Raw genomic sequence first — 56,014 nt, 5'->3', positions numbered from 1 at the left:
CCACCATCGTCAGCCGCCAGAACGAACCCCACAGGATGCGCCAGAACAGCCAGACCGTGCCCGCGACGGCCCGCACGACGACATTGCCCCGCTTGCGCTGGTTCGGCTTGTGCCGGCGCACGGCCGATTTCGAGGCCGCTGCGGCCTTGGGAGAACTGCGCTTGTCGGCAACAGGGCTTTTGCCCGTGCGCTTCGGGGTGCCGGTCGGTCGTTTCATGTGGTCCAGATGCCTGCTTGACTGCCCTGCCGGTTCTTTCTCCGGCCAAGTTGGCCATCAGCATACAGCAAGAATCGGGCAGAGGGAATTCTCCTGACCAATCCGTGAAGGGGCGGTGTCTTGCCGCCGAAAGCCCGGCTCGTCCGGGAACTTGCCGCGACCGCCGCCTGACGCGGCAAAATCCGCGAACATGCACAGGTGACGGGCAGCGGGCCGCGGCGCCGAACGCAATCTGCCCGTTTCTTGGGCCTTGGGCAGCCGGCAACGCCAATTTTGAGGCAGCCGATATTTCTGCCGGCGCCGGGCAGCGCGCCGCCTTGTGCCGAAGCCCCGGAATTTCCGATCAAAGGCCGGATGGCAGCCCGTCCGGCGGCTGCGGCACGGAAGTGAGGTAAACAGATGAAAAAGTCCCTCCCGCTCATCGCGACGCTTGCGTCCCTGGCAGCCCTGCCTGCCGTGGCGCAGGATGCGGCCCCGGCCGAGGTGGCGGCCGCGGTCAGCGCGGACGTCGTCTACATCTTCAACACGCTGCTGTTTCTGATCGGCGGTTTTCTGGTCATGTGGATGGCGGCCGGCTTTGCCATGCTTGAAGCCGGGCTGGTCCGATCCAAGAACGTGACCACCCAGCTTTTCAAGAACATCGCGCTGTTCGGCATCGCGGGCATCATGTACTGGCTGATCGGCTATAACCTGATGTATCCCGGCGACTGGACCGTGCCGGGCGTCGTCGGTGAGATCTTCAGCCCCAAGACCATCGATCCGGTCGGGGCAGGGGTCGCCGGTGACGGCTATTCGGCCGGATCGGATTTCTTTTTCCAGCTCATGTTCTGTGCCACGACCGCCTCGATCGTATCGGGTACCCTGGCCGAGCGGGTGCGACTGAACTCCTTCCTCGTTTTCACCGTCGTGCTGACCGGCCTCATCTATCCGGTTCAGGCAAGCTGGCAATGGGGCGGCGGCTTCCTGTCGGAAATGGGCTTTTCGGATTTCGCCGGCTCGACGCTGGTTCACAGCGCCGGCGGCTGGGCCGCGCTGGCAGGGGCGCTGGTTCTGGGCGCGCGGGCCGGAAAGTATCGCGCCGACGGGCGGATGCAGCCGATGCCCGGATCGAACCTTGCGCTGGCGACGCTGGGCACCTTCATCCTGTGGCTGGGCTGGTTCGGCTTCAACGGCGCCTCGCAACTGTCCATCGGCTCGGTCAACGATGCCGCCGATGTCAGCCGTATCTTCGTGAATACCAACATGGCCGCCTCGGCCGGGGCGGTGGCCGCAATCATCGTCACCCAGCTGGCCTATGGCAAGATCGACCTGACGATGGTGCTGAACGGCGCGCTGGCGGGTCTGGTCTCGATCACGGCCGAGCCGCTGACGCCGTCGATCTTCGCCGCGGTCCTGATCGGCGGCATCGGCGCCACCCTTGCCTGCCTGGCGGTTCCGATGCTGGACAGATTCAAGATCGACGACGTGGTCGGTGCGATCCCGGTTCACCTGATCGCCGGGATCTGGGGCACGCTGATCGTCCCGGCGACCAACCCCGACACCGGCTTCGTCACCCAGATCATCGGCATCGTGGCCATCGGCGCCTTCGTCTTCAGCGTCAGCCTGGTCGTGTGGCTGGCGCTCAGGGCGTTCGGCGGGATCCGTGTCAGCCAGGATGCCGAGATCACCGGTCTCGACATCTCCGAGATGGGGATGGAGGCCTATCCCGACTTCGTCCAGGCCAAATAGGCCGGGGCATTTCCCCGAAAGGGCGGGTTGCGCAAGCGGCCCGCCCTTTTGTCACGTCCGTCCCCGAGGCTTCTGCGGGCGGTGCCGGAAAATGCGGACGAAACGCTCAGGCGACGCGGCTGACGACGAAATCCGCCAGATCCGACAGCATGTCCCGGACCGGATGATCGGGCAGCTCTGCCAGTGCCGATTTCGCGCGCTCGGCCCAGTCCATCGCATCCGCCCGCGCGGCCCGCATCGAACCGTGCCGGTCCAGCAGGCGCAGGGCCTGCTCCAGATCCCCATCGTGCTGGTCGCCAGCCTCGATCACCCGCGCCCAGAAGGCCCGCTCGGCGGGATCGGCGCTGGCGACGGCCTTGATCACCGGCAGGGTCAGCTTGCGTTCGCGAAAGTCGTCACCGACATTCTTGCCGATCGTCTCGGTCGCGCCGCCGTAATCCAGGAGGTCGTCAACGATCTGGAAGGCGATCCCCAGGGCGTCGCCATAGTCGAACAGCGCCCGCACCTGGGCCTCGGGCGCGCCGGCGATCACGCCGCCGACTTCGGTCGCCGCCGAAAACAGCGCCGCCGTCTTGCCCCGCACCACCTGCAGATAGACGCTTTCATCGGTTCCCAGATCCTGCGCGGCAGTCAGTTGCAGCACCTCGCCCTCGGCGATGGTGGCGCTGGCATTGGCAAGGATTTCCAGCGTGCGCAGGTTGCCGGGCTCGACCATCAGCTGGAAGCTGCGGGCAAAGAGATAATCACCCACGAGGACCGAGGACTTGTTGTCCCACAACAGGTTCGCGGTGGGCCGGCCGCGCCGCTGCCGGCTTTCATCGACCACGTCGTCATGCAGCAGGGTGGCGGTGTGAATGAACTCGACCGTCGCGGCCAGATGAACATGGTAGGGCCCGTCATATCCCGCCAGTTTCGCCGCCGCCAGTGTCAGCATCGGGCGCAGCCGCTTGCCGCCCGCCTCGATCAGATGCGCGGTCACTTCCGGGATGCGCGGCGCATGGCGGCTGGCCATGCGCTGCCGGATCAGGGCGTTCACCGCCTCCATCTCGGACGCCAGCGCCTCGGCCAGACGGTCCAGCGGTTTCTGGACGTTTTCGTTCACACCCATGGCCATATCCCGTTTCTGGCCCAACGCATTGCCATGCCATCGACAATTGCGCAACCGCCGCCTATCGTCTGACCCATGAAAGAGCTTTTTCGCAGCACCGATCCTGTCCGAATCTCGCACGCCGTGGCGCTGCTGGAGGCCGAGGACATTCCGACCTTCGAACTGGACCAGCACATGAGCGTTCTGGAAGGCTCGATCGGGGTGCTGCCACGCCGCCTGATGGTCGCGGACCGAGACGAATTCATGGCCCGCGCGATCATGCGCAACGCCGGTCTGGATGAGTGATACGCGCGAAGACGGCTTTCTGGACGGGCGTTTGCGGCTTGCACAGCCTGTCCGGGGCTATCGATCGGGCGCCGATGCGGTGATGCTGGCGGCGGCCTGCCCGGCCGAGGCGGGGCAATCGGTGCTGGAGCTGGGCTGCGGGGCGGGAATCGCCAGCCTGTGCCTGGGCTGGCGGGTGCCGAACCTGGCGCTGACCGGGCTGGAACGGCAAGGGGTTTACGCCGAACTGGCGCGGCAAAACGCCGCGCGGAACGGCATCGCGATGCGGGTCGTGGTGGGCGATCTGATGCGGATGCCGTCGGGACTGCGTACCGAAAGCTTCGATCACGTCATCGCGAATCCCCCCTATTTCCTGGGTGGCACAGCCGCCGCGGAACCCGGTCGGGCCGAAGCGCGCCACGAGGATGCGCCGCTGCGGGCATGGATCGACGCTGGCCTGCGTCGATTGCGGCCGGGCGGGCGGATCACGCTGATCCAGCGATCCGACCGGTTGGCGGGGCTGGTTGCCGCGCTGGATCAGCGCGCGGGCGGGCTGACGATCCTGCCCATCGCCGCCCGGCGGGGTCGCGAGGCCGGGCGCGTCCTTGTCGTCGCCCGCAAGGGCGCGCGCGCGCCGCTGCGCTTGCTTGCGCCCTTCGTGATGCATCAGTCAGACCGCCACTCGGCCGATCGCGAAGACCTGACCCCGGCCGCGCAGGCGGTTCTTCGCGAAGGCGCGCCGATTGCGGAACTATTTGCGAAAGTCCCGTGACAGAATCGAAAAGCTGTGCTGCAATCGTCCCTGTTCGACACAACCTTTAGAGGAGGACGCAATGTCGGTTACTTCCCATGTCGAGGAACTTCGCAGAAAGCACCAGAACCTTTCGGATGCCGTTGAGAGGGCACAGAAAAGTCCTGGGTCCAGCGATCTCGAAATTACCGCGATGAAGCGCGAGAAGCTTCGCATCAAGGAAGAAATTACCCGGCTGTCCCACTAACCTGTTGAACGGTTTCATGTTTCTGAAAGCGGCCCGCACCATCGGTGCGGGCCGTGTCATGTTGTCGCCTGGTTGGGACGTCAGACGAAGAATTGCCCGCCATTGGCGCTGATGGTCGAGCCGGTGATGAAGCCCGCGTCATCCGAGGCCAGAAACACCACGCAGCGCGCGATTTCCTCGGGCTCGCCCAGGCGGCCCACGGGGATCTGCGGAATGATGCGTTCGTTCAGCACCTTTTCATCGATGGCGCGGACCATTTCGGTCCCGATATAGCCGGGGCAGATCGCGTTGACGGTGATGCCCGCCCGCGCGCCCTCCTGTGCCAGCGCCTTGGTAAAGCCCAGATCCCCGGCCTTGGATGCGGAGTAGTTCGCCTGGCCTGCCTGACCCTTCTGGCCGTTGATCGAGCTGATATTGATGACCCTGCCGAATTTGCGATCGCGCATTCCGCCCCAGGCGGGGTGGGTCATGTTGAACAGGCCGGTCAGGTTGGTGTCGATCACTTCGCGCCATTGCTGCGGCGTCATCTTGTGGAACATCGCGTCGCGCGTGATGCCCGCATTGTTGACCAGCACCGCGATCGGACCCATCTCGTCCTCGATCTGCTTCAGGCCGGCGACACAGGCATCGTAATCGGCGACCGACCACTTGTAGGTCTTGATCCCGGTTTCATCGGTAAAGGCCTTCGCGGCCTCGTCATTGCCGGCGTAAATGGCCGCTACCTGATAGCCTGCCTCTTTCAGCGCCTTCGAGATGGCCGCGCCGATACCTCGCGATCCCCCTGTGACTACGGCGACTTTCGACATGAATACCCCTCCTGAATTATCGTGTCGTTGAAATCTTGCTATCCAAACAGATGCCGGCGCGCAACATCATTGCGCGCCGGTGTCGCGATCAGCGCTCCAGGCACATGGCGACGCCCATGCCGCCGCCGATGCACAGGGTTGCCAGGCCTTTCTTCGCGTCGCGGCGCTTCATCTCGAACAGCAGCGTGTTCAGGATGCGGCAGCCCGAGGCGCCGATCGGGTGGCCGATGGCGATGGCGCCGCCGTTCACGTTCACGATCGAAGGATCCCACCCCATATCCTTGTTCACCGCGCAGGCCTGGGCTGCAAAAGCCTCGTTCGCCTCGACCAGATCCAGATCGCGGACCGACCAGCCGGCCTTTTCCAGCGCCTTGCGGCTGGAGGGAATCGGCCCGGTTCCCATGATCGCCGGATCCAGGCCCGCGGTGGCATAGGACGCGATGCGCGCCAGCGGCGTCAGCCCGCGCCGGTTTGCCTCGTCCTCGGTCATCACCATCACCGCGGCGGCGCCGTCGTTCAGCCCCGAGGCGTTCGCGGCCGTGACCGATCCATCCTTGGTGAATGCGGGACGCAGCTTCTGCATCGCTTCCAGCGTCGCACCGGGGCGGATATATTCGTCCTTGTCCACGATCGTGTCGCCTTTCCGGGTCTTGACGGTAAAGGCCACGATCTCGTCGTCGAAGCGCCCCTCGTTCTGGGCCGCCTCGGCCTTGTTCTGGCTTGCGACGGCGAATTCGTCCTGGGTGTCGCGGCCGATCTGCCACTTTTCGGCCACGTTCTCGGCGGTCTGGCCCATGTGGTAGTTGTTGAAGGCGTCCCACAGGCCGTCGCGGATCATCGTATCGACCATCTTCACGTCGCCCATCTTCTGCCCGGCCCGCAGATAGGCCGCGTGCGTTGCCAGCGACATGCTTTCCTGGCCGCCCGCCAGAACGATCGTCGCATCGCCCAGCATGACCTGCTGGGCGGCCAGAGCCACCGCCCGCAGACCCGATCCGCACACCTGATTGATCAGCCAGGCGGCCGATTCCTGCGGCAGGCCGGCATTGATATGCGCCTGACGGGCGGGGTTCTGACCCTGACCGCCGGTCAGCACCTGACCAAGAATGGTTTCGCTGACCTCGGCGGGGTCGATCCCGGCGCGGGAAACGACCTCTTTCAGGACGGCCGAGCCCAGATCGTGGGCCGGAATGTTGGCAAACGATCCCAGAAAGCTGCCGACCGGCGTGCGGGCGGCGGAAACGATAACGGCTTTGGTCATGGCGGGCTCCTTCCCATCAGCGCCGGAATTGCGGCGAATCGAGGCTAGGATGCGGGTTCGTACCGTCAGGTCAAGCAGATCGGGTCCCGGCGCGCGCCTGCTGGCAGCCCGGAGGGGGGCGGCGCGACGCGAAATGACGCCTGGCGGGCCCCAGTTTTCCGCGATCCCATGGGCGCCTTGCAGACCCGGGCGACCTCCGCCCCGCCCAGAAGATCGGCACCGCCGCGCAGGCCGAATCCCGGATTGACCGGCCTTCGCTTTGCGCGATGGGATCTCCGATCCGAAATCTCCTCCATGATGTCTCCGCCTTCTGGCCGCAATTGCGCCGTTCGAGCCCTTGGCCTGACACGGGCCCGATCAGGGCGACCGACGGCGCCGACGGTTACTCTGTCTGCGCGGCGTCACAGGGTCTAGGCGGCGCCACCGGTCGCGCAATGCGCGGCCCGGCGGAAGCGACCGCGCCGGGCTGTGCCCGGGGCGCGCGCGTTTTCCGGCGGTGTCCCGGCCGGATCGCGATCCATGCGATCCGTGTTCGGATTGCCGGATACCCGCACGACGGCCTCAGCGGCGCGCCACCGAAGGCGGAGTCTTCCAGGGTGGCGCAATCGTCGGGGCGCCGAAATAATAGCCCTGCAGGCAGTCGATGCCGCTGTCGATGAGAAAGCTTGCATCCTCGGCCGTTTCCACCGATTCCGCGACGGTGAACATGTCGAAATGATGCGCAATGGACATCAGCGCGCGAGTCAGCACCTGATTGTCCGGATGCTCGGCGATCTCGCGGATGAATTGCCCGTCGATCTTGATCATGTCGAAACAGAAATCGCGCAGATAGCGGAACGAGGTATAGCCCGCGCCGAAATCATCCAGCGCCAAGCTGATCCCGTGCCGCTGCACCTCCCGCATGAAATTCCGGACCTGATCGGGCATCCCCATGGCCGAGCTTTCGGTGATCTCCAGAATCAGCCGCTCGCCCATATGCGGATCGGCCGAAATTCCGTCGCGCAGCGTCCGAATCCAGTCGGGATAGCCGATCGAGCGTGCCGACATGTTGACCGAGAGGCGCAGGCAGGGATCCTCGGCCAGGGCCTGAAGGCCCAGCGACAGGGACAGACAATCGATCTGGCGGCCCAGTTCGGTCGTTTCCGCCACCGGCATGAAGTCGCGCAGCGGCACGATCCGGCCGCTGTCGTCGATGATGCGGATCAACCCTTCGTAGAAGGCCGGCCGACCCGGCTGGGCGGCCTGCACGATCGGCTGATAGGCAAGGACCCCATTGCCCTTTTCCACCGCCAGGCGCACGGCGGGCAGCGTGATGCGGCTTTGCTGATCCATCGCATAGTCCAGCGGCGATCCTCTGGGTGGGGTGCCTTCCTTCACGTCAAGCCTCGTCTTCGGTCGTTTGTTGCACTTTGCCCATGATGTCTTAACCTGAGATGAATTCGCAGCGATTTCTGGAGTCAGGGTTAACGCTATGGTTGTGGGGCGCTGTGCCTGGTGCGGAACCGATCCGCTCTACGTCGCCTATCACGATACCGAATGGGGCGTACCCGAACGCGATGCGCGGGCCTTGTGGGAAAAGCTGGTCCTGGACGGTTTTCAGGCCGGGCTGAGCTGGATCACCATCCTGCGCAAGCGTGACAATTTTCGCGAGGAATTCGAGGGTTTCGACCCCGAACGTGTGGCCGGCTGGGACGAGGCGCGGATCGCGAGGGCACTGCAGAATCCGGGAATCATCCGTCATCGCGGCAAGATCGCGGCGACCGTAAAGGGCGCCCGCCTGTTTCTGCAGATCGAAGCGGCCGAGGGATTCGCGCCCTTCCTGTGGTCCTTTACCGGCGGCGGCCCGATCCTCAACCGTTTCGAGACCTCTGCCGAGGTGCCGACCGCCACGCCCGAATCGATTGCGATGTCAAAGGCGCTGAAGAAACGCGGCTTCAATTTCTGCGGTCCGGTCATCACCTATGCCTTCATGGAGGCGACGGGGATGGTGAACGATCACGTCACCACCTGTCACCGCCACGCGGCGATCACTCGGATGTCAGTTCGCGAATGACCTGTTTCGCGGCATCGCCCGACCAGTCGGCATCGCCCATCAGACGCGCGACTTCGCGGCCCTCGCGGTCCACCAGAACGCTGACCGGCAGGCCGACGACGCCCATTTCGCGGGCGAGCCGCTGTTTGGGATCCAGCAGGACGGGCAGGTTCCGGACCCCGGTCTGATCGAAGAAGGCGTCGATCTTGGAAACCGTGTCGCGTCCCGTGGCGATGGTCAGGACCTCGAAATCCTCGCCGCCCATCTCGGCCTGCAGCGCGTCCAGAGAGGGCATTTCCTTGCGGCAGGGCGGGCACCAGGTCGCCCAGAAATTCACCAGCAACACCTTGCCCCTGTAATCGGACAGGCGGTATTCGCGGCCGTCGCGGTCGGTGAAGGGGGTTTCGCCCACCGCGGGCGCATTCTCGGTCGGCAGCAGCCTTTCCAGCCCCGCCTCTCGCGCCGCCTGCCAGTCCACCTTGCCCGCGAAGGCGGGATTTGCACCGATGAACAGGGCCGTATAAAGCAGGGCGAGACGCAGCATGTGACCTCCGAAGGACTTTCCCTATGACCGACCGGCCCCAGGACAAGGACGCCGCCAACAGCATGTGGGGCGGTCGTTTCGCCGCCGGGCCGGACGCGATCATGGAGGCGATAAATGCCTCGATCGACTTCGACCGGCGGCTCTACGCCCAGGACATCCGGGGCAGCCGGGCCCATGCCGCCATGTTGGCCGCGCAGGGCATTATCAGCGATAGCGATGCGAAGGCGATCGGGGAAGGGCTGATCACGGTCTTGTCAGAGATCGAGACCGGTGATTTTCCGTTCAGCGCGGCGCTGGAAGACATCCACATGAATGTCGAGGCGCGGCTGAAGGACATTATCGGCGAACCCGCAGGCCGCCTGCATACGGGCCGGTCGCGCAACGATCAGGTCGCGACCGATTTCCGGCTGTGGGTGCGCGACCAATGCGACGCCGCGATCGCCGGACTGCAGGCGCTGATCCGCGCGGCCTTGTCGCAGGCCGAAAGCGGCGCGGACTGGGTCATGCCGGGCTTTACCCATCTTCAGACCGCCCAGCCGGTGACATGGGGTCATCACATGATGGCCTATGTCGAGATGTTCGGCCGCGATCTGTCGCGGTTTCGGGATGCTCGCCGGCGGATGAACGAATCGCCCCTGGGGGCGGCGGCGCTCGCCGGCACCGGTTATCCGATCGACCGAGAGGCGACGGCGAAGGCACTGGATTTCGCCCGGCCGATGGCCAACAGCCTGGACGCCGTCAGCGACCGCGACTTCGCGCTGGAGTTCCTGTCGTCGGCCTCGATCTGTGCGGTCCATCTGTCGCGCCTGTCCGAGGAGCTGGTGATCTGGTCCTCGGCCCAGTTCCGCTTCGTGTCGATGTCGGACAAGTGGTCCACCGGATCCAGCATCATGCCGCAAAAGCGCAATCCCGACGCCGCCGAGCTGATCCGCGCCAAGATCGGGCGGATCCTGGGGGCGACGGTGGCGCTGTTCACGGTGATGAAGGGTCTGCCGCTGGCCTATTCCAAGGACATGCAGGAGGACAAGGAACAGGTCTTCGATGCCGCCGATCACCTGATGCTGGCTCTGGCCGCGATGACGGGGATGCTGTCTGACCTGACCGCCAACCGCGACCGGCTGGAGGCCGCCGCCTCGGCCGGGTTCTCGACCGCGACCGATCTGGCCGACTGGCTGGTGCGCGAGGCCGGCCTGGCCTTCCGCGAGGCGCATCACGTCACCGGATCGCTGGTCGCGCTGGCCGAGAAGAAGGGCTGCGACCTGCCGGATCTGACCCTGTCCGACATGCAGGCGGTCAATCCGGCGATCAGCGCCGGCGTCTTCACCGTTCTGGGCGTGCACAATTCGGTCGCCTCGCGGCAAAGCTATGGCGGCACCGCGCCCGATCAGGTGCGCGCCCAGATCGCCCGCTGGAAGGAGATTCTTGCATGACACGATTGCTGCTGATTGCCACCCTTTTCCTGTCCGCCTGCGGTGTGGACGGGCCGCCCCAGCGTCCGGCGAAGAAACCCTTCGAGCAGAACGCCCGCGTCACCATTTCGGGAGATGCCCGGATGGGCGTCTCGACGGAGTTCTAGGTGGACCATTTCAACTATCGCGACGGCACGCTGTGCGCCGAGGACGTGCCGCTGACGCGGATCGCGGCCGAGGTCGGCACCCCGGTCTATGTCTATTCCGCGGCCACTCTGGCCCGCCATTTCGGCCTGTTCCGGCAGGCGCTGGACTGGACCGATCACCTGGTCTGCTTCGCGGTCAAGGCCAACAGCAATCTGGCCGTCCTGAAGCTGCTGGGCGATCTGGGCGCGGGCATGGATGTCGTGTCGGGCGGGGAATACACGCGGGCCCGCGTGGCGGGCGTGCCGGGCGAGCGGATCGTGTTTTCCGGCGTCGGCAAGACCCTGGCCGAGATGCGTCAGGCGATCGAAGGCGGTATCCGGCAGGTCAACATCGAGAGCGAGCCCGAGATGCGGGCGCTTTCGGACCTGGCCGTCACGATGGGCGCCGAGGTGCCGGTGGCGATCCGGGTGAATCCGGACGTGGACGCGAAGACACATGAGAAGATCGCGACCGGCAAATCGGAAAACAAGTTCGGCATCCCGATCGCCAAGGCGCGCCAGGTCTATGCCGAGGCGGCGGCCCTGCCGGGGTTGCGGGTGGTGGGCGTCGACGTGCATATTGGCAGCCAGCTGACCGATCTCGATCCCTATCGCGCGGCCTATGCGAAGGTCGCCGATCTGACCCGCGCGCTGCGCGCCGATGGCCATGCCATCACCCGGCTGGACCTGGGCGGGGGTCTGGGCATTCCCTATCGTCGCGACAACAATGCCCCGCCCCTGCCGCTGGAATACGGTCAGGTGATCCGCGAGACGGTCGGCGATCTGGGCTGCGAGATCGAGATCGAGCCCGGCCGCAACATCGTCGGCAATGCCGGTGTGCTGCTGTCGCAGGTGATCTGGCTGAAAGAGGGCGAGGGTCGCGATTTCCTGATCGTGGACGCGGCGATGAACGATCTGCTGCGACCGGCCATGTATGGCGCCCATCACGATATCGTTCCGGTGGCCCAGCCGGGGGTGGCAGCCGAGGTCCGGCGCGTCGATGTGGTGGGTCCGGTCTGCGAATCGGCCGATACGTTCCAGAAGGGCGTCGATCTGCCGACACTGGGCGCGGGCGATCTGATCGTCTTCCGCTCGGCCGGCGCCTATGGGGCGGTGATGGCCTCGGAATACAACTCGCGTCCGCTGGTGCCCGAGGTGCTGGTCAGCGGCGATCACTTCGCCGTCATCCGCGCCAGACCGACATTTGAGGAAATGTTGTCCCGCGATACCATCCCGGAATGGCTTTGACGCGACACCCGGTTCCGACGTCACCGCCGGGGGCTGTCCGCCCCCGGACCCCCGAGGGTATTTTCGCAACGAAGAAGGGCAAGATTGGCCGGGCCCTGCGTCTGACCCGGTGGGGGATGGTCTGGGAGCGCGGTGCGCGGGCCTTCTGGCCGCTGCTGGCGCTGCTGGCCGTTCTGTTCGCCGTCCTTGCCCTGGGCGGCGTGGAATCCTTGCCGACGATCGCCCTGCCGTGGTTGGGCGGGGCGGCGATGGCCGCGCTGATCGTTGCGGCGATCGTCGGGGGGCTGCGCTATCGCCGGGTGCGCGAGTCCGAGGCGCTGGAACGTCTGGACCGCACCCTGCCGGGCCGACCGCTGGCCGCGCTTGGCGATCATGCCGTTCTGGGCGGCGAGGGGGCCTTGTGGCGGGCGCATTTGGTGCAGATGCAGGCGCGGGCCGAGGCGGCGCGGGCCGTGCGCCCCGACGCCGATCTGGCCCGTCGCGATCCTTTCGCGCTGCGCCTGGCGGCGATGGTGGCGCTGGCCATGGCGCTGATCTTTGGCGGCGCCGGCCAGATGGGACAGGGGATCAGCGCCATCGCGGCGACGATGGGGCGGCCGCTGACCAATGCGCCGGGCGACCCGGCAGGACCGTCCTGGGAAGGCTGGGCCGAGCCGCCGCGCTATACCCGCCGTCCAACGATCTATCTGAACGCGCTTCGCGAGGGAGAGGTGCTGGAACTGCCCAAAGGCAGCGCCGTCACCTTCCGCCTCTATGGCGAGGGCGCCGCGGTGACGCAGGATATCGGGCCTGCCGTTTCGGATGATGGACAGGCGCCGGGTTTCCGGGCCGAACGATCGGGCGCGATCACGGTCGCCGGACGTCGCTTTGACGTGACCGTCCTGCCCGACCGCGCGCCGGTGATCCGGGCCGGGGCGGCGCCCACGCGACGCGCGGATGGCCGCCTGATCCAGGAATTCCAGGCCAGGGACGACAACGGCGTCGTCTCGGGTCAGGCGCGGATCGCACTGGACCTGGCCTCGGTCGATCGCCGCTTCGGTCTTGCCGTCGATCCCGAGCCGCGCGATCCGATCGAATTGCAGCTTCCGCTGCCGCGGTCGGGCGACCGGCGTGAGATCCGGGGGCAACTGGTCGAGGACCTGGCCCGGCACCCCTGGGCGAACCTGCCGGTCACGCTGACGCTGGAGGCGGTGGACGGGATCGAGCAGGCCGGCCTGTCCCAGCCGTTGCAAACCCTGCTGCCGGGCAAGCGGTTCTTCAACCCGCTGGCCGCCGCCCTGATCGAGATTCGGCGCGACCTTCTGTGGTCGCGTGAAAATGCGGGCCGCAGCGCCGAGATCCTGCGGGCGGTCACCTGGCAGCCGCAGGGCTTTGTCGATCAGACCCTGTATCAGGAATTGCAGCGCGCCATCGGCATGCTCGAATCAGGCGATCTGTCGGCGCAGGACCGCGACAAGCTGGCCGAGGCGTTGTGGAAGGCGGCGATGCTGCTGGAAGATGGCGGGCTGTCGGATGCGCTCGAACGGATGAAGCAGGCGCAGGAAAAGCTGTCCGAGGCGATTCGCAACGGTGCCAGCAAGGACGAGATTCAGCGGCTGATGGACGAATTGAAGGACGCGACCGACGCCTATACCCAGATGCTGGCCGAACAGGGCCAGCAGGACCAGTCGGACCGCTTTGCCCAGAACCAGCAGGGCCAGCAGATCACCGGCGATCAGATCCAGCAGATGATGGACGAAATCCAGCGCCTGATGAACGAGGGCCGGATGGCCGAGGCGCAGCAGCTTCTGGAACAGTTCAACCGGATGATGGAGAACCTTCAGGTCACCCAGGGGCAGGGCGGCAGCGGCAGCGGCCAGCAGGGTCAGGGCAACCGGTCGATGAATCGTCTCGCCGATACCCTGCGGCAACAGCAGCGCCTGTCGGACGAGGCGTTCCGCGACATGCAGGAACAATTCGGTCAGGGCCAGAGCGGCCAGCCGTCGCAGAATTCGCAGGATTTCGCCGACCGTCAGAGGGGCCTACGGGAGGAATTGGGCCAGCAGCGCGGGATGCTGCCGGGGCAGGGACTGGAGCAGGGGGCCGAAGCCCGGCGGCAACTGGACGAGGCCGGGCGCGCGATGGATGACGCCGAACAGGCGCTGCGTGATGGCGATACCGGCGGCGCCTTGCAGCGTCAGGCCGATGCGATCCAGTCGCTGCGCGAGGGGATGCGGGCGCTTGGCGACATGCTGAACCAGGACAGCGGGCAACAGGCCGGCGAGGGTCAGCAGCAGGGCGGGCAGCAGGCCGGCGCGCAGGATGGTCAGGGACAACAGCCGGGAGGCGGGATGCGCAGCGAAGGCCGGCCGATGCTGGATCCGCTTGGGCGACAGCGGTCGGGCAACGGCAACGTCGTCACCTCGGGCGACCCTCTGGCCGAGGGGCTGGATCCGGCAAAACGCGCCCGTGACCTTCTGGATGAAATCCGGCGCCGCAGCGGCGACCGTCAGCGGCCGCAGGACGAACGCGACTATCTGGGCCGCCTGCTGGACCGGTTCTGAGCCCGCGCGTGGTTTGGGCCAAGCGGATCAGGCGAACAGCGCGCTTGCCCGATCCTGCAGCCACAGCCGCGCCTGATCCAGGCCCTCGCGGAGATCCATCAGAAAGGCGCCGAAGGGACCGGCATCCGCCATCGGCGGTGCCAACAGGTAAAGCGCGACGACCGAGGCCGCGATCATCGCCGAAAGCCCGAACCCCATGCCATAGCCCGAACGACGCGGCTGTGTCGGGTTCGCCTGCACGGCCGGTTGTGGCCGTCCATCGGCCGTCGCGGCGCTGCTTTTCGTGACTTCCGGGGCAGCGGTGGCGGGGGCCGTCGCGATTGTCGGTATGTCCTGCGCGGATCGCGCCGCCGGGATTTGTGCGGCCGGGTCGGCTGTGGCGTTGCGTTGAACGGCCGTCACCGTCGTCGCGGGCCAATCCGGATCGCCGCGTTCGGCGGCGCCAGGTCCGGCGCCTGCCGGTTCCTGCGCGGCTGCCGGCCGGCTTTCTAAGCCGTCCTCGTGAAAGCGGGCGCGGCGTTCGTGTTCCACCTCCTCGCGCAGGATAGACAGCACGTTGTCGGGCACGCGGCGGCGCGGTGGCTGGACGCGGGCTTGCGGAACCGGTGCCTCGGATTCGGCCACGCTGAAACGGCTCAGATCCATCGGCTCGGCGGTCCGCGCCGGACGTTCGCCATGCCAGACCCTGCCGCAATCGCTGCATTCGACCTCGCGGCCTTCGGGGGGAATCGCCTTTTCGGGGATGCGGTATTCCGCATCGCAGCCCGGACAGATCAACCTTATTTCCGCCATGCCGACCCTCGCATTCGCCTTGTCGCTGTTCTATCAAGCGCGGGTCCGGCTTCCAAGCGGCCGGAGCAGGATCCCGGTAACGAATGGGGGTGGCGCTTGATCGAGATGCAGGATGTCGGCTTCGGCTATCGCGGAGGGCCTGCGCTGTTGTCGAACATGACGCTGAGCCTGCAGCCGGGCATGTTCCATTTCCTGACCGGCCCGTCCGGCGCGGGGAAGACGACCTTGCTGCGGATGCTCTATGCCGATCTTTTGCCGACTTCGGGACGGATCACGGCCTTTGGCGCCGATATCGGCAGCCTCGGGCGCGACGACATCGCCCATCTGCGCCGGCGCGTCGGCGTGGTGCATCAGGATGCACAATTTCTTGATCACCTGCCGGTGGCCGAAAACGTTGCCCTGCCGCTGAGCGTCGCCGGCCAGAATGTCGAGATCGAGGCCCTGCGCGATCTTCTGGGCTGGGTGCAGCTTGCCCAGCAGGCGCGGTCGCTGCCGCCGTCGCTGTCGGGGGGCGAACGGCAGCGGGCGGCGTTGGCGCGCGCGGTGATCCTGTCGCCCGACCTGATCCTGGCCGATGAGCCGACCGGCAATCTGGACTGGGACATGTCGATGCGGTTGATGCAATTGCTGATCGAGCTGAACAAATCCGGCAAGACGGTGCTGGTCGCCACGCATGATCTGAATCTGATCCGGGCGATCAAGGCCCAGGTCGCGGCGCGGGTGCTGCGGATCGCGGGCGGGACGTTGCAACTGGCGGGGAGCGATCTGTGAAACGCAAGGATTTTCGCAAGCCGAAGCTGGGCGCGCTGTGGCAGCAGCTTCTGCGCGGCGATGGCGGCAAGGGTGACCGGATCGTGCCGCCGACCGGCTTCACCGCGCAGTTGACGCTGTTCTCGGCCGCGGCGATGGCGTTTCTGGCGGTCTTCGCGCTGGCCCTGGCCCTGGCCACCGGGCGGCTTGCGGATCGCTGGTCCTCGGAACTGGCGGGCTCGGTCACGGTGCGGGTCAGCGCGCCGCTGGGTGAACAGCAGGCGCTGACGGAATCGGTGATGGGCATCCTGCGCACGACGCCGGGCGCCGGCGCGCCGGAACTGCTGGACGACGCCCAGGTCGCCGATCTTCTGACGCCCTGGTTCGGCCCCGACGTGCCGGTGGATGCGCTGCCGGTGCCTTCGCTGATCGAATTGCCGATCGCCAGCGGCGATTTCGACGCCGAGGGCCTGCGCCTGCGCCTGGAGGCCGAGGCGCCGGGCGCGATCCTGGACGATCACACGCAGTGGCGGCGGCCGCTGGTCTCGGCGGCCAACCGGCTGCGGGCCCTGGGGGTCGTGTCGCTGGCGCTGATTGCGGCGACCTCGGCGGCAATGATCGCGCTGGCCGCGAAGGCGGCGCTGGCCGCGAATCGGCAGGTGATCCGCGTCTTGCGCCTGATCGGCGCGCGCGACATCACCATCGCGACGGCCTTTGTGCGCCGCTTCACCCATCGCGCGGCCATCGGATCGGCGGCGGGCACGGTGATCGGGCTGATAGCGATCGCGGCCCTGCCCGAGATGGATGCGGCGGGCGGATTCCTGACCGGTCTGGGTTTTCGCGGCTGGAGCTGGCTGATGCCGCTGCTGATCCCGGTCGTCGCCGCCGCGGTGGGCTTTTTCGCGACCCGCTGGGCGGCGCTGAAGATGCTGGGCGCGGTCCGATGAGCGCGCGGCGCGACGATGCCACGCCCGGCCCTCTGGGCCCGTGGCAATATGTGCAGAACGCCCTGTTCTATCTGCATATCGCGCTGGCGACGGTCACCTACGGCCTGTTCGGCCTGCCGCTGGTGGCGTTTGGCGGCGCCAGGGGGGCAAACCGTGTCGCGACGGCCTGGATCGGCCATCTGCTGTGGGCCGCGCGTCTGCATCTGGGCGTGTCCTGCGAGGTGCGCGGCACGGCGCCCACCGGCGATTGCATCGTCGCGGCCAAGCATCAGTGCTTTCTCGACATTCTGGTGCTGGCCCATGCCCTGCCGCGCCGTGCCTTCATCATGAAGCGCGAGGTGATGCGGGTTCCCGTCATGGGCTGGTATGCGTGGAAGGTGGGTTGCATCCCGATCGACCGCAGCAAGGGACGCGATGCCCTGCGCGCGATCTCGGCCACCATCAACCAGCGGCTTGCGGGTGACGGACTGGGCCAGCTGATCATCTATCCCGAAGGCACGCGGACGCGCCCGGGCGAGCGGCGCAACTACAAGCATGGCGTCGCCACGATCCGGGCCGCGACGGATCTGCCGGTGGTCCCGGTCGCGGTGAATACCGGCCTGTTCTGGCCGCGAAAGGGCTGGGGTATCCGGCCGGGCCGCCCGGTGGTCGAATTCCTGCCGGTGATCGATACCGGGGTCCCGCCCGAAGGTTTCCTGCCCCGGCTGGAGGCCGAGATCGAAACCCATTCCGATCGTCTGATGGAACAGGCAGGCTTCACGCTGCCATCGGGCCGCGAGGCCGATCCCCTGCACGAGCCGCGCCCCCCCTTCGCGGACTGACGCGGCGGGGCGGCGCCAAGATATGGGGGACGACATGACGGCGGGTCTTGAGGCAAGGCGCAGCATCTTTCACGGCCTTTCGGCCTTTCCGATCACGCCCGCCGATACTGCGGGCCGGATCGAGGCCGCGGCATTGGGTGCCATCCTGGAGCGGCTGGCCTCGGCCGGGGTCGATTCGATCGGACTTCTGGGCAGCACCGGCAGCTACATGTATCTGGATCGGGATCAGCGACGCCGCGCGCTGCGGGTCGCGGTCGACCGGCTGGGCGGCAGCACGCCCCTGATCGTCGGCGTCGGCGCGATGCGTACCGACGAGGCACGGGCTCTGGCGCTGGACGCGGCTGACTGCGGGGCGGACGGCCTGCTGCTGGCACCGGTTTCCTACACACCGCTGACCGAGGACGAGGTGTTCGCGCATTTCCAGGCTGTGGCAGAGGCCAGCGATCTGCCGCTTTGCATCTACAACAATCCCGGCACGACGCATTTCACCTTTGGCCCGACCCTGCTGGCCCGGCTGGCCGGCCTGCCACGGGTCCGGGCGGTCAAGATGCCGCTGCCGCCCGGCGGCGATCATCGGGCCGAGATCGCGCGATTGCGGGCCGCCGCGCCGGAAGGTTTTTCCGTCGGCTACAGCGGCGATTGGGGATGCAGCGCCGCGCTGCTGTCGGGGGCCGATGCCTGGTTCAGCGTGGTGGCGGGAATTCTGCCCCGTCCGGCTCTGGATCTGGCTCGCGCGGCGCAAGCGGGCCGCCGCGACGAGGTGGCGCGGATCGAGGCCGGTTTCGCGCCGCTCTGGTCGCTGTTCCAGCGCCATGGCAGCCTGCGCGTGGTTCATGCCATCGCCAATCATCTCGGGCTCACCGATGCCCAGCCGCCGCGCCCGATCCTGCCGCTGGACGACCGGGCACGGGCAGACACGATCCGCGCCATCCGGCCCCTGATCGAGATCCGAGCGCGGCCCGGTCCGGGCAATCGTTGCCCCTAGGTGATCGGCAGCCCACGCGGGCGCGGGCCCCCGGTGGCCCAGTCCAGCAATTGCACGGTATGGACGACCGGAACGCCGGCCTCGCCGCCGATCTGCATCATGCAGCCGATATTGCCCGCGCTGATGACCTGCGGCGACAGCGCCTTCAGCGTCGCGACCTTGCGTTCCTTCAACTGCGCCGAGATGGCGGGCTGCATCAGGTTGTAGGTTCCGGCCGAACCGCAGCAGATATGCGAATCCTTCGGCTCCAGCACGGTAAAGCCGGCCGCCGCCAGCAGATCCTTGGGCGCGCTGCGAATCTGTTGGCCGTGTTGCAGCGAACAGGCCGCGTGATAGGCCACGCGCAGCGGCGCGGCGCGGGTGGCGTCACGCAGGCCAAGTTCGGTCATCACCTCGGTGATGTCCCTGGCCAGGCCGGCCACGCGGGCCGCATCCCCGGCCAGCGCGTCGTTGCGGAACATGTGACCGTAATCCTTCACCGTGGTTCCGCAGCCCGAGGTGTTGATGACCACGGCGTCCAGACCCTCGCCCTCGATCTCGGCTGTCAGCGCGGCGATATTGGCCGCGGCCGCGGCATGGCTTTCGCCGGTCCTGCCCATGTGATGGGTCAGCGCCCCGCAACAGCCGATGCCGCGCGGGATCACCACCTCGCAGCCATGCCGGCGCAGCAGCCGGATCGTGGCGTCGTTGATATCCGTGTTCAGCGCCCGCTGCGCGCAGCCGGTCAGCAGGGCGACGCGCCGGCGGCGCGGGCCATCCGCCGGGAAGACCTGCGGCTCGTCGTTGCGGCTGGGCGGGGGAATCTCGGACGGCGCCATGTCCAGCATCGCGCGCAGGCGCGCATCGGGAACCAGCCGCCGGAACGGGCGCGCGATCCTGGCGCCCAGCAGGGCCAGCCGGAAGCGCCCCGGATAGGGCAGGATCCGCGACAGGATCCAGCGCAGCGCCCGATCGGACCAGGGACGGCGATAGGTCTGTTCGATATAGGCGCGCGCATGATCGACCAGATGCATGTAATGCACGCCCGAGGGACAGGTGGTCATGCAGGACAGGCAGGACAGGCAGCGGTCGATGTGCAGAACGGTTCTGGCATCGGGCACCTTGCCGTTTTCCAGCATGTCCTTGATCAGGTAGATGCGGCCGCGCGGGCTGTCCAGTTCGTCGCCCAGCACCTTGTAGGTCGGGCATGTCGCGGTGCAGAAGCCGCAATGGACGCAGGATCGCAGGATCTGGTTGCTGCGCGCGGTGTCCGGGTCGGCAAGCTGGTCGGGGGTGAAGTTGGTCTGCATGTCAGCGGTCCATCAGGCCGGAATTGAAAATGCCCGCCGGGTCGAAGACCTGACGCAACCCCGCCGACAGCGCCGCCAGCTTGCCCGCAAGCGGCGGAAAGGCCGGCCCGTCCAGCCCGGCGCGCCGGATCAGCGTGGCGTGGCCCCGATGGCAGGCGGCGCGCACCGTCCCTGCGTCGCCCGGCCCAGCATACCAGATCAGCCCGCCGCCCCAATCCAGCGAGACCTGCCCGCCGGTCGCCGTCAAAGCGGTGCAGATCGCCGGCGCATTGCCGGGTTTCGCCAGGATCCGCCATAACGGCATCTTGCCCGCGAAATGCGCGACATCGCGCAGATCGCGCCACAGCCGGGCGGTTTCGCCGGCGTCCAGAACCTCGATCCGCCGGTCGCCGAACATCGCCGCCAGCCGGTCGCGGCGGTAGGCCACCTGCCTGTCCAGGCCCTCGATCCGCAGGAAGGCCGCGCCGTCGCGAAACGCCGCGCCAGAGACCTCGAACGGGGTCGCCAGCGCCTGCGAGGAAATGCGCACGGCATCGGTCACGTCCAGACCATGGAAGGCCAGCGTGGCCGAGGCCGGGGCCAGCGGCAGCGTCTTCAGCGCCACCTGGGTCAGGACGCCCAGCGTGCCGAAGGATCCGGCCAGCAGCTTTGACAGATCCAGCCCGGTGACGTTCTTCATCACCCGGCCGCCATTCTTCAACATGCGGCCCTGCCCATCGACGAAGCGCACGCCCAGAAGATGATCGCGACAGGCCCCCGCGCGCAGCCGCCGCGGCCCCGAGGCATTGGCGGCGACCACGCCGCCGATCGTCGGCGTGCCCTCGGTCCCAAGCACGCTACGCATGTCCGGCGGTTCGAAGGCCAGCGCCTGTCCTTCGGCGGCCAGCATCGACTGGATGTCGGGCAGCGGCGTGCCCGCGCGGGCGATCAGCGTCATCTCGCCCGGCTCGTAGGTCACGACGCCCGACAGCCCGGCCGTGTTCAGACGCGGGCGGTTCATGGTCATCTCGACCCGGGTGCCGCCGCCCGCGATGCGCAGGCGCCGCTGCCGGGCAAAGCAATCGGCGACGAGGCCGGTCAGATCGGACTCGCTGGCCGGGGCCAGATCGTCGCGGGTCAGCGTCTCGCTCATTCGGCGGCCCTGCTGCGGTGGCTGGCGCTGCTGTCCAGCGGGAATACCTTCGACGGGTTCAGAAGCCAGCCGGGATCGAACAGATCCTTCACCTCCATCTGGATCGCCAGATCGGCGGCATCGTATTGGCTGGTCATCAGGTCGCGCTTTTCGACGCCGACGCCATGTTCGCCGGTCAGGCAGCCGCCGACCTCGACACACAGGCGCAGGATGTCGGCGCCCATCGCCTCGGCCCGTTCCAACTGGCCGGGTTGGTTGGCGTCGAACAGGATCAGCGGATGCATGTTGCCGTCGCCCGCGTGGAAGACGTTGGCGACCTCCAGCCCGTGCTGACGCGACAATTCCCCGATCCGACGCAGGGTATGGGGCAACTGTCCCACCGGCACCGTGCCGTCAAGACAGATGTAGTCGCCCAGCCGCCCCATCGCGCCGAAGGCCGATTTGCGGCCCTTCCAGATCGCCAGCGCCTCGTCGGCATTGCGGCTTTCGCGGAATTCGACCGGGTTCAGCGCATCGGCGATCTGGCGGATGCGGGCCAGCTGGTCGGCGATCTCGTCGGGCGATCCCTCGACCTCGACGATCAGCACGGCGGCGCAATCGGGATAGCCGGCATGGGCGAAATCCTCGACCGCGCGCAGGCAGGGTTCGTCCATGTATTCGATGGCGACGGGCAACACGCCCGACCGGATGATGTTGGCGACGCATTGCCCGGCGATTTCGGCGTCGTCAAAGCCGATCAGGACCGGACGCGCGCCCTCGGGGCGGGGCAGGATCTTCAGGATCGCCTCGGTCACGATGCCCAACTGACCTTCCGAGCCGCAGAACAGGCCCAGAAGGTCCAGCCCGGCAGGCCCGGATTCGGGGCCGCCCAGTTCCACGATCTCGCCGGTCGAAAGGACCACCGTCGCGCCCATCAGGTTGTTGGTGGTGACCCCGTATTTCAGGCAATGCGCGCCGCCGGAATTCATCGCGATGTTGCCCGCGATGGTGCAGGCCAGTTGCGATGACGGGTCCGGCGCGTAGAAGAAGCCCTCGGGTTCAAGCTCGGCGCTGACCGACAGGTTGGTGACGCCGGATTGCACGCGGATGAAGCGGTTCTCGGTGTCGATGTCCAGAAAGGCATTCAGCCGCATCGTCCCGATCACGACGCAATCGGCCGTGGGCAGCGCCCCCCCGGCCAGCGAGGTGCCCGCCCCGCGTGGCACGACCGGCACCCCCAGGCGATGGCAGACGCGCATTGCCGCCGCCACCTCGTCGGTGGACCGCGGCAGAACCACCGCCAGCGGCGCGCAGCGATAGGCGGTCAGCGCGTCGCATTCATAGGCCCGCGTCTCTTCGAGGTCGGCGATCACGGCGTCGTCCGGCAGGGCGCCGCGCAGGGCCGCAACGATCTGGGACTTGCGGGCGATCACCGCCGGATCGGGCGGTGGCATCAGGATCGTGGACATGGGCCTTCCTCCCTTCGGTCAATCTTGGTAAATTAAATTGACCATCGCTGTCAATGTGCCGGTCTTCCGGTTGCAGCGCAGAGCGTTTCGTAAAAGGATGCCCCAGCCCGGCCCATCATGCGAGTCCCGATGTCCGATCCCAGCATCAAGCCCGAACGCGCCGCCGATTCTGTCGCGCGGCATCTGGAAACGCTGATCCTCGAAGGTTCGCTGCGCCCCGGAGAGGCGCTGCTGCCCGAACGCGATCTGGCCCTGGCGCTGGAGGTGTCGCGGCCGACCCTGCGCGAGGCCTTGAAGATGCTGGCGGATCGCGGGCTGCTGGAGCCTGTCAGGGGCCGCGGGATCCGCGTGGCGTCGCTGGGTCGCGAGGCGATCGCGGATCCGCTGATGGCCTTGCTGGAGGCGCGGCCCGACGTGGCCGACGACTACCTCGAATTTCGCGGCATCGTCGAAAGCCAGGCGGCGGCGATGGCGGCGGAACGGGCGAACCGGGTCGATCTGGACCTGATCCGCGCCTGTCTGGACCGGATCGACGCGGCCCATGCGGGTGGCGATCCCGACGACGAGGCAGCGGCCGATGCGGCCCTGCATCAGAACATCTGCGAGGCCAGCCACAACCTGGTCCTGTTGCAGATCATGCGGGCGCTGTCGGGCAATCTGCGCAGCGACGTGACAAAGAACCGCGCGCGCCTGTTCGCCCTGCCCGCGATCCGCGATTTGCTGCGCGACCAGCACCGGGCCATCGCGCAGGCGATTCTGGATCGCGACCCGGCACGCGCGCGAAACGCCGCGCAGACGCATCTGGATTACGTGCGCGAGGCCGTGCTTGGCATCGAGGCGGCCGAGGCCCGGCTTGACCTGTCGCTGCGACGCTCGCGCAGCGGCGGGCTGGGCCGGCGCCCCGGCGGCGCCTAATCCTCGGTTTCGGGGATCGGCATCATCCGGCGCCGCGACAGCCACAGCGACAGGGCCAGAAAGGCCGCCGTCAGCGCATAGATCGCCAGCGCGATCGGGCTTTGCAGCAGGATCAGGAAATCCCCGCCCGAGATGGACAGCGCCCGGCGCAGGTTGTTTTCCATGTCCATGCCCAGCAGCAGGCCCAGAACCACCGGCACCAGCGAGAAATCCAGCTTGCGCAACACGAAGCCCAGAATTCCGAAGCCGACCATCACCATCAGGTCGAACGCCGCATGGGTGATGGCATAGACGCCCAGATAGCTGATCGCGACGACCAGCGGCATCAGGCCCCAGGCGGGCAGGCCCAGCACGCGGGTGAACAGGCCGATCAGCGGCAGGTTCAGCACCAACAGCACGAAATTCGCCAGATACAGCGCCGCAACCAGACCCCAGACCAGATCCGGGCTGCGCTGGAACAGCAGCGGCCCCGGCTGGATGTTCAGCGAGATCAGCATGGCCAGCATCACCGCAGTCGTCCCCGATCCCGGCACGCCCAGCGTCAGCATCGGGATCAATGCTCCGCCGCTGGCCGCGTTGTTGCCGGCCTCGGGCGCGGCGACACCGCGCGGATCGCCCTTGCCGAAGGTGCCCTTGTCGCTGATCCGCTTTTCGAAACTGTAGGACATGACCGCGCCCAGCGAGGCGCCCGCGCCGGGCAGGATACCGGCGATGAAACCGATGATCGAGCCGCGAAAGGATGCGCCCAGCCCCTCCCTGATGCGGGAAAAGCGCGGAAAGACGCTGCCTTTCGGGACCAGCCCGCCGCCATGGGCCCGGGCTTCCAGGAAGAACAGGATCTCCGAGATGGCGAACAGGCCCACCAGCGCCACGATCGGATCGAACCCGTCATAAAGATTGAAGCTGCCGAACGTATAGCGGGCCACCCCGGTCGATGGGTCAAGGCCCACCGTCCCCAGCATCAGCCCCAGCAGCGCCGCCAGCAGCGTCTTGCGGGGATCGCTGCCGGTGATGCCGCCGATCGTGGCGAAGGCCATCACATACAGCGCGAAGTAATCCGCCGGGCCGAAATAGATGGCGGCCTTGGCCAGCAGCGGCGCGAACAGGGTCAGCCCGATCGTGGCCAGCGTCGCGCCGATGAACGAGGCCACGCCCGAAATCGCCAGCGCGTCGGCCGCCTGACCCTTCCTCGCCATCGGAAAGCCGTCCAGGGTGGTCATGATCGCGGGCTCGTCACCCGGAATGTTCAGCAGGATCGCGCTGATCCGCCCGCCATACATGCAACCGTAATAGACCGCCGACAGCAGGATCATCGACGAGGTGGCGTCCAGCCCGAAGGCGAAGGTCAGCGGAATCAGGATCGCCACGCCATTGACGGGCCCCAGCCCCGGCAGCGCGCCGATCAGCGTGCCGGCGAAACAGCCACCCACGATCAGCGCCAGATTGATCGGCAGCGCCGCGACGGCAAAGCCCGCCCAGAGCGAATTCAGAATGTCCATCCTAGCCGAACCACGTTCCAAGCAACGGCAGGGGCAGGCCCATCAGCCGGTCGAACAGAAGATAGAGGCCGGGCGCGGCGATACCGGCCGTCGCAAGGCCCGGCAGCACGGGCGCGCCCATCAGCAGGCCAAGACCCAGCACCGCCCCGAAGGTCGTGGGCACGAAGCCCGCGGGCTCCAGCAGCAGGGCATAGCCGATCAGGATCGCCATCGCCGCCGCCTGCCGCGCAAGGCCGGCCGAACCGGCCCATTCGGCGTTGTGAGCAGGCCAGATGATCAGCGTCAGGCCCAGCAGGATGGCCGGGATACCGATCACGCGCGGAAAGATGGCAGGCCCCAGCGGATCGCCGAAGCCTGCCGTGTATCCGGCCGACAGCCAGACATAGCCGGCCGCCAGCACGAAAAAAGCCAGTCCGGCCAGCCGGTCTGTCACTGAATGACCCCGATCCGGCGCGAGATATCGGCCATCTCCTTTTCCTGTTGGGCGACATAGTCGGCGAATTCCTGGCCGCCGCGCCAGATCGGCTCCAGTCCGCTGGACCTGGCGGTTTCCTGCCAGCCGTCGGATTCATAGAGCTTTTGCAGCTTGTCCACCCAGGCCTGGTAATCCTCGTCGCTGACATCGCCTCCGGTATAGAAGCCGCGCCAGTTGTAGCCGGTCACGTCGTAGCCTTGCGACTTGGCCGTGGGCAGGTCCGGAAAGGCCGAGACCGGCTGGTCCGACAGCACAGCCAGAACCCGGATATCGCCCGATTCGACAAAGCCCTTGATCTCACCCAGGTCGGCCGAGACGACCTGCACCTGACCGCCCATCATCTGCGTCACCGCCGGGCCGCCACCGTCGAACTGCACCCAGCGGATGCCGGTCAGATCCTCGATACCCGCGGCCTGCGCCAGCATCATCAGGCGGATATGATCCCAGCCGCCCGCCCCGGTCGAACCCGAGGTGACGACCGAGGCCGGATCGGCCTTCAGCGCCTCCAGCAGCTGGTCCAGCGACTCGTAGGGGCTGTCCTTGGCGACCGCGATGATGCCGACATCGGCGCCCAGCATCGCCAGCCAGCGCATCGTGCCGATATCCGAGGGGTATTTGCCCTGCGCGATCTGCGTCACGCCGACGGTCGAGGTGGCGACGATCAATTCGGGATCGTCGGCCCGCTTCGAGGCCACATTGGCCCATGCCACCGCGCCCACGCCGCCCGGCATGTTCGTCACCTGAACGTTGCCGTCGACCAGCTTTTCCTCGGACAGAAGGCGGCCGACCTCGCGGCAGGTAAAGTCCCAGCCGCCGCCGGGATCGGCCGGGGCGATGCATTCGGCGCCCAGGGCTGGCAGGGCGAACAGCATCGCCGCCCCGATCCCCGCGACCTTCAATCCGTTCAGTTTCCAGATCATCCTTGTCCTCCCTCGATGATGATGATGGTTCGTCTAGCCGCCGACGACTCCGCGACGACCGATAAAGCGTCGTGCGTTCCGGATCGTGTCAAGAACTTCCAGCCGCACATCGGCGGAATGGGCCAGGACCGCGCGGGCGGCACCGTCGCCGTCGCCCGCAGCGATCAGGTCCAGGATCCGGCTGTGGTCGCGATGCGTCGTGGCGCGGCCTTCGTCGGATGCAAAGCTGAGCCAGCGCGCCCGCAGCGTCCGCGTGGTCACGTCCTGCATCGCCGCCGTGATGCAGCGATTGCGCGACAGGGCGGCGCAGCGGACATGAAAGTCCAGAGCCATGTCCAGCCAGCGTTCCGGCGTGAACTCGTCATGGCTGAAATTGATGCTGTGGCGAATGGCGACGATCTCGTCCGGCTGCGCCAGGCGCGCGGCCAGCCTGACGGCCTGCGGCTCGACGATGTCACGAAAGGCGAAAACCTCGTCGATCTCGTCGATGTCGAAGGGGGCGATGGCATAGCTGCGCCCCTCGCGCACCACCAGCCCGTCGCGGACCAGATTGAAAAGCGCCTCGCGGATCGGGGTGCGCGAGACCGCGAACCTGGCCTCCAGCGCGCGTTCGCTGATCGCTTCGCCCGGTACCAGATCCAGCGACAGGATCGCAAAACGCAGCCGCGACAGCAGATCGCGGTCGCCGTTCGTCTCGCCGATGCTCGTCTGTGCCGTCATTGACGCCTCCCCATCCGTTGGTATACCGGTCTGGCATTCAATTGCAACGCTGTTGGCCAACAAAGGGGGTTCGGATGCAGAACAGGGTGGCGGGCTTTCCCGATCGTGCCGTGATCACCGAGGTCGGGCCGCGTGACGGGCTGCAATCCGAGCCGGTCTTCGTGCCGACAAAGCGCAAGATCGCGCTGGTCCAGGCGCTGCTGGATGCCGGGCTGCGGCGGTTCGAGGTGACATCCTTCGTCTCGCCCCGCGCGGTGCCGCAGATGCGCGATGCCGCCGAGGTGATGGCCGCGTTCCGCGACCGCCAGGACGCGCATCTGACGGCGCTTGTGCCCAATGCGCGCGGCGCGGCGGCGGCAATCGAGGCGGGCGTGGATGCAATGGTGCTGTTCGCCTCGGCCTCGGAAAGCCACAATCTGAAGAACGTGAACCGCAGCCGAGCCGAATCGCTGAAGGGTTTCGCCGAGATTGCCGCGCTGGCCCAGGGCACCGGCGTCGCGCTGCAAGGCGCCATTGCCACTGCCTTCGGTTGCCCGTTCGAGGGCGATGTGGACGTGGCCGCGGTGATCGATCAGGCCGCAGCCTATCGCGATCTGGGAATGGATTACATCACGCTGGGCGACACCACCGGCATGGCTACGCCCGCACTGGTGGTGCAGCGGATCGAGGCGCTGCGCCCGGTTCTGCCCGGCGTCGATCTGGCTCTGCATTTCCACAATACGCGCGGCGTCGGGCTGGCCTGCGCCTATGCCGGGCTTTCGCTGGGCGTGACGCACTACGAATCCAGCATCGGCGGGTTGGGGGGATGCCCCTTCGTGCCGCGCGCGACAGGCAACGTCGCGACCGAGGATCTGGTCTATCTGTTCCACGAAAGCGGCGTCGCGACGGGCACCGATCTGGACCGGCTGATCGCGGCTGCGCAGTTGGCCGAGACCGCTGTCGGCCGGGAATTGCCCGGCCAGGTGATGAAGGCCGGGCCACGCCTGCAGACCGCCCGGATGGACAGCGTCAGGACCGCCAATGGCTGAACCGGTGAAAGGTCCGCTGGAAGGATTGCGCGTCATCGACCTGACCCGCGTACTGTCGGGGCCCTTCTGCACCATGATTCTGGGCGATCTGGGCGCCGACGTGATCAAGATCGAGCCGCCCAAGGGCGATCCGGTCCGCGCACAGGGCACGATGACCGACGGCCATTCGGGCTATTTCGCGGGGTTCAACCGCAACAAGCGCTCGGTCGTGCTGGATCTCTATGGCGAGGAGGGCAAGATGGTCCTGCGCCGCCTGCTGGCCGGGGCCGATGTGCTGGTCGAGAATTTCCGCCCCGGCACCCTGGACAGGATGGGGCTGGATCCGGGGGCGCTGAAGGCGCTGAACCCCCGGCTGATCGTGGCCAGCGTCAACGGCTATGGCAGCAGCGGCCCCTATGTCGATCGGCCCGCCTTCGATTTCATCGCCCAGGCGATGAGCGGGTTCATGGGCGTGAACGGCGAACCGGGCGGGCCGCCGATGCGGGCGGCGGCGCCGATCAGCGATCTGGTCGCGGGCATCTATGCGGCGCTTGGCGTGCTGGCGGCGGTGATCGGACGCGAAAGGACCGGCCAGGGTCAGGCGGTCGAGGTGGCGATGGTGAACGGGCTCCTCAGCCTGATGGCCTATCTGTCATCGGAATATTTCGCCACCGACGCGGTGCCGCAGCGGACCGGCAACGATCATCCGCTGGTGTATCCCTACGGGCTGTTTCGCTGTGCCGACGGACAGGTCGCGGTGGCCAATTCGCATGACCAGATCCTGCAGCGGTTCCTGGACACGCTGGATCTGGGCTGGGTCATGGCCGATCCGCGCTATGACACCAACCGCAAGCGGATGGCGGCGCGCGAGGAATTGCGCGACCTGATCGACAGCCGGATGGAGGGTCGCAGCCGCGATCACTGGCTGGCCGTCCTGAACGCCGCCGGGGTGCCCTGCGGGATGGTGCAGGATCTGGCGCAGGTCTTTGCCGATCCGCAGATCGCCGCGCAGCAGATGGTGATCGAGGCGCCTTTGCAGGATGGCCCGGCGCTGAAGGTTCTGGGCTTTCCGATCAAGCTGGACGCGACGCCCTGCGCGGTGCATCGCCCGGTCCCGAAACTGGGCGGCGGAACGCGGCAGGTGCTGGTCGAGGCCGGATATTCCCAAGACGAGATCGCGGCGCTGATCGCCTCGGGTGCGGCTGCGGAATAGGGCGGGTCGCGGCGCGCAAAAGGCTGCGGCCGGGTTCTCGACCGGCCCTGTCACGCGACAGCGGCGGCCTGATCGCATCGACGGCGGATGATGGCTTCGGCCCTGCGTCAGGCCAGAGACGAGGCCCCCATGGACAGGAACTTCTGTCGCCGGTCCTTGATCAGATCGGCGGGCTTCCTGCCCGCCAGATCCTTCAGCATCGCGGCGATGTCCTTGCCCACGGCGGCGATGGCGGTCGCGGGCATGCGCTGTGCGCCGCCCACGGGCTCGGGAATGATGCGGTCGATCACGCCCAGCTTCTTCAGATCCTGCGCGGTCAGGCGCAGGGCCTCTGCCGCGTCGCGCATCTTGTCGGCATCCTTCCACAGGATCGAGGCGCAGCCCTCGGGCGAGATCACCGAATAGATGGAATGTTCCAGCATCGCCACCCGGTTCGCCGTGGCGAAGGCCACCGCCCCGCCCGAGCCGCCCTCGCCGACGATGACGCTGACCAGGGGCACGCCGATTTCAAGGCTTTTCTGGGTGCAGCGGGCGATGGCCTCGCTTTGCCCGCGTTCTTCGGCGCCCTTGCCGGGATAGGCGCCGGGCGTATCGACCAGCGTGATCACGGGCAGGCCGAAGCGGTGGGCCATGTCCATCAGCCGGATCGCCTTGCGATAGCCTTCGGGCCGGGCCATGCCGAAATTGTGGTGGATGCGGGATTTGGTGTCATTGCCCTTTTCGTGGCCGATCACCACGCAGGGCGCGTCGTTGAACCGCGCCAGCCCGCCCATCACCGCGTGGTCGTCACCGAAGGCCCGATCGCCCGCCAAAGGCGTGTATTCCGAAAACAGCGCCTCGACATAGTCGCGGCAATGCGGCCGGTCGGGATGGCGCGCGACCTGGGTCTTTCGCCACGGATCGAGGTTCTTGTAGAGATCCTTCAGCAGATCGCCGGCCTTCTTGTCCAGCGCCGCGGCCTCTTTCTCGACATCGACCGCATTGTCGGATTTGCGCGCCATGGCACGCAATTCCTCGGCCTTGCCTTCGATATCGGCCAGCGGCTTTTCGAAATCCAGATAGACCATGTCTAGGGCTGCCTTCGGGCTGTTCGCATTCGCGCCCCTATATGAGCGGGGACGGGGGGAAATGCAACGCGAGGCGGGCGCGGGCCTTCCGGACGGCGGCTGCCGGGATATCGGCCGGCGCCCCGCCTGCGGCACCTTGCGCAAGCCGCCGTCGGGCGCGGATCAGGACAGGCGCAGCCTTGCCATGAAGAACCCGTCCATCCCGCCCCGCTCTGGCCAGTAATCGGGCCGCAGCCGCAGCCCGCCGCCGGTTGTGACCCAGCCAGGGTCGGTTCCCGTCAGCGCGGATGTCTCGACCGTCAGGCCGGGATGCCGCGACAGGGCGGCCGCGATCTGGGCTTCGCCCTCGTCGGGCAGCAGCGAGCAGACCGCATAGACCAGTCGCCCGCCCGCTTGCAGCAGCGACAGCGCATGGTCGATGAGGTGCGCCTGCAGGCCGAGCAGGTCGGCGATGGAGGATCCGTCGCGGCGGAAGGGCAGGTCGGGATGGCGGCGGATCGTGCCCGTCGCGGAACAGGGCGCGTCCAGCAGGATCGCGTCGGGCGCGGTCTCGGGCCGCCAGTCCAGCGCATCGGCGCGGACCAGATCGGCCGCCAGCCCGCAGCGGGCAAGGTTCTGCGCCAACCGCTTCAACCGCGCCGCGCTGATATCGATTGCGGTGACCTGCGCACCGGCGGCGGCCAGTTGCAGTGTCTTGCCGCCCGGCGCGGCGCAGAGATCGGCGATCCGTTCGCCCGGCTGGGGATCCAGCAGGCGCACGGGCAGGGCGGCGGCGGCGTCCTGCACCCACCAGTCGCCCTCGGCGAATCCGGGCAGGGCCGAAACCTGCGCCGGGACGTGCAGCCGCACCGATCCCGTCGGCAGCGCCAGGCCGCCCTCGAACGTCGTGCCGGGTTTCAGAGTCAGGTCCAGCGGCGCACCGGTTTGATGTGCCGCCTCGATCGTCCGGGCCGCGTCCTCGCCCCATGCGGCCACGACCGGATCGCGCAGCCAGCCGGGCAGGCGCTGCGGCGGCAGATCGCCCCAGCCCTGATGCCGGGATACCTTGCGCAGCACGGCATTCACCATGCCCGAGGCCGCCTGTCCGCGCTGGCCCAGGCCGCGGCTCAGCGACACCGCCGCATCGACCACGCCATGGGCCGCGCCGCCCAGTTCCAGCATCTCGACCGTCGCCAGCCGCAGGACATCGGCGACCGGCGGTGCGGGCTTTCGCGTGACATGCAGCGCCAGAACGGCATCGGCGCGATCCCGATGACGCAGGACCTCGGCCGCCAGGCGCCCGGCGCGGGCCTGATCGGCAGGAGGCAGGGCGGCCAGCGCGCCAGCCTGATCCGCCAGCGACAGCCCGTCGCGCACGCCTTGCAGCAGCCGCAGCGCGCCCTTGCGCGCCCCATCCGTTCCCGGCTTTGCCAAACCGCTTTCCTTCGCCTAGATGTTTCTGACAGAGTGACGCGACCCATAATCCCATTCGGCAGAGGTTTCCATGAGCGATCGTCCAGACCTTCCCCCCGCCGCGCGGCGCGCGCTGGCCGAGGCGGCCCGCCGCCGCGAGGAGGCCGCGAAAAAGCCGCCCCTGCCCAAGGAACATGGCGGCCGGGACGGCGCGGAGCCGGTGCGGTTCGGCGATTACGAGAAGAACGGCATCGCCGTCGATTTTTGAATGGGGACTTCCGAATGAAGGACTGGCTGCGCGCCTCAGCGATGGAACAGGGCCGGGCGATCATGGCCGGCCTGCTGGATCCGATCGACCAGACCGAAGCCTATCTGGAGGCGGCGAAGGCCCATCCGGACGGCAGGCGCATCTATGCACGGCTGACCGAGGCGCGCGCCCGCTCCGAGGCCGTCGCCGCCCATGACCGCGCCAAGGACGAATTGCGCCACGGCCTGCTGGACGGGGTGGCGATCAGCTGGAAGGACAATATCGACAGCGGCGGCACCGTGACCGAGGCCGGATCGAAACTGCTGGAGGGCCGGGTGCCGCGCAAGGATGCGGTGGTGCTGTCGCGCGTCGCGCGCGAGGGCCTGGTCTGTCTGGGCAAGACACACATGACCGAACTGGCCTTTTCGGGTCTGGGGCTGAATCCGGTCACGGCGACTCCGCCCAATGCGCTGGATCCTGCGCTGGCGCCCGGCGGGTCGTCATCGGGTGCCGCGGTCTCGGTGGCCCTTGGGCTGGCGGCGGCGGCGGTCGGATCGGATACAGGCGGCTCGATTCGGGTGCCCGCGGCGTGGAACGGGCTGGTCGGGTTCAAGCCCACCCATGACGCGGTGCCGGAAAAGGGCGTGGTGCCGTTGTGCCGCAAGTTCGACGTGGTCGGCCCGATCGCGCGCAGCGTCGAGGATTGCGCCGGATTGCTGGCGCTGATGGCGGGCGACCGCGCCGCCGATCTGGAGGGCGCGACGGTCAGCGGGCTGCGCCTGATGGTGCTGGACGGGTTGCCCTTCGATCAGGCCGAGGAAGGCCCGGTCACCGCCTTCGAGGACGCGCTGCAGCGCCTGTCGAGGGCCGGGGCCACGATCACCCATGTCACGACCGATTGGCTGGATCGCGCCATGGCCCTGTCGCCGCAGCTTTTCGCGCCCGAAGCCTATGGCATCTGGCGGGCGCAGATCGAGGATGCGCCGGAACTGATGTGGAAGCCGATCCTGGAGCGGTTCCGCGGCGGTGCCGAGATCAGCGGTCCCGATTACGTCGCCGCCTGGGAACATCTGACCCGGATCCGGCGCAAGTGGATCAAGGAGGTCGCCTCGGTCCATGACGCGGTGATCCTGCCCACCGTTCCGATCCTGCCCCCCGATGCTGGCAGGCTGATGCAGGACGAGGCCGAATTCGTCCGCGCCAACATGCTGACCCTGCGCAACACCCGCATCGCCAATCTGCTGGGCTTGCCCTCGGTCACGCTGCCGACGGGTCAGCCGGCCTGCGGGCTGATGCTGATGGGCCATGCCGGGCGCGACCGGCATCTGCTGCGCGTCGCGGCGGGGGCCGAGGCCGCGCTGCGGGCCTGACCACGCGGACGGCCGCGTCGAGGGGTATTTGGGCAACGAAGAAGCGCGGTGCGGCTGCTGGCGGGCCGGCTTTCGCTGGACGCAAGCGATTGATGACGCTAATGTCGCGGGTAATGAACGGGGCACAGACCCCGAGAGCGAGGCAGACATGGCAATCCCCGAGCGGTTCTCGAACCTGCCGGAATACGCGTTTCCGCGTTTGCGGGCGCTGTTGTCGGGTATCGAACCCGGCCTGCCGCCCGGCACGGCGCCGATGGTGATGACCATCGGCGAGCCGCGCCATGCCATGCCCGATTTCGTCGCCGATGCGATCTCGACCAGCATCGGCGGTTTCGCAAAATATCCGGTCAACGAGGGCACGTCCGGCCTGCTGGAGGCGATCTCGGGCTGGATCGGGGCGCGGTATGGCGTCGCGGTGCCGCCGCAGCAGATCATGGCGCTGAACGGCACCCGAGAGGGGCTGTTCAACGCGGTCCTTGCCCTGTGCCCCGAGTTGAGCAACGGACAGCGCCCGGCGGTGCTGACGCCCAATCCCTTCTATCAGGTCTATGCGGCCGCGGCGGCGGCCGTCCAGGCCGATTCGATCTTTGTGCCTGCCATCGCCGAGACCGGCGATCTGCCCGATTATGCCGCGCTGCCGGCCGATCTGCTGGACCGGACTGCCATCGCCTTCATCTGTTCGCCAGCCAATCCACAGGGCGCGATCGCCGATCGCGCCTATCTGGAACGGCTGATCGGGCTGGCGGATCAGCACGATTTCCTCGTCTTTTCCGACGAATGCTATTCCGAGATCTACCGTGACACGCCGCCGCCCGGCGCGCTGGAAGTGGCCGATGCAATGGGGTTGACGGACCGGGTGGTGGTGTTCAACTCGTTGTCCAAGCGTTCGAACCTGCCGGGCCTGCGGTCGGGCTTCGTCGCCGCCGGCGAGACGCAGAGCCGGCTTTTGCGGCAGCTCCGCTCGTTTGCCGGCGCGCCGCTGCCGCTGCCGCTGCAAGAGGTGGCCGAGGCGGCCTGGCGCGACGAGGCGCATGTCGAGGCCAGCCGGGCGCTGTATCGACAGAAATACGACATCGCCGACCGGATCCTGGGCAGTGTTCCGGGCTATCGGCCGATCCAGGGCGGTTTTTTCCTGTGGCTGCCGGTCGAGGATGGCGAGGCCGCGGCCCGAAAGCTGTGGTCGCGGGTGGGAATCCAGATTCTGCCGGGGGCGTATCTGTCGCGCGAGGTGGATGGGTTCAATCCGGGCAAGGGTTTTGTGCGGGTGGCGCTGGTCGCGGATGCAGAGGCGACGGACGCCGCGCTGACGCGGTTGCGCGACGTGCTGTACGATGACGGATGAGGCCGGGGAAGGGTAGAGGGATGGCAAGCTGGCAGGCAAAACAACGCGATCCGCTGTTCGACCGGAACACGCAGGCGGCGCTGGAACGGCGTGGCAAGGAACTGGCCGGGGCCGGGCTTGTCGTGCTGGGCGTCATCATCGCGATGATGCTGGGCAGCTGGTCGGCGGATGATCCCAGCTTTCTTTCCGCGACTGACGAGCCGGCGGAAAACCTGCTGGGCAGTATCGGTGCCTATATCGCCTCGCCGCTGATGATGATCGCGGGCTACGGGTCGTGGATGCTGGTCGTGGCGGCCTTTGTCTGGGGGCTGCGGCTGATGCTGCACCGGGGCGAAGACCGGCTGATGCGCGGCATCTTCACGCCGATCGCCGTGGCGCTGGTCTCGGTCTATTTCAGCACCGTCGTGCCGCACGGAGCCTGGCAGCAGACCTACGGCCTTGGCGGGCATTTCGGCGACATGGTGATGGGCGCGCTGCTGAATCTGATGCCGGTCAAGGCTCAGATCGGCATCCGGCTGGCCGCGCTGGTGTTGGCGCTGGCCGCGATCATCGCCATCGCCTTCGTGCTGGGATTCGAACGATCCGAACTGCGCGCGCTGTGGCGGCGGTTTCTGATCGGGCTGATCACCGCCTATGACACGGCCATGCGGTTGGCCGGGCGCGGCGCGCGCGCCTCGGCCGGGATCGCGCGGCGGGCCCGTGACAAGCAGGCCACGGCACCCCGGACGCCTGCGAAAACCGCGCGTGCACCGATCCTGACCCGCCGTCAGCCGGGCAGCGAGGCCGGCCATCGTGATCTCGACGCGGAACTGCCCGAACCCGAACTGATCGAACGCGACGCCGATTACGACGGCGATGCGCCCTCGGCCGACGAGGTCAGCGGCCGCATCAGCGACGCGATACGCAGCCGCTCGGCCAAATCCTCGGTGCTGGCCGCCGTTGCCCGCAGGCTGGTGCGCGAGGGTGCCGTCCCCGATGCAGCGGGCGATCCGCCCGCCCCCGCCGATGCGGCCGATCCCGCGCCCTTTGGCGAAAGCCACGCGCGCAAGCTTACGCCCCCGCGCAAGCCGGTGCCCGCCTCGCGGCAGGCCCGCGCCGAGGCCGAGCCGCAATTGTCCTTTGACGACAATCCCGACGCCTACGAGCGCCCGCCGCTCTCTCTGCTGACCGCGCCTTCGACAATCGAGCGGTTGCAGCTTTCCGACGAGGCGATGATGGAAAACGCCCGGATGCTGGAGGCGGTGCTGGACGATTACGGCGTCAAGGGCCAGATCACCGAGGTGCGGCCCGGTCCGGTCGTCACGCTGTATGAACTGGAGCCTGCGCCGGGGCTGAAGGCATCCCGCGTGATCGGCCTGGCCGACGACATCGCCCGATCCATGTCGGCGCTGTCGGCGCGGGTCTCGACCATGCCGGGACGCACCGTGATCGGGATCGAACTGCCCAATGCGCGACGCGAGAAGGTGATCCTGCGCGAGATTCTGGCCAGCCGCGCCTTTGGCGACGGCACGCAGCCGCTGCCCCTGGCGCTTGGCAAGGATATCGGCGGCGATCCGATCGTGGCGAACCTTGCCAAGATGCCGCATCTGCTGATCGCGGGGACCACCGGTTCGGGCAAGTCGGTGGCGATCAACACGATGATCCTGTCGCTGCTCTACAAGCTGACGCCGGATGAATGTCGGCTCATCATGATCGACCCGAAGATGCTGGAATTGTCGGTCTATGACGGTATCCCGCATCTGCTGTCGCCCGTCGTCACCGATCCCAAGAAGGCCGTCGTGGCGCTGAAATGGGTCGTGGGCGAGATGGAGGAACGCTATCGCAAGATGTCCAAGATGGGGGTGCGCAACATCGAGGGCTACAACGGCCGCGTCCGCGAGGCGCTGTCGAAGAACGAGATGTTCAAGCGCACGGTCCAGACCGGTTTCGATGACGATACCGGCGAGCCGGTCTTCGAGACCGAGGAGTTCCAGCCCGAGACCTTTCCCTATATCGTCGTGATCGTGGACGAAATGGCCGACCTGATGATGGTCGCCGGCAAGGAAATCGAGGCCTGCATCCAGCGTCTGGCGCAGATGGCGCGGGCATCGGGCATCCATCTGATCATGGCCACGCAGCGCCCCTCCGTCGATGTCATCACCGGCACGATCAAGGCCAACTTCCCGACCCGTATCAGCTTTCAGGTCACCTCCAAGATCGACAGCCGCACCATCCTGGGCGAGCAGGGCGCCGAGCAATTGCTGGGCCAGGGCGACATGCTGTATATGGGCACCGGCAGTCGCGTGAACCGCATCCACGGGCCGTTCGTTTCCGACGAAGAGGTCGAAGAGGTCGTGAACCATCTGAAATCCTTCGGCCCGCCCAGCTACAAATCCGGCGTCGTCGAGGGCCCGGATGACGAGAAGGCCGACGATATCGACGCGGTGCTGGGCCTTGGCAGCGGCGATAACGGCGATGACGCCCTTTACGACCAGGCGGTGATGATCGTGGCCAGGGACCGCAAATGTTCCACCTCCTACATCCAGCGCAAGCTGGCCATCGGCTATAACAAGGCCGCGCGGCTGGTCGAGCAGATGGAGGATCAGGGCGTCGTCAGCAGCGCCAATCATGTCGGCAAGCGCGAGGTCCTGGTGCCCGAGATGTGAGCCTTTCGCCAGGTGCGGCTTGATCAGGACGGTACGGCCGGACCCAAGGACCTCCTCGCCTGATGGGTCGGTGTGTCACTGGCGTCATCTTGCGCAACCTTGCCGATGACCGCTGCCTGGCGCCGCTTGCCGCTGGCGCGTCGCTTTCGAACCTGCGAAAATACCTGCCATGACGGTCTGGAACATTCATCTTCTGAACGCGCGCAATGATCTGACGCGCATCATGCCTCAGCTTCGTGCCACGCTGCGGGACGCGGTGGCCCGGACGCAGGGCCACGCCGATCTGCCGCGTTTCGATCTGATCGTGCGCGCGGGCGGCGATGTCATTCCGGAATGGGGAATCGGGGGCCATGCCCCGGCGCCGGGGCTGATCCAGATCAGCCTGAACCCCGACCGATTCGATTCCGGCCTGATGCTGCGCACGTTGGTTCACGAATTCCACCATCTGATCCGCTGGGACGGGCCGGGCTATGGCAAATCGCTGGGCGAGGCGCTGGTCAGCGAAGGGTTGGCGGGGCATTTCGTGCGGCAGGTTCTGGACGGAAAACCCGATCCCTGGGATGCGGTGACGCCGGCCTCGGGGGCGGCGCGGGCGGCGATGAACGAATGGGCGCGGCTGGGCTATGACCATGCACGCTGGTTCTTCGGAAAGGGCGACCTGCGCAAATGGACCGGCTACGGGCTGGGCCACCGGCTGGTGGCCGAGCATCTGGCGCAGGCGGACGGGACCGAGACTGCGGCGACGCTGGCATGGAGCAAGGCCGACATCTTCCGCGCCGCGATGCGGCGGCTGGTCGGCAGCGACGGCGTGCCTGACGAACGGGAAGATGCGCAAGGCCCGAGGGCCGCGCCGGCCGATCCCGCGCCCGAACCGGAAGACATCGGCCCGAAGCCGGCATGATCAGCGCCGGCGCGTCGCGCGATGGCCGGTGAAGGCGCCCATCATCAGACCGGTGACGGCGCCGCCCAGATGCGCCTCCCAGGCGATCGAGGGGATCAGCACGGTCAGCGCCACGTTCAGCACCACGATCAGCGCCACGCCGCGCCACAACTGGCCCAGCGGGCGATTCAGGCGCCAGCCCGCCACGGCGGCATGGCCGATCAGCGCCCCGGCCAGGCCGAAGATCGCGCCCGAGGCGCCGATCATCGGGCCCGCATCGGGGGCCATCAGTGCAAAGGCCAGGGCCGCGGCGATCTGGCTGACGACATAGACCACAAACATGCGCCGCGCGCCGATCAGAACGTTCAATTCGCGCGCGATGGCCATCAGCGACAGCATGTTCATGGCCAGGTGGGCCAGCCCGGAATGCAGCAGGCCATAGCTGGCGAACATCACCAGCGGCTGAAACGGATAGATGCCGTGACCGGCCCAGAAGACCGGCGACCAGAAGCCGCCCAGGAAATCCGCGGCGCGGCGCAGGCCTCCCAGCCCGACCAGGGGGGCCAGCCAGAAGGCGGCCTCGATCACCGTGCACAGCACCATAACCCCGATCACCCAACGGGGCAGGGGCGGACGCGCGCGACGGGCGCGGACCGTGTTGGGGACGGCGCGGGGCGATTGCATCTCAGTCATCCGCCTTGATCTGGCGCGCCTCGTCGATCAGCATGATGGGGATCCCGGAACGGATCGGAAAGGCCAGCCCGACGGTCTGCGACACCAGTTCCTGCCGGGTCGCGTCATAGCTGAGCCGACCGTGGCTGACCGGGCAGACCAGCGCCTCCAGCATGTGCCGGTCGAAGCCGGGGTGGTCGAGATCGCTCATTGCAGCCGTTCCTCGGTGTCGCCGCCGCCATGCAGCGCGAATTCGATCAGTCCCTGCAACAATTCGCGCCGATCCGCCAGGGTCGGCGATTCCAGCAGCGCCTGCTTGTCCGAATTCGAGAAGGGCAGCATCATCGACAGCGAATTGACCAGCATCTCGTCCTCGGCCTCCTGTGCGGCGCCCCAATCGGTTGACAGCTCGTGCTGCGACAGAAAGCGTTGCAGCAGCGGAAACAGGCGTTCGCGATCCAGACCCGGATCCCGCTCGGGGCCTTTCAGGTCGCGATCGAAGCCGGTCCAGTCGATATGGGCCTGAAGATAGGGCGCGAAACCTTCCTCGATATCGGCGAGCCGGAACCGCGACACCGCCTTGAGCGAGATCATCAGCCGTCCATCATCGGATTCGGAAAAGGCGATGACCCGGCCGGCGCAGCCGATCGTGGCCAGCCCGTCGCCTTCGGGCTGGACCATGCCGATCAGGCGGTGATCGGTCTTCAGCACGTCCTCCATCATCTGAAGATAGCGCGGCTCGAAGATGTGCAGCGGCAGTTTGGCACGCGGCATCAGCACCGCGCCGGGCAGCGGGAACAGCGGAATGCGGGGCGGCAGATCGAAGCGGAATCCCATCAGTTCGCAGATCAGGCGAAGATCATCGAGGACAGGCGCCGGCGGCCACGCCGGCCCAGCGGGTCGGTGGGCTTGAGGCTGTCGAAGATGGTCAGCAACTGCGCCTTGGCCGCGCCATCGTTCCAGTCGCGGTCACGGCGGAAACTCTCCAGCAGCACGTCGATGGCCTCTTCGACCTGACCGGCCGCGTGCAGTGCGGTGGCGTATTCCAGCCGCGCCTGCTGATCGGCGGGATCGGCCTCGACCCGGGCCTGCAATTCGCCCAGCGGCCCGGCACTTTCGGCCTGCTGGGCCAGTTGCAACTGGGCGCGCGCGGCCTCGACCGGGGCGGATTTCGCGGCGGCGTCGGGCACCTGTTGCAGGGTCGATGCGGCGGCGGCGGCATCGCCCGAGGCCAGATGCGCACGGATCAGGCCGCCCCAGGCATCGGCGTTCTCGGGCTCTTCGCCGATGATGGCGGTAAAGGTCTCGGCGGCATCGCCGGCCTCGCCATCCTCCAGCATCTGTTCGGCCGCGGCCAGGGCGTCGGCAAGGCCGTCATCCTGACCCCCGCCCATCGCCGCCAGCTTGTCCACGAATTGCTTCACCTGGCTTTGCGGCACCGCGCCCTGGAAGGCATCGACGGGCTGGCCCTGAAAGAAGGCAAAGACCGTCGGGATCGACTGCACGCGAAGCTGCCCGGCGATCATCTGGTTCTCGTCGACATTGACCTTGGCCATGCGGACGCGTCCCTTGTGGCGCGTGACCTCGGCCTCCAGTTGCGGGCCCAGCGTCTTGCAGGGGCCGCACCACGGCGCCCAGAAATCCACGATCACCGGCACCTGCATCGACGCCTCGACCACCTCGGCCATGAAATCGGCCTCGGTCACGTCCTTGATGAAATCGTCGGTCTTGGGCGCGGTCGCTGCGCCATCGAAAAGCATTGTCATGTCGGCCCCGGATGGTTCGGATCGAATTTCGTTGCCCGCAATATGGGGCCAGATCGTGCCAAGCGAAAGGGTCTGCCGCGCTTACAGATCGAAGCTGGCAAAGACCGGCACGTGATCGCTGGGCTTGTCCCAGCCGCGAACGTCGCGCAGGACACGGCTGCCATGACCGGCATTGGCGATGTCGGGGCTGGCCCAGACGTGATCCAGCCGCCGCCCCTTGTCGGCCGCGTTCCAGTCGGGGGCGCGATAGCTCCACCACGAATAGAGCCGGCCGTCGGGAATGTCCTTGCGGGTGATGTCCACCCATTGGCCCGCATCCTGCGCGGCCAGCAGGTGATCCACCTCGATCGGCGTGTGGCTGACGACCTTCAGAAGCTGCTTGTGCGACCAGACGTCATCCTCGCGCGGGGCGATGTTCAGATCACCCACCAGGATCGACCTGCGCGGGTTGTCGGCGTGAAAGACGTCGCGCATTTCGGTCAGGAAATCCAGCTTCTGCCCGAATTTCACGTTTGCCTCGCGGTCGGGGATGTCGCCGCCGGCGGGCACATACAGGTTGTGGATCACCACACCGTTTTCCAGCCGGGCCGCTACGTGGCGCGCATGGCCAAGCTGCGCATAATCGCGGTCGCCCGCATCCTCGATCGGCAGGCGCGACAGGATCGCAACGCCGTTATAGCCCTTTTGCCCACGCGCGACGATGTGGCCATAGCCAAGCGCCCGGAACTGGTCCAGCGGGATCTTCTCGACCGGCGACTTGCATTCCTGAAGGCACAGGATGTCAGGTGCCTCGTCACGCAGCAATCTCGCGACCAGGCCCTCGCGCAGGCGGACCGAATTGATGTTCCAGGTGGCAAGCGTGAACATGGGATCTCCTTCTTCGGGCGGACCCTAGCGGCGGCGGTTGCCTGTGTCGAGTTGGCGCCGGTGATGCCGCGCTGCCGCAATCACCGCTTGGTGATCGGCTTCCCTAGCGTTAAGAGGCTGAAAAGAATGAACGCGGACAAGAGGGATCGACATGCAGATCACGGTGGACGAGGCGCTGTCGCGCGGTGGCACGGGCCGGTTTCAGGCCCGCCTTCTGGCGATCTTCGGGTTGGTCTGGGCGGCCGATGCGATGCAGGTCATCGCCGTGGGCTTTGCCGCGCCATCGGTCGCGGCCAGTTTCGGGATCGAACGTGTGACCGCTTTCCAGATCGGCACGGTGTTCTTTCTGGGCATGTTCTTCGGCGCCTGGATCTTCGGCCGCCTCGCCGACCGGATCGGGCGGCGGAACCTGCTGATGGCGACCGTGGCGATGGATGCGGTCTTTGGCCTGGCCTCGGTCTTCGCGCAGGATTTCACGTGGCTCCTGGTGCTGCGCTTCCTGACCGGCGCCGCGGTTGGCGGCACCCTGCCGGTCGATTACGCGATGATGGCCGAATTCCTGCCACCCCGGAACCGGGGCCGCTGGCTGGTCTGGCTGGAAGGGTTCTGGGCCATCGGCACCATTGTCATCGCGCTGACGGCATGGATCGCCGCGACCTATGGCGCGGCGGCGCCCTGGCGCTGGATCTTCGCCATCGCCGCGATCCCGGCGCTGATCGGCGTCTTCCTGCGCCTCTGGGTGCCCGAATCGCCGATGTATCTGGTGCGCCAGGGCCGTGCTGCCGAAGCGAAGGCAGTGGTGGACCGGGTGCTGGCCGCCAACGGGATGCAGACCCTGCCGGCGGGTGCCGAACTGATCCCCGCACCGGTTCCGGCCGGCGCCGAGCGGTCGATCTTTTCCGCGATCCTGCGGATGCGGACCATCGGTGTCATGATCGTCTGGTTCCTGGTTTCCGTCAGCTATTACGGCGTCTTCGTCTGGGTGCCGGGTCAGCTTGCGACGGAAGGCTTCGGCTTCGTGCGCGGCTACGGCTTTCTGGTGATCCTGGCGCTGGCGCAGATCCCCGGCTATGCGCTGGCCGCCTGGGGGGTCGAGGCGCTTGGCCGGCGTGCCACGCTGATGGGGTTCCTGATCCTCAGCGCGGCGGGCTGCTTCCTGTTCACCCTGGCATCCGGCACGGCGATGATCGCGGGCGCGCTGATCCTGATGAGCTTTGCGCTGCTGGGCACCTGGGGCGCGCTCTACGCCTTCACGCCCGAGCTGTATCCAACCCACCTGCGCGGCACCGGCATGGGCACAGCCAGCGCCATGGCGCGGCTGGGCGGCATCCTTGCACCCAGCCTGCTGGCGGTTGTCTTTGCCAGGGGCTTCGGCTTTGCCATCGGGGTCTTCGCGGTGCTGCTGCTGGTCGCTGCGGCTGCCCTGCTGCTGGTTCGCGCCGAGACCCGCGACACCGCCATCGGCTGAGCCGCGAAACCTTCCGCCGCCCCGGCCCGTTCTGATGCCAGATCACAGGAGGACAGAATGGGCCAACTTGTCGAAGGCGTCTGGAAGGACGAATGGTATGATACGGATGCGCATGGCGGCGAATTCGTCCGCGATACGGCAAAGTTCCGCAACTGGGTGACGGCGGACGGCACGCCCGGGCCATCCGGCGAGGGCGGCTTCAGGGCCGAAAGCGGGCGCTTTCATCTGTATGTGTCCTATGCCTGTCCCTGGGCGCACCGGACGCTGATCTTCCGCGCGCTGAAGGACCTGGGCGATCATGTCGAGGTCTCGGTCGTCCATCCCGACATGCTGGCCGAGGGGTGGGAATTTCGCGAGGATTTCCCCGGCGCGACCGGCGACAGGCTGTTTGACGAACCCTTCCTGCGCGACATCTATCTGCGCGCCAATCCGCAGGCGTCGGGTCGTGTCACCGTGCCGGTCCTGTGGGACCGCGAACGCGACACGATCGTGTCCAACGAAAGCGCCGACATCATCCGCATGTTCAATTCGGCCTTCGATTCCGTTACCGGGAACGAGGATGATTACTGGCCCGAACATCTGCGGCCGCGCATCGACGAGGTGAACGGCCGCATCTACGACACCGTCAACAATGGCGTCTACAAGGCCGGTTTCGCGACAACGCAACAGGCCTATGACAAGGCCGTCGCGCCCTTGTTCGACAGTCTCGACTGGATCGAGGGGCTTCTGGCGCGGCACCGCTATCTGACCGGAGAAATGATCACCGAGGCCGACTGGCGCCTGTTCACCACCATCGCCCGCTTCGATCCGGTCTATCACACGCATTTCAAATGCAACCGCCACCGCATCGTGGATTATCCGAACCTGTGGGGCTGGGCGCGCGAGCTTTACCAATGGCCCGGCATCGCGGCGACGGTGCGGCCGGATCATTTCGTCCGGCATTATTACTACAGCCAGGACATGGTGAACCCGCACCGCATCATCCCCATCGGCCCCGATGAGGACTGGACCCGGCCGCACGAGCGGGGCTGATCGGAATCCTCGCCCTTCCGGCTGCCGCGGACCCACGGAGTCACGACAGCGACGGAGGCCGCGTCAGAGAAAACCCCGGCGCGGGAGACGCCGGGGTTATCAGAGAGGGAGGGTGTGGCCGCATCCGCCGACCACTGGGCTTCGATGTATGAACGCCCGCTGCAGGCTTCGGTTCCAGAAATGAACGATGCGGACGCAATTTGACCGATCTCTCTGGCGGGGCGACAGACAGCGGCAAAGATCTCGGGCAGGGAACGGTCATCGGCTTGGGCCGCCAGGGCAAAGCGCGCTACCGGGCGAACGACAATTGCGGTGCGCAATCCTCGACAAATCTGTGTGCGGCAAGATAGTCACTGCAAGCGTCGAACGCGGTCGCAGCGATGCGACGCAGAATCTCCGGCTGGGCCAGTGCCTGCCGGACGACATCTCCGAAATCTGAAAAGTCCCACCGCACCGGCAAATAGGTTTCATTGGGCCGGTAGAGGTCGGGAAGGCTGTCCAGATGAGACATGTCCGGCTTGACCAGAACCGCACCCGTCATGAAGGCTTCGATGTCGCGCCAACACAATTCGCCATAGCCAAACGGGCTCCAACACAGTTTCGATTGACGCAATTCCTTCAGAAAGCGCGGCTGGCTGATTCTTTCCTGTGGTGTGGTCTTGATTCCGGGCATGTCCCGCGCCACCGCGGCCGCATGGCTACGCATCGCTTGATACCAGGGTGTTCCCCCGGTGGCGATCCGGGAATGCAGGTCGATGGGCCGGGCGCCTGTATCGGGGCGGTCCATCAGGAAATGCGGCATCAGATGTGGTGCCACCAGAAAGTTGGGCGAAAGGCCCAGGCGGGTCAGCAGGCCGTCCGGAACACGGCGGTCCACAACCTGTCCCGGAATGCCGTGAAGCTCCATGTAATATTCGGTCAGATTCGTGTCGCCAAGCCGCGGCTTCTGAAACATCTTGCGATCACGAAACAACGCCTTGCGCAGATAGAGATCGACCACCGGATCAAGGTCACGGCCGGCGCGCAGGTCGACATGCGCGGCGCTGTCCAGAAAAACCACCCGATCCGGATCGTGGCGGGCGCGGTATCGGGCAATCGCCTCGGCCAGGCGGCTCATGTCCTCGGTGAACCAGGGCTGAACCAGGATGACGTCCGCCGCAGGGGCCTTGTCGGAATGGATATCCGCGAGCGGCCGGGCGCGAATGTCGGCACCATAACGGTCGGCAAGTTCTGCTGCGTAGTGGAAATAGGGATAGATGCTGGCCCAGCATATCCGGTTGGGATGATGGAAGATCAGAACCCGAACCCTGGCCTGGGGTGAAAACCGTCTCGACAGCAAGAGCCGTGTGATCGGCGCGCATCCCTTTGCCAAACGTCTTGCGGCAGCGTGGGCGCGCACGCCATGACTGATAAAACGAACCATATTGAACCCATGACCTATGCAATGCCAAGCACATTGGCTCGGGCGACGTAAACTGTCAGAAGCAAAATGAAAATGGTCATGAAAGAAGGACCGGCGCGCGCGGCGCCGAATCCTGATTTCAAGCCGGCCGATCCTTACGCGACCAACCGATATCCTCCCGATTCCGTCACCAGAAGCCGGGCATTCGACGGGTCCGGCTCGATCTTCTGGCGCAGGCGGTAGATATGCGTCTCCAGCGTGTGGGTGGTGACGCCCGCGTTGTAGCCCCAGACCTCGTGCAGCAGCACGTCGCGGGGCACGACGCCGTCCTGCGCGCGATACAGGAACTTCAGGATGTTGGTTTCCTTCTCGGTCAGGCGGATCTTCTTGTCGCGCTGATCGACCAGCATCTTCATCGCCGGCTTGAAGGTATAGGGTCCAAGCTGAAAGATCGCGTCCTCGGACTGCTCATGCGTGCGCAGCTGCGCCCGCAGCCGGGCCAGCAGGACGGGGAACTTGAACGGTTTTGTGACATAATCGTTCGCCCCCGCATCCAGTCCCAGGATCGTGTCGGCATCGGTGTCGTGGCCGGTCAGCATGACGATCGGACATTTCACGTTCAGCTTGCGCAGCTTCTTGCACAATTCGCGCCCGTCGGTGTCGGGCAGGCCCACGTCCAGCACGACCAGGTCGTAGATCGCGCCCTTGCTTGCCTCGACCGCCTCGGCGCCACTGCCTGCCTCGGTCACGTCGAAATCATCGGTCGCGACCAGTTGCTCGGCCAGCGCCTCGCGCAGGTCTTCCTCGTCATCGACCAGCAGAATCTTTTTCAACCCGGCCATGTTGCCTCCTGTGTGTCATTGCGCAAAGGAGTGGGCGTGCCGGGGCCTGCGGTCCAGCGGCATGTTCGAAATCTCACATGGTTTTGTCGGAAAAAGCCACTATGTTTCAGATTGTTTCAAACCCGCCTGGCTGCCGAAAGCGATCATGAGCCTGATTCCGACCCTGGCCGAGACCGTCTCGCGCGCCCGCGCCGACCTGCGCATGGGTCTGCCGGTCGCCATCGGCGGCCATCTGGCGGCGGCGGTCGAGACGCTGCCGCCGCAGCGGCTGGCCGACATGAAGGCGCTTGGCCGTCCGGTTCTGGCGATCACGGAGCGGCGGGCCGAAACGCTGAAGGCGCGGGCCTATGATGGCGGGCTGGCGCGGGTGAAGGTGCCCGACGATGCCGATCTGGCCTGGTTGCGCGGTCTGGCTGACCCCGCCGACGATCTGCGGATGCCGATGAAGGGGCCGCTGTTCACGGAACGCGACGGCGATGCGACACCGCATATGGCGGCGCTGGCGCTGGCCAAATCCGCGCAATTGCTGCCTGCGGTGCTGATGGTGCGGGCGCCGGCCCCGGCCGGGCTGACGCTGCTGGCGCCGGGGCAGGTGCTGGCGCAGCTGGCCGGCGAGGCGGCGATGGCTCCGGTCGCGGCGGCGCGGCTGCCGCTGGCCTCGGCGGAACGCTCGCGCCTGCACATCTTCCGGCCCGACGATGGCGGCGCGGAACACTACGCCATCGAGATCGGCGATCCGCCGCGCGACGCGCCGGTCCTGACGCGGCTGCATTCGGCCTGTTTCACGGGCGATGTACTGGGCAGCCTGAAATGCGATTGCGGCCCGCAGCTTCGCGCGGCGCTGGAGGCGATGGGGCAGGCCGGGGCGGGTGTACTGCTGTATCTCAACCAGGAAGGGCGGGGGATCGGGCTGGCCAACAAGATGCGCGCCTATGACCTGCAAAACCAGGGTTTCGACACGGTCGAGGCCAATCACCGGCTGGGTTTCGAGGATGACGAACGCGATTTCCGCATCGGCGCGGCGCTGTTGAAACGGCTGGGCTTCGCACAGGCGCGGCTGATGACCAACAATCCCCGCAAGGTCGCCATGCTGGCAAGCCACGGAATCGAGGTGACGCAGCGCGTGCCGCTGATCACCGCGCGCAACCGGTTCAACAGCGGCTATCTGGATGCCAAGGCGGAAAAATCCGGACATCTGCTGTGAGCCCGGACGATCTGGTCCTGACCGCCCGGGGCATCCGCTTTCGCCGCCGTCTCTTTCCCTGCGCCATCGGCAGGACCGGAATTACCGCTGACAAGCGCGAAGGCGACGGCGCGACTCCGGCCGGCATCCATCGCATCACCGGGCTGTGGTATCGCGCCGACCGCCTGGCGCCTCCGGCCCCTTGGGCGCGCGGCATCGGTCCCGGCGATCTGTGGTGCGATGATCCGGCCCATCCGGCCTACAACCACCATGCCCGCGCCCCGCTGACCGCCGGCCATGAAAGACTGCGCCGCGCCGATCCGCTTTACGATCTGGTCCTGACCACCGACTGGAACGGGCCCAAAGCCGTGCCCGGACGCGGATCGGCCATCTTCCTGCATCAATGGCGCCGCCCCCGATACGGCACCGAGGGCTGCATCGCCTTCGCCCGCCCGGACCTGATCTGGATCGCCGCGCGGGCCGGGCCGGGGACGCGCTTGATCATTCCGGCTTCTTCGTTGTCCAAATACCCCTAGCGCAACGGTCTAGCCGTAATCCCGCGCGCCGAAGATGGCCGAGCCGATGCGCACATGGGTCGCGCCCTCCGCAATCGCAGCCTCGAAATCGGCGCTCATCCCCATCGACAGCAGGGCGAGGCCATTTCTCTCGGCCAGTCCCCGCAGCAGCCGGAAATGCGGCACCGGATCCTGGTCCTCGGGCGGGATGCACATCAGCCCATGGGCGTTCAGGCCCAGATCGCGGCACTGGCTCAAGAAACCCGGCAGTTCGTCGGCCAGGATACCGGCCTTCTGGGGCTCGTCACCGGTATTGACCTGCACGAACAATTGCGGGCTGCGGCCCTGTTGCTGAACCTGCGTGGCCAGCTTGCGCGCCAGGCTGGCGCGGTCCAGCGTGTGGATGGCGTCGAACAGCTGCACCGCCGCCTTGGCCTTGTTCGATTGCAGCGGACCGATCATGTGGACCGAGACCCCCTCGAAGCGATCCCGCCAGCCGGGCCATTTGCCCTGCGCCTCCTGCACGTAATTTTCGCCGAAGATGCGCTGGCCGGCCTGCAGGGCGGCCTCGACCCGGTCATCGGGCTGGACCTTGCTGACGGCGATCAGCGTGACGCTGCCGGGCGCGCGCCCGGCCTCCTGTTCGGCCGCGGCGATGCGGCGCCTGATCTCGTCCAGTCCCATGCCGCGACAAGACAAAAAGAAAAGAGCGGGCGCAAGGCCCGCTCTTTCCCGAAATCGTGTTTCGCGTCGATCAGAAGTCGAAGCGAACGCCCATGTCGGCGGTGTACAGCTTGTTGTAGCCGCGCTGAACCGAGCCGGCCAGATAGGCGCCGCCCAGATCGTATTTGGCGCCGATGCCGAACGCATTGTCGGTCTCGTTGCCGTCGGCGTCGTTGTTGGCGATGTAGCCGTTGATCGTCGTCATCGGGGCGACCATGTAATCGCCATAGATCACGATGGTCTTGCCCAGATCGGCGCCGCCGGCGGTTTCGCCGTTGTCGATCCAGTTCAGACCCGCGCGGCCCATATCGTTGAACTTGTAGCGCGCGCCCAGGAAATACTGGTCATTGCCGTCGATCGACTTGCCGTTTTTGGCAGCGGCGGCCGACAGTTCCAGACGCTCGTTCCAGGTATAGTTCGCCGAAACGCTGTATTCTTTTTCCAAGCCGTCGATCGAGCTGACCTGGTTCGGGTCGATGACCGAGGCGCGGGCGGTGAAGTCGCCGACCGAATAGGACACGAAGATGCCCAGATAATCGTTCAGCAGCATGTCCTCACCGAGGTTGTTGCTGGCGCGCGGATAGCCGTCGGTGTTGTAGGCATAGAACGCTCCGCGCGAATCGCCGAACGACCGGTCGTAGACGCCGATTTCGGGCGCATAGAGCAGCGCGGCCGAATCATAGGCGGTGTTCGAGTTGCCGATCTCGACGCGAAGGCCGCTGGCGGTCACGTAGAGGTAGCCCGGCGCAAGCGTCGTGTCTTCGTCGCCCTGATCCCACTGCATGCGGATCCGGCCACCGAAATCGACACCGGCATCGGACGAGGTCGACGCATCGATATTCAGGCGCAGGCGCGACTGGACGACCGAGTTGTTGGTATTGTCGCCGCGGACGCCGTCTTCCTGATAAAGCACACCGGTCCGGCCGTAGCCCGAGATCGTCACGTCGGCGGCGGCGATGCCGGCGGTCATGACCAGCGCGGTGGAGGCGATAAGAGCCTTTTTCATGGTGATGTTCCCTCTTGTCTCTCTGATGCCCAGGACGCATGGACCACCCTGGGTATGGATCGTGTTTCCTTCTTTCGCCGATGTGATGCAACGGAATCACGGAGGGGCTGAAATCTTTACCCAAATCTGTGATGCACATGGGCCACACTTGCGTGATCGCCGCCGTCCAGGCCCGCGAACGGGTCCGTCCCGCCGCCGCCCCAAGGCGCTTGTGGCGCGGGGGCGATCCGCGCTAAGGCTTCTGTCGACGCGAAGAACCGGGGGACACCATGAACACCGCACGCGCCGCGCGACTGACGCTGGTTATGATCCTGAGCGCCGCTCTTTCCGCCTGTGGCGGCGCTGCCTCAAGCGACCGGGACGTTCGCCCCGATGAGCGCAGGACGACGATCTGGGATCTGTTTCGCAACAACGAGAATCCGAACAACACCGTCGGCGTGAACAAGTATCTGTGGAACGCCAGCCTGGATGTGCTGAACTTCCTGCCGGTCCAGTCGCTCGACCCCTTTACCGGCGTGATCGTGACCGGTTACGGCACGCCTCCGGGCGGCGGCCGGTCGTATCGCGCGACGATCAAGGTCAGCGATCCGGCGCTGGATGCGCGCAGCCTGAAACTGTCGCTGCAGGGGCCGGGCGGCGCGGCCGTCGAGCCGGGAACCGTCCGCGCGGTCGAGGATGCGATCCTGACCCGCGCGCGGCAGTTGCGGATCCAGGACGGGCGGCTCTAGGGCCTGCCGGGCGAGGCTGGACCCGCCAATCGCCGCCGTATAAACACGGCGGCGAAGAACGACGCCAGACAGGTCCGCACGATGCCCTATGATCCCGCCCGCAGCGAAGCCCACTGGCAGACGACCTGGGCCGATGCCGGCAGCTTTGCCGCCACCCGCGACGCGCGGCCGAAATATTATGTGCTCGAGATGTTTCCCTATCCTTCGGGACGCATCCATATGGGGCATGTGCGCAACTACACCATGGGCGATGTGGTGGCGCGGTTCATGCGCGCGCAGGGCTTTTCCGTGCTGCACCCGATGGGGTGGGACGCCTTCGGGATGCCGGCCGAGAACGCGGCGATGGAACGGGGCGGCCACCCGCGCGACTGGACCTATGCCAATATCGCGACGATGCGCGAACAGCTGCGCCCGCTGGGCCTGTCCATCGACTGGTCCCGCGAATTCGCCACCTGCGACGACGATTACGTGGCCCAGCAGCAGGCCCTGTTCCTGGACATGCTGGAGGCCGGACTGGTCACCCGCAAGTCGGCGCAGGTGAACTGGGATCCGGTGGACATGACCGTGCTGGCCAACGAACAGGTCATCGACGGCAAGGGCTGGCGGTCGGGCGCGGCGGTCGAGCGGCGCGAACTGACCCAGTGGTTCTTCCGCATCAGCGACTATTCCGATGAACTTCTGGCGGCGCTTGACGGGCTGACCGGCTGGCCCGACAAGGTGCGGCTGATGCAGGCCAACTGGATCGGCAAGTCGCGCGGGTTGCAATTGCGGTTCCCGACAGTCGATGCGCCCGAGGGATTCGAGGCGATCGAGGTCTACACGACCCGCCCCGACACGCTGATGGGCGCGTCCTTCGTGGCGCTGTCGCCGGATCATCCTCTGGTGCGCGATCTGGCCGCCGCCGATCCGAAGGCCGCCGCCTTCATCGAGGAATGCCGCCGCATCGGCACCACCGAAGAGGCGATCGAGACCGCGCCGAAAATGGGCTTCGATACCGGGCTGACGGCGCGTCATCCGCTGGACCCGGACTGGCACCTGCCAATCTGGATCGCGAATTTCGTGCTGATGGATTACGGCACCGGCGCGATTTTCGGCAGCCCCGCCCATGACGAGCGCGACCATCAATTCGCGACCAAATACGGCCTGCCGATCCGGGCGACGTTCGGCGAGAAGGGGATGGATCCGGCACAGGCCGACGCGCTGGTCGCGGCCGCGCCCTATGTGCCGCCGAAATCGGAAACCCTCACCTACGTCCGCGGCTTCGCCGGCGCGGCCGACCAGACCGGCGAAGCCGCCGTCGATGCCGCCATCGCCCATGCGGAACGCGAAGGCTGGGGCGAGGGTGTGACCAGATACCGCCTGCGCGACTGGGGCATTTCGCGGCAACGCTATTGGGGTTGTCCGATCCCGGTCGTGCATTGCGACGCCTGCGGAACCGTGCCCGAGGCCAAGGCCAATCTGCCGGTGCTGCTGCCGCGCGATGTCAGCTTCGATGTGCCCGGCAACCCGCTGGACCGGCATCCGACCTGGCGTCAGGCCATCTGCCCGACATGCGGCGGCGCGGCCCTGCGCGAGACCGACACGATGGACACCTTTGTCGATTCCTCGTGGTATTTCGCGCGCTTCACCAGCCCCCATGCGGCGACCCCGACCGACCGCACCGAGGCCGATTACTGGATGAATGTGGACCAGTATATCGGCGGCGTCGAACATGCGATCCTGCATCTGCTGTATTCGCGCTTTTTCGCCCGCGCGATGGTCAGGACCGGCCATCTGCCCGAGACCGCGAAAGAGCCGTTCAACGCGCTGTTCACGCAGGGCATGGTGACGCACGAGATCTACATGACCACCGATGCGCGGGGCCGCGCCGTCTATCACCTGCCCGAGGATGTGACCGACGGCCGTCTGGCCGACGGAACCCCGGTCAAGGTCATCCCCTCGGCCAAGATGTCGAAATCCAAGAAGAACGTCGTCGATCCGCTGGACATCGTGGCAAGCTACGGCGCCGACACCGCGCGCTGGTTCATGCTGTCGGACAGCCCGCCCGAACGCGATGTCGAATGGACCGCCGCCGGGGCCGAGGCCGCACATAAATTCCTGTCGCGCCTCTGGCGGCTGGCCGAGGATGCGGGCGCAGATCGCGACGATCCCGATCTGACCCGCGCCGCCCATCGCGCCATCGCCGACGTGACCCGCGCCATCGAGACCTTTACCTTCAACAAGGCGGTGGCGAGGCTCTATGAACTGGCCAATGCGATCGGCAGGTCCGGCGCCGGGGGCGAACCGCGCAAGGCGGTTCTGCGGATCATGGCGCAACTGATGGCGCCCATGGTGCCACATCTGGCCGAGGATATCTGGACCATGTCGGGCGGGCAGGGCCTGGTCGTCGATACCCCCTGGCCACAGGCGGACCCGGCGCTGCTGGTCGATGACAATGTCGTCCTGCCGATCCAGATCAATGGCAAGCGGCGGGCCGAGATCAGCGTCGCCAGGGACATGCCCAAGGATCAGATCGAGGCCATGGTGATGGCCGACGAGACGGTGCGACGGTTCCTTGACGGGGCCGCGCCCAAGAAGCTGATCGTGGTGCCGGGACGGATCGTCAATGTCGTCGCGTGACCGCCTGTCGCGCCGCGCGGCCCTGCTGGGCCTGCTGGCCGTCTCGGCCTGCGGGCTGACGCCTGTCTATGGCCCGAACGGGGCGGGGCGCCGCCTTTTCGGCAAGATCCGCCCGCGCGATCCGGAAACCTACCAGGACTTTATCTTCAACCGCCGCCTGGCCGAACGTCTGGGCGGCGAGGGCGATCTCTACGATCTGGATTACGGCATCGCCATCGGCGTCGTTCCGCAGGCGATCACGCCCGACGAGGTGACAACGCGCTATTCGCTGAGCGGCACCGCCGATTTCGCCCTGAAGGACCAGGCGGGCCGCGTCCTTGCGCAAGGGCGGGTCAGCAGCTTTACCTCGTATTCCACCACCGGCACGACCATCGCCACGCTGTCGGCCGAGGGTGATGCCCGGCAGCGGCTGGCCACGATGCTGGCCGATCAGGTGGTCACGCGGCTGCTGGCGGCGTCCGCTTCGCTGCCGGAATGAACCTTAAGGGCGGAGAGATCGCCCGCTATCTGGCGCGGCCCGACCCTTCGCGCCCGGCCCTGCTGATCTATGGCCAGGACGCGATGCGCGTATCGCTGAAGCGGACCGAGGCGGTGGCCGCGCTGACCGGAGAGAAGGCCGACGAGGAAATGCGCCTGACCCGGCTGGCGGGTGGCGGGCTGAAGAAGGATCCGGCCGCGCTGCTGGACGCCGTCAAGGCGGTCGGCTTCTTTCCCGGCCCCCGCGTCGTTCTGGTCGAGGATACGCCCGATACGGCCGCCGAGGCGGTGGCGGCGGCGCTTGGTGAATGGCAGCCCGGTGACGCGGTGATCGTGGTGACGGCCGGGGGATTGGCCAAATCCTCGGCCCTGCGCAAGCTGTTCGAGCCGCATGGGCAGGCGGTCGCGGCCCCGGTCTACGACGATCCCCCCGGCGAGGACGAGATCGCGCGCTGGCTGGCCGCGTCGGGCCTCGGCGAAGTGTCGCGCGAGGCGATGCGCGATCTGACGGCGCTTGCGCGGGCCCTGGATCCCGGCGATCTGCGCCAGACGATCGAAAAGATCGGGCTTTACAAATATGGCGATGATACGCCCCTGACGCCGGCCGAGGTGGCGCTGATGGCGCCCGCGACCATCGAGGCTGATCTGGACGAATTGCTGCACGTCGTGGCCGAGGGACGATCGGATCGTTTCGGCGCCTTGATGCGGCGGATCGAGGGGCAGGGCGTCACGCCCGTCTCGCTGGCCATCGCCGCCCTGCGCCATTTCAGGGCGCTGCACCTGGCCGCCGCCGATCCGCAGGGGCCGGGCGCGGGCCTGTCGCGGATGCGCCCGCCGGTCTTCGGTCCCCGCCGCGACAGAATGGCCCGGCAGGCGCAAAGCTGGGGCCTGGGTCCGCTGGAAGAGGCGGTGCACGCGCTTCTGGACACTGACCTGATCCTGCGCAGTTCCAGCCGCGCGCCGCAGATGCCGCTGGTCGAGCGTGCGCTGATCCGGCTGGCGATGCAGGCGGGGCGGCGGTGAGCGAAACCGTCGAGGCGCTGGTGATCGGTGCCGGCCCGGCCGGCCTGATGGCGGCCGAGATGCTGGCGGGGGCGGGACATGCGGTCGTGATCGCCGAGGCGATGCCGACACCGGCGCGGAAATTCCTGATGGCCGGCAAGTCCGGGCTGAACCTGACCAGGGACGAGCCTTTGCCGGCGTTCCTGCGTCACTTCGGCGGCGCGACCGGGGCGCCGCCCCGGACCCCGGGATATTTCGACCAAGGCAAAGCCGTGTTAGGCCCGCCCGAGGTGATGGACTGGGCGCGCGGGCTGGGGATCGCCGTTTTCACCGGTTCCACCGGCCGGGTCTTTCCGGTCGGGATGAAGGCCTCGCCCCTGTTGCGGGCATGGCTGGCGCGGCTGGATGCGCGCGGGGTCCGGTTGCGGACCCGCTGGCGGTGGACCGACCTTGAGAACGGATTTCTCTTCGAGACGCCCGAGGGGCCGCGGCAGGTCAGCGCCGATGTTGCGGTGCTGGCGCTTGGCGGGGCAAGCTGGCCGCGGCTGGGATCGGATGCGGCCTGGGTTCCGCTGCTGCGCGATGCGGGGGTGCGGATCGCGCCGTTCCGTCCCGCGAATATGGGATTTCGTGTCGATTGGTCGCCCGCCATGAATCGCCATCTCGGGGCGGCCGTGAAGGGCGTGGCCCTGCGCGCGGGCGAGATGGTCAGCCGGGGCGAGTGGGTGATCGGGCGCCAGGGTATCGAGGGTGGCGGCATCTACGAGATTGCCGCCGTGATCCGGGACGGGGCCGGGGTGCGTCTGGATCTTGCGCCGGATCTGGGGCCGGATGCGCTGGTCCGGCGGTTCGCGCGGCCCCGGGCGAAGCTGTCGCTGGGCAATTGGCTGCGGCGAATCCTGGGCGATCCGATCAAGGTGGCGCTGATGCTGGAATGGGGGCGACCCTTTCCAGGCGATGCGCGGGGATGGGCGATGCTTGCCAAGTCCGTCCCGATGCCGCTGGGCGGGCCGATGCCGATCGAAGGCGCGATTTCCTCGGCCGGGGGGGTCACCGAGGCGGCGATCACCCCCGATCTGGAATTGCGCGCCCTGCCGAATGTCTTCGTCGCGGGCGAGATGCTGGACTGGGAAGCCCCGACCGGCGGCTATCTTCTCAGCGGGTGTCTGCTGACGGGGCGGATGGCGGGAATGGCTGCCTCGACGCGGTTGATCGAGGCTGGCGCGCCGCTCCGGAAACGGCAACCCTGAGCCATGCCGCGGTCAGGGGCGTGCGGGAGTCGCGCAGAGCGGGGATGCACCGCTAGAGCGTGTCGCACTCAATTGGCCTCATGCCCGGCGGCCTTGAAGGAGTTGTAGCATTCTTCGTCTGAGAAGAGGTCGCAGACGTGTCCGACGGCGGCCCAGAGTTGATCGTAGGTTCGCGCCGTTGCCTTCCTGACCAGCGTCTTGAGCTTCGAGAACGCCATTTCTATGGGGTTCAGGTCGGGACTGTAGGGCGGCAGGAACAGGAA

The 56,014-nt window shown here is 67.0% G+C and carries 56 protein-coding genes (1 of these 56 cut by a window edge); 30 read left to right on the top strand and 26 right to left on the bottom strand.

Annotated features, from left to right (window positions below; all coding sequences use genetic code 11):
• Positions 1-217 carry the 5' portion of a transglycosylase domain-containing protein gene (locus AC13CR_RS06485; protein ID WP_292959010.1) on the bottom strand. 2,081 nt of this gene lie to the left of the window's left edge, so only the first 217 of its 2,298 coding nucleotides appear in the window; it begins with the start codon at positions 215-217; the stop codon falls past the left edge of the window.
• A gap of 399 nt (positions 218-616) precedes the next feature.
• Here AC13CR_RS06485 and AC13CR_RS06480 point away from each other — a divergent pair, with 399 nt between their 5' ends.
• A complete protein-coding gene (locus tag AC13CR_RS06480) occupies positions 617-1,945 on the top strand; it encodes an ammonium transporter family protein (RefSeq protein WP_292959012.1) in 1,329 nt (442 codons plus the stop codon).
• A gap of 106 nt (positions 1,946-2,051) precedes the next feature.
• On the opposite strand, the gene AC13CR_RS06475 is transcribed toward AC13CR_RS06480, so the two are convergent.
• Positions 2,052-3,053, bottom strand: a complete 1,002-nt coding sequence (locus tag AC13CR_RS06475) for a polyprenyl synthetase family protein (RefSeq protein ID WP_292959014.1) — start codon at positions 3,051-3,053, stop codon at positions 2,052-2,054.
• A gap of 75 nt (positions 3,054-3,128) precedes the next feature.
• On the opposite strand from AC13CR_RS06475, the gene AC13CR_RS06470 reads away from it, so the two are divergent.
• From AC13CR_RS06470 to AC13CR_RS06460, 3 genes are all read left to right on the top strand, one after another.
• Positions 3,129-3,338 carry a putative signal transducing protein gene (locus tag AC13CR_RS06470; protein WP_292959016.1) on the top strand — a complete coding sequence of 70 codons (210 nt, stop codon included), beginning with the start codon at positions 3,129-3,131 and terminating at the stop codon, positions 3,336-3,338.
• Positions 3,331-4,089, top strand: a complete 759-nt coding sequence (locus AC13CR_RS06465; RefSeq protein WP_292959018.1) for a tRNA1(Val) (adenine(37)-N6)-methyltransferase — start codon at positions 3,331-3,333, stop codon at positions 4,087-4,089. The genes AC13CR_RS06470 and AC13CR_RS06465 overlap by 8 nt, the downstream gene beginning before the upstream one ends.
• Before the next feature lie 61 nt (positions 4,090-4,150).
• Positions 4,151-4,315 carry a YdcH family protein gene (locus AC13CR_RS06460; protein WP_292959020.1) on the top strand — a complete coding sequence of 55 codons (165 nt, stop codon included), beginning with the start codon at positions 4,151-4,153 and terminating at the stop codon, positions 4,313-4,315.
• An 80-nt stretch (positions 4,316-4,395) separates the two neighbouring features.
• Here the strand turns inward: AC13CR_RS06460 and phbB are convergent, their stop codons facing one another.
• The 3 genes from phbB to AC13CR_RS06445 form a co-directional block, all read right to left on the bottom strand.
• Complete coding sequence (gene phbB, locus AC13CR_RS06455) at positions 4,396-5,121, bottom strand: acetoacetyl-CoA reductase (protein WP_292959022.1); 726 nt, start codon at positions 5,119-5,121, stop codon at positions 4,396-4,398.
• 88 nt (positions 5,122-5,209) lie between these two features.
• The gene (locus AC13CR_RS06450) at positions 5,210-6,382 is read right to left on the bottom strand and encodes an acetyl-CoA C-acetyltransferase (RefSeq protein WP_446232485.1); all 1,173 of its coding nucleotides are present in this window, start codon (positions 6,380-6,382) and stop codon (positions 5,210-5,212) included.
• 561 nt (positions 6,383-6,943) lie between these two features.
• Positions 6,944-7,714, bottom strand: coding sequence for an EAL domain-containing protein (locus AC13CR_RS06445; RefSeq protein WP_292959098.1), 771 nt, complete (start codon positions 7,712-7,714; stop codon positions 6,944-6,946).
• Positions 7,715-7,853: 139 nt separating this feature from the next.
• On the opposite strand from AC13CR_RS06445, the gene AC13CR_RS06440 reads away from it, so the two are divergent.
• Positions 7,854-8,435 carry a DNA-3-methyladenine glycosylase I gene (locus tag AC13CR_RS06440; RefSeq protein WP_292959026.1) on the top strand — a complete coding sequence of 194 codons (582 nt, stop codon included), beginning with the start codon at positions 7,854-7,856 and terminating at the stop codon, positions 8,433-8,435.
• Here AC13CR_RS06440 and AC13CR_RS06435 read toward each other — a convergent pair.
• A complete protein-coding gene (locus AC13CR_RS06435; protein WP_292959028.1) occupies positions 8,410-8,958 on the bottom strand; it encodes a TlpA disulfide reductase family protein in 549 nt (182 codons plus the stop codon). The genes AC13CR_RS06440 and AC13CR_RS06435 overlap by 26 nt on opposite strands.
• A 23-nt stretch (positions 8,959-8,981) precedes the next feature.
• Here AC13CR_RS06435 and argH point away from each other — a divergent pair, with 23 nt between their 5' ends.
• The 4 genes from argH to AC13CR_RS06415 are packed head-to-tail and all read left to right on the top strand — an operon-like array spanning position 8,982 to position 14,343.
• On the top strand, positions 8,982-10,388 hold the full coding sequence (gene argH, locus AC13CR_RS06430; protein ID WP_292959030.1) for an argininosuccinate lyase: 1,407 nt from the start codon (positions 8,982-8,984) through the stop codon (positions 10,386-10,388).
• Complete coding sequence (locus tag AC13CR_RS06425; RefSeq protein ID WP_292959032.1) at positions 10,385-10,534, top strand: lipoprotein; 150 nt, start codon at positions 10,385-10,387, stop codon at positions 10,532-10,534. The genes argH and AC13CR_RS06425 overlap by 4 nt, the downstream gene beginning before the upstream one ends.
• Positions 10,535-11,800, top strand: a complete 1,266-nt coding sequence (lysA, locus tag AC13CR_RS06420) for a diaminopimelate decarboxylase (RefSeq protein ID WP_292959034.1) — start codon at positions 10,535-10,537, stop codon at positions 11,798-11,800.
• 59 nt (positions 11,801-11,859) lie between these two features.
• The gene (locus AC13CR_RS06415; RefSeq protein WP_482900594.1) at positions 11,860-14,343 is read left to right on the top strand and encodes a DUF4175 domain-containing protein; all 2,484 of its coding nucleotides are present in this window, start codon (positions 11,860-11,862) and stop codon (positions 14,341-14,343) included.
• Between the two features lie 27 nt (positions 14,344-14,370).
• Here the strand turns inward: AC13CR_RS06415 and AC13CR_RS06410 are convergent, their stop codons facing one another.
• On the bottom strand, positions 14,371-15,135 hold the full coding sequence (locus AC13CR_RS06410) for a zinc-ribbon domain-containing protein (protein WP_292978283.1): 765 nt from the start codon (positions 15,133-15,135) through the stop codon (positions 14,371-14,373).
• 96 nt (positions 15,136-15,231) lie between these two features.
• Here AC13CR_RS06410 and AC13CR_RS06405 point away from each other — a divergent pair, with 96 nt between their 5' ends.
• The 4 genes from AC13CR_RS06405 to AC13CR_RS06390 are packed head-to-tail and all read left to right on the top strand — an operon-like array spanning position 15,232 to position 18,638.
• The gene (locus tag AC13CR_RS06405; RefSeq protein WP_292959040.1) at positions 15,232-15,906 is read left to right on the top strand and encodes a cell division ATP-binding protein FtsE; all 675 of its coding nucleotides are present in this window, start codon (positions 15,232-15,234) and stop codon (positions 15,904-15,906) included.
• Complete coding sequence (locus AC13CR_RS06400; protein WP_414692193.1) at positions 15,903-16,832, top strand: cell division protein FtsX; 930 nt, start codon at positions 15,903-15,905, stop codon at positions 16,830-16,832. The genes AC13CR_RS06405 and AC13CR_RS06400 overlap by 4 nt, the downstream gene beginning before the upstream one ends.
• Complete coding sequence (locus AC13CR_RS06395) at positions 16,829-17,653, top strand: lysophospholipid acyltransferase family protein (protein ID WP_292959042.1); 825 nt, start codon at positions 16,829-16,831, stop codon at positions 17,651-17,653. Before AC13CR_RS06400 ends, AC13CR_RS06395 begins: the two co-directional genes overlap by 4 nt.
• Positions 17,654-17,687: 34 nt before the next feature.
• Positions 17,688-18,638 (top strand): dihydrodipicolinate synthase family protein, encoded by a 951-nt coding sequence (locus AC13CR_RS06390; protein ID WP_292959044.1) that lies wholly within the window; start codon positions 17,688-17,690, stop codon positions 18,636-18,638.
• On the opposite strand, the gene glcF is transcribed toward AC13CR_RS06390, so the two are convergent.
• The 3 genes from glcF to AC13CR_RS06375 are packed head-to-tail and all read right to left on the bottom strand — an operon-like array spanning position 18,635 to position 22,498.
• Positions 18,635-19,927 (bottom strand): glycolate oxidase subunit GlcF, encoded by a 1,293-nt coding sequence (glcF, locus tag AC13CR_RS06385; RefSeq protein WP_292959046.1) that lies wholly within the window; start codon positions 19,925-19,927, stop codon positions 18,635-18,637. The genes AC13CR_RS06390 and glcF overlap by 4 nt on opposite strands.
• A gap of 1 nt (position 19,928) precedes the next feature.
• Positions 19,929-21,059 carry a glycolate oxidase subunit GlcE gene (glcE, locus tag AC13CR_RS06380; protein ID WP_446234654.1) on the bottom strand — a complete coding sequence of 377 codons (1,131 nt, stop codon included), beginning with the start codon at positions 21,057-21,059 and terminating at the stop codon, positions 19,929-19,931.
• The gene (locus AC13CR_RS06375; protein ID WP_292959100.1) at positions 21,056-22,498 is read right to left on the bottom strand and encodes an FAD-linked oxidase C-terminal domain-containing protein; all 1,443 of its coding nucleotides are present in this window, start codon (positions 22,496-22,498) and stop codon (positions 21,056-21,058) included. The genes glcE and AC13CR_RS06375 overlap by 4 nt, the downstream gene beginning before the upstream one ends.
• 138 nt (positions 22,499-22,636) lie before the next feature.
• On the opposite strand from AC13CR_RS06375, the gene AC13CR_RS06370 reads away from it, so the two are divergent.
• The gene (locus tag AC13CR_RS06370) at positions 22,637-23,422 is read left to right on the top strand and encodes an FCD domain-containing protein (protein WP_292959050.1); all 786 of its coding nucleotides are present in this window, start codon (positions 22,637-22,639) and stop codon (positions 23,420-23,422) included.
• Here the strand turns inward: AC13CR_RS06370 and AC13CR_RS06365 are convergent.
• The 4 genes from AC13CR_RS06365 to AC13CR_RS06350 are packed head-to-tail and all read right to left on the bottom strand — an operon-like array spanning position 23,419 to position 27,036.
• Positions 23,419-24,921: a tripartite tricarboxylate transporter permease gene (locus AC13CR_RS06365; RefSeq protein WP_292959052.1), complete on the bottom strand. Its 1,503-nt coding sequence runs from the start codon at positions 24,919-24,921 to the stop codon at positions 23,419-23,421. The genes AC13CR_RS06370 and AC13CR_RS06365 overlap by 4 nt on opposite strands.
• 1 nt (position 24,922) lies before the next feature.
• A complete protein-coding gene (locus AC13CR_RS06360) occupies positions 24,923-25,354 on the bottom strand; it encodes a tripartite tricarboxylate transporter TctB family protein (RefSeq protein ID WP_292959054.1) in 432 nt (143 codons plus the stop codon).
• Complete coding sequence (locus AC13CR_RS06355; RefSeq protein WP_292959056.1) at positions 25,351-26,316, bottom strand: Bug family tripartite tricarboxylate transporter substrate binding protein; 966 nt, start codon at positions 26,314-26,316, stop codon at positions 25,351-25,353. The genes AC13CR_RS06360 and AC13CR_RS06355 overlap by 4 nt, the downstream gene beginning before the upstream one ends.
• 33 nt (positions 26,317-26,349) lie before the next feature.
• A complete protein-coding gene (locus AC13CR_RS06350) occupies positions 26,350-27,036 on the bottom strand; it encodes a GntR family transcriptional regulator (RefSeq protein ID WP_292959058.1) in 687 nt (228 codons plus the stop codon).
• 74 nt (positions 27,037-27,110) lie between these two features.
• On the opposite strand from AC13CR_RS06350, the gene AC13CR_RS06345 reads away from it, so the two are divergent.
• A complete protein-coding gene (locus AC13CR_RS06345) occupies positions 27,111-28,064 on the top strand; it encodes a hydroxymethylglutaryl-CoA lyase (protein ID WP_292959060.1) in 954 nt (317 codons plus the stop codon).
• Positions 28,057-29,256, top strand: coding sequence for a CaiB/BaiF CoA transferase family protein (locus AC13CR_RS06340; RefSeq protein WP_292959062.1), 1,200 nt, complete (start codon positions 28,057-28,059; stop codon positions 29,254-29,256). Before AC13CR_RS06345 ends, AC13CR_RS06340 begins: the two co-directional genes overlap by 8 nt.
• Before the next feature lie 107 nt (positions 29,257-29,363).
• On the opposite strand, the gene AC13CR_RS06335 is transcribed toward AC13CR_RS06340, so the two are convergent.
• Together AC13CR_RS06335 and AC13CR_RS06330 are read right to left on the bottom strand one after the other, a co-directional pair.
• Positions 29,364-30,323, bottom strand: coding sequence for an acetyl-CoA carboxylase carboxyltransferase subunit alpha (locus tag AC13CR_RS06335; RefSeq protein WP_335661947.1), 960 nt, complete (start codon positions 30,321-30,323; stop codon positions 29,364-29,366).
• A gap of 162 nt (positions 30,324-30,485) precedes the next feature.
• Positions 30,486-31,736 (bottom strand): RsmB/NOP family class I SAM-dependent RNA methyltransferase, encoded by a 1,251-nt coding sequence (locus AC13CR_RS06330; protein WP_414692194.1) that lies wholly within the window; start codon positions 31,734-31,736, stop codon positions 30,486-30,488.
• Positions 31,737-31,806: 70 nt separating this feature from the next.
• Between AC13CR_RS06330 and AC13CR_RS06325 the strand changes: the two genes are divergently transcribed.
• The 5 genes from AC13CR_RS06325 to AC13CR_RS06305 all read left to right on the top strand — a co-directional run bounded on the left by AC13CR_RS06325 (position 31,807) and on the right by AC13CR_RS06305 (position 38,220).
• A complete protein-coding gene (locus AC13CR_RS06325; RefSeq protein ID WP_292959066.1) occupies positions 31,807-31,983 on the top strand; it encodes a DUF1674 domain-containing protein in 177 nt (58 codons plus the stop codon).
• A 14-nt stretch (positions 31,984-31,997) separates the two neighbouring features.
• Positions 31,998-33,332, top strand: a complete 1,335-nt coding sequence (locus AC13CR_RS06320; protein WP_292959068.1) for an amidase — start codon at positions 31,998-32,000, stop codon at positions 33,330-33,332.
• Between the two features lie 148 nt (positions 33,333-33,480).
• Positions 33,481-34,674 carry an aminotransferase class I/II-fold pyridoxal phosphate-dependent enzyme gene (locus tag AC13CR_RS06315; protein WP_446233792.1) on the top strand — a complete coding sequence of 398 codons (1,194 nt, stop codon included), beginning with the start codon at positions 33,481-33,483 and terminating at the stop codon, positions 34,672-34,674.
• Between the two features lie 20 nt (positions 34,675-34,694).
• Positions 34,695-37,319, top strand: a complete 2,625-nt coding sequence (locus tag AC13CR_RS06310) for a DNA translocase FtsK (protein WP_292959072.1) — start codon at positions 34,695-34,697, stop codon at positions 37,317-37,319.
• Positions 37,320-37,488: 169 nt separating this feature from the next.
• Positions 37,489-38,220: a DUF2268 domain-containing putative Zn-dependent protease gene (locus AC13CR_RS06305; protein ID WP_292959074.1), complete on the top strand. Its 732-nt coding sequence runs from the start codon at positions 37,489-37,491 to the stop codon at positions 38,218-38,220.
• Here AC13CR_RS06305 and AC13CR_RS06300 read toward each other — a convergent pair whose 3' ends face one another.
• From AC13CR_RS06300 to AC13CR_RS06280, 5 genes are all read right to left on the bottom strand, one after another.
• Complete coding sequence (locus tag AC13CR_RS06300; RefSeq protein ID WP_293767455.1) at positions 38,221-38,892, bottom strand: rhomboid family intramembrane serine protease; 672 nt, start codon at positions 38,890-38,892, stop codon at positions 38,221-38,223.
• Positions 38,885-39,082: a Trm112 family protein gene (locus tag AC13CR_RS06295; protein ID WP_292959078.1), complete on the bottom strand. Its 198-nt coding sequence runs from the start codon at positions 39,080-39,082 to the stop codon at positions 38,885-38,887. Before AC13CR_RS06295 ends, AC13CR_RS06300 begins: the two co-directional genes overlap by 8 nt.
• A complete protein-coding gene (locus AC13CR_RS06290; RefSeq protein ID WP_292959080.1) occupies positions 39,079-39,708 on the bottom strand; it encodes an LON peptidase substrate-binding domain-containing protein in 630 nt (209 codons plus the stop codon). The genes AC13CR_RS06295 and AC13CR_RS06290 overlap by 4 nt, the downstream gene beginning before the upstream one ends.
• A gap of 11 nt (positions 39,709-39,719) precedes the next feature.
• Positions 39,720-40,631 carry a thioredoxin gene (trxA, locus tag AC13CR_RS06285; protein ID WP_414692196.1) on the bottom strand — a complete coding sequence of 304 codons (912 nt, stop codon included), beginning with the start codon at positions 40,629-40,631 and terminating at the stop codon, positions 39,720-39,722.
• A gap of 87 nt (positions 40,632-40,718) precedes the next feature.
• The gene (locus AC13CR_RS06280) at positions 40,719-41,504 is read right to left on the bottom strand and encodes an exodeoxyribonuclease III (RefSeq protein WP_292959084.1); all 786 of its coding nucleotides are present in this window, start codon (positions 41,502-41,504) and stop codon (positions 40,719-40,721) included.
• A gap of 151 nt (positions 41,505-41,655) precedes the next feature.
• Here AC13CR_RS06280 and AC13CR_RS06275 point away from each other — a divergent pair, with 151 nt between their 5' ends.
• Both AC13CR_RS06275 and AC13CR_RS06270 read left to right on the top strand, forming a co-directional pair.
• Complete coding sequence (locus AC13CR_RS06275; protein WP_292978286.1) at positions 41,656-42,972, top strand: MFS transporter; 1,317 nt, start codon at positions 41,656-41,658, stop codon at positions 42,970-42,972.
• 57 nt (positions 42,973-43,029) lie between these two features.
• Positions 43,030-44,004, top strand: a complete 975-nt coding sequence (locus tag AC13CR_RS06270; protein WP_446232259.1) for a glutathione S-transferase family protein — start codon at positions 43,030-43,032, stop codon at positions 44,002-44,004.
• 289 nt (positions 44,005-44,293) lie between these two features.
• On the opposite strand, the gene AC13CR_RS06265 is transcribed toward AC13CR_RS06270, so the two are convergent.
• Entirely contained in the window at positions 44,294-45,376 is a 1,083-nt protein-coding gene (locus AC13CR_RS06265; protein WP_292959090.1) for a P-loop NTPase family protein, read from the bottom strand.
• A 185-nt stretch (positions 45,377-45,561) separates the two neighbouring features.
• Entirely contained in the window at positions 45,562-46,248 is a 687-nt protein-coding gene (locus AC13CR_RS06260) for a response regulator transcription factor (protein WP_292959092.1), read from the bottom strand.
• 145 nt (positions 46,249-46,393) lie between these two features.
• Between AC13CR_RS06260 and ribA the strand changes: the two genes are divergently transcribed.
• Positions 46,394-47,452, top strand: coding sequence for a GTP cyclohydrolase II (gene ribA, locus AC13CR_RS06255; protein ID WP_292959094.1), 1,059 nt, complete (start codon positions 46,394-46,396; stop codon positions 47,450-47,452).
• Positions 47,449-47,967 carry a L,D-transpeptidase family protein gene (locus AC13CR_RS06250; RefSeq protein WP_292959095.1) on the top strand — a complete coding sequence of 173 codons (519 nt, stop codon included), beginning with the start codon at positions 47,449-47,451 and terminating at the stop codon, positions 47,965-47,967. Before ribA ends, AC13CR_RS06250 begins: the two co-directional genes overlap by 4 nt.
• A gap of 9 nt (positions 47,968-47,976) precedes the next feature.
• Here the strand turns inward: AC13CR_RS06250 and AC13CR_RS06245 are convergent, their stop codons facing one another.
• A complete protein-coding gene (locus AC13CR_RS06245; RefSeq protein WP_482900584.1) occupies positions 47,977-48,630 on the bottom strand; it encodes a YggS family pyridoxal phosphate-dependent enzyme in 654 nt (217 codons plus the stop codon).
• 70 nt (positions 48,631-48,700) lie between these two features.
• On the bottom strand, positions 48,701-49,675 hold the full coding sequence (locus tag AC13CR_RS06240; protein WP_482900583.1) for a porin: 975 nt from the start codon (positions 49,673-49,675) through the stop codon (positions 48,701-48,703).
• Positions 49,676-49,944: 269 nt separating this feature from the next.
• Between AC13CR_RS06240 and AC13CR_RS06235 the strand changes: the two genes are divergently transcribed.
• The 5 genes from AC13CR_RS06235 (at position 49,945) to AC13CR_RS06215 (ending at position 55,751) form a co-directional block, all read left to right on the top strand.
• Positions 49,945-50,403: a DUF3576 domain-containing protein gene (locus AC13CR_RS06235; RefSeq protein ID WP_482900582.1), complete on the top strand. Its 459-nt coding sequence runs from the start codon at positions 49,945-49,947 to the stop codon at positions 50,401-50,403.
• Positions 50,404-50,484: 81 nt separating this feature from the next.
• On the top strand, positions 50,485-53,022 hold the full coding sequence (gene leuS, locus AC13CR_RS06230; protein WP_446236634.1) for a leucine--tRNA ligase: 2,538 nt from the start codon (positions 50,485-50,487) through the stop codon (positions 53,020-53,022).
• The gene (lptE, locus tag AC13CR_RS06225) at positions 53,009-53,500 is read left to right on the top strand and encodes an LPS assembly lipoprotein LptE (RefSeq protein WP_292958333.1); all 492 of its coding nucleotides are present in this window, start codon (positions 53,009-53,011) and stop codon (positions 53,498-53,500) included. The genes leuS and lptE overlap by 14 nt, the downstream gene beginning before the upstream one ends.
• Positions 53,497-54,522 carry a DNA polymerase III subunit delta gene (gene holA, locus AC13CR_RS06220; RefSeq protein WP_292958331.1) on the top strand — a complete coding sequence of 342 codons (1,026 nt, stop codon included), beginning with the start codon at positions 53,497-53,499 and terminating at the stop codon, positions 54,520-54,522. The genes lptE and holA overlap by 4 nt, the downstream gene beginning before the upstream one ends.
• Complete coding sequence (locus tag AC13CR_RS06215; RefSeq protein WP_292958329.1) at positions 54,519-55,751, top strand: BaiN/RdsA family NAD(P)/FAD-dependent oxidoreductase; 1,233 nt, start codon at positions 54,519-54,521, stop codon at positions 55,749-55,751. The genes holA and AC13CR_RS06215 overlap by 4 nt, the downstream gene beginning before the upstream one ends.
• A gap of 68 nt (positions 55,752-55,819) precedes the next feature.
• Here the strand turns inward: AC13CR_RS06215 and AC13CR_RS06210 are convergent.
• Positions 55,820-56,014 (bottom strand): transposase (locus AC13CR_RS06210; protein WP_446235012.1); only part of this gene is annotated, 195 nt, incomplete at its 5' end.

This window comes from Paracoccus sp. L-17, assembly GCF_056857655.1.
This window is presented reverse-complemented; position numbering and strand designations above follow the sequence as displayed.

Coding starts and splice junctions, on each gene's coding strand:
- AC13CR_RS06480 (WP_292959012.1), top strand. CDS start 617: ATGAAAAAGTCCCTCCCGCTCATCGCGACGCTTGCGTCCCTGGCAGCC.
- AC13CR_RS06475 (WP_292959014.1), bottom strand. CDS start 3,053: ATGGGTGTGAACGAAAACGTCCAGAAACCGCTGGACCGTCTGGCCGAG.
- AC13CR_RS06470 (WP_292959016.1), top strand. CDS start 3,129: ATGAAAGAGCTTTTTCGCAGCACCGATCCTGTCCGAATCTCGCACGCC.
- AC13CR_RS06465 (WP_292959018.1), top strand. CDS start 3,331: ATGAGTGATACGCGCGAAGACGGCTTTCTGGACGGGCGTTTGCGGCTT.
- AC13CR_RS06460 (WP_292959020.1), top strand. CDS start 4,151: ATGTCGGTTACTTCCCATGTCGAGGAACTTCGCAGAAAGCACCAGAAC.
- phbB (WP_292959022.1), bottom strand. CDS start 5,121: ATGTCGAAAGTCGCCGTAGTCACAGGGGGATCGCGAGGTATCGGCGCG.
- AC13CR_RS06450 (WP_446232485.1), bottom strand. CDS start 6,382: ATGACCAAAGCCGTTATCGTTTCCGCCGCCCGCACGCCGGTCGGCAGC.
- AC13CR_RS06445 (WP_292959098.1), bottom strand. CDS start 7,714: ATGGATCAGCAAAGCCGCATCACGCTGCCCGCCGTGCGCCTGGCGGTG.
- AC13CR_RS06440 (WP_292959026.1), top strand. CDS start 7,854: ATGGTTGTGGGGCGCTGTGCCTGGTGCGGAACCGATCCGCTCTACGTC.
- AC13CR_RS06435 (WP_292959028.1), bottom strand. CDS start 8,958: ATGCTGCGTCTCGCCCTGCTTTATACGGCCCTGTTCATCGGTGCAAAT.
- argH (WP_292959030.1), top strand. CDS start 8,982: ATGACCGACCGGCCCCAGGACAAGGACGCCGCCAACAGCATGTGGGGC.
- AC13CR_RS06425 (WP_292959032.1), top strand. CDS start 10,385: ATGACACGATTGCTGCTGATTGCCACCCTTTTCCTGTCCGCCTGCGGT.
- AC13CR_RS06410 (WP_292978283.1), bottom strand. CDS start 15,135: ATGGCGGAAATAAGGTTGATCTGTCCGGGCTGCGATGCGGAATACCGC.
- AC13CR_RS06395 (WP_292959042.1), top strand. CDS start 16,829: ATGAGCGCGCGGCGCGACGATGCCACGCCCGGCCCTCTGGGCCCGTGG.
- AC13CR_RS06390 (WP_292959044.1), top strand. CDS start 17,688: ATGACGGCGGGTCTTGAGGCAAGGCGCAGCATCTTTCACGGCCTTTCG.
- glcF (WP_292959046.1), bottom strand. CDS start 19,927: ATGCAGACCAACTTCACCCCCGACCAGCTTGCCGACCCGGACACCGCG.
- glcE (WP_446234654.1), bottom strand. CDS start 21,059: ATGAGCGAGACGCTGACCCGCGACGATCTGGCCCCGGCCAGCGAGTCC.
- AC13CR_RS06370 (WP_292959050.1), top strand. CDS start 22,637: ATGTCCGATCCCAGCATCAAGCCCGAACGCGCCGCCGATTCTGTCGCG.
- AC13CR_RS06365 (WP_292959052.1), bottom strand. CDS start 24,921: ATGGACATTCTGAATTCGCTCTGGGCGGGCTTTGCCGTCGCGGCGCTG.
- AC13CR_RS06355 (WP_292959056.1), bottom strand. CDS start 26,316: ATGATCTGGAAACTGAACGGATTGAAGGTCGCGGGGATCGGGGCGGCG.
- AC13CR_RS06350 (WP_292959058.1), bottom strand. CDS start 27,036: ATGACGGCACAGACGAGCATCGGCGAGACGAACGGCGACCGCGATCTG.
- AC13CR_RS06345 (WP_292959060.1), top strand. CDS start 27,111: ATGCAGAACAGGGTGGCGGGCTTTCCCGATCGTGCCGTGATCACCGAG.
- AC13CR_RS06340 (WP_292959062.1), top strand. CDS start 28,057: ATGGCTGAACCGGTGAAAGGTCCGCTGGAAGGATTGCGCGTCATCGAC.
- AC13CR_RS06335 (WP_335661947.1), bottom strand. CDS start 30,323: ATGGTCTATCTGGATTTCGAAAAGCCGCTGGCCGATATCGAAGGCAAG.
- AC13CR_RS06325 (WP_292959066.1), top strand. CDS start 31,807: ATGAGCGATCGTCCAGACCTTCCCCCCGCCGCGCGGCGCGCGCTGGCC.
- AC13CR_RS06320 (WP_292959068.1), top strand. CDS start 31,998: ATGAAGGACTGGCTGCGCGCCTCAGCGATGGAACAGGGCCGGGCGATC.
- AC13CR_RS06315 (WP_446233792.1), top strand. CDS start 33,481: ATGGCAATCCCCGAGCGGTTCTCGAACCTGCCGGAATACGCGTTTCCG.
- AC13CR_RS06310 (WP_292959072.1), top strand. CDS start 34,695: ATGGCAAGCTGGCAGGCAAAACAACGCGATCCGCTGTTCGACCGGAAC.
- AC13CR_RS06305 (WP_292959074.1), top strand. CDS start 37,489: ATGACGGTCTGGAACATTCATCTTCTGAACGCGCGCAATGATCTGACG.
- AC13CR_RS06300 (WP_293767455.1), bottom strand. CDS start 38,892: ATGACTGAGATGCAATCGCCCCGCGCCGTCCCCAACACGGTCCGCGCC.
- AC13CR_RS06295 (WP_292959078.1), bottom strand. CDS start 39,082: ATGAGCGATCTCGACCACCCCGGCTTCGACCGGCACATGCTGGAGGCG.
- AC13CR_RS06290 (WP_292959080.1), bottom strand. CDS start 39,708: ATGGGATTCCGCTTCGATCTGCCGCCCCGCATTCCGCTGTTCCCGCTG.
- trxA (WP_414692196.1), bottom strand. CDS start 40,631: ATGCTTTTCGATGGCGCAGCGACCGCGCCCAAGACCGACGATTTCATC.
- AC13CR_RS06280 (WP_292959084.1), bottom strand. CDS start 41,504: ATGTTCACGCTTGCCACCTGGAACATCAATTCGGTCCGCCTGCGCGAG.
- AC13CR_RS06275 (WP_292978286.1), top strand. CDS start 41,656: ATGCAGATCACGGTGGACGAGGCGCTGTCGCGCGGTGGCACGGGCCGG.
- AC13CR_RS06270 (WP_446232259.1), top strand. CDS start 43,030: ATGGGCCAACTTGTCGAAGGCGTCTGGAAGGACGAATGGTATGATACG.
- AC13CR_RS06260 (WP_292959092.1), bottom strand. CDS start 46,248: ATGGCCGGGTTGAAAAAGATTCTGCTGGTCGATGACGAGGAAGACCTG.
- ribA (WP_292959094.1), top strand. CDS start 46,394: ATGAGCCTGATTCCGACCCTGGCCGAGACCGTCTCGCGCGCCCGCGCC.
- AC13CR_RS06245 (WP_482900584.1), bottom strand. CDS start 48,630: ATGGGACTGGACGAGATCAGGCGCCGCATCGCCGCGGCCGAACAGGAG.
- AC13CR_RS06240 (WP_482900583.1), bottom strand. CDS start 49,675: ATGAAAAAGGCTCTTATCGCCTCCACCGCGCTGGTCATGACCGCCGGC.
- AC13CR_RS06235 (WP_482900582.1), top strand. CDS start 49,945: ATGAACACCGCACGCGCCGCGCGACTGACGCTGGTTATGATCCTGAGC.
- leuS (WP_446236634.1), top strand. CDS start 50,485: ATGCCCTATGATCCCGCCCGCAGCGAAGCCCACTGGCAGACGACCTGG.
- lptE (WP_292958333.1), top strand. CDS start 53,009: ATGTCGTCGCGTGACCGCCTGTCGCGCCGCGCGGCCCTGCTGGGCCTG.
- holA (WP_292958331.1), top strand. CDS start 53,497: ATGAACCTTAAGGGCGGAGAGATCGCCCGCTATCTGGCGCGGCCCGAC.